Genomic DNA, 57,671 nt, shown 5'->3' with positions numbered 1-57,671 from the left:
TCCGCCTATGATAATAGTCCTTGGACGCGTTTTCTTTTCGAGTATTTTTATTTTGGTTATAATGCTCTATTTAAAAAAGGATATAAAATTAAAAAGCAGAAAAGATTATACATATTTGATTATAATGGGTATAATATTGGCAGTTCATTGGAGCACTTTTTTCAAATCAATTCAAATATCAACAGTAGCAATTGGACTTATCACGTTTTCTACATTCCCTGTATTCGTTACATTTCTTGAACCATGTTTTTTAAAAGAAAAAATACAATTTAAAGATGTACTAACGGCTTTTATTACATTTATCGGGGTAGTTTTGGTAGTACCTAAATTTCAGTTAAGCAACAACATAACTTTAGGTGCACTCTGGGGAATAGCGTCAGGAATAACCTATGCAATACTTTCAATATTAAACAGAAAGTATGTAAAAGAATATAACAGTCTCGTTATAGCTTTTTATGAACAGCTTTCAGCAACGATTGTTCTTTTGCCGTTTTTATTTTTTCAAAGGCAGTCTTTTATGATAAAAGATATATTGCTTCTTATACTTTTAGGTACAGTTTTTACTGGAATTGCTCATTCTCTTTTTATAAGCGGTCTTAAAGATGTAAAAACCCAGACAGCAGGTATAATATCAAGCCTCGAACCAGTATACGGCATTATATTTGCTGCTGTATTATTAAGAGAAATACCATCTTTTAGAGAGATTTTAGGCGGAATAATTATTTTAGGCACTGTATTTTATTCTACAGTTAAATCTAATAAATAACTTTAACCAATTTTTAACTATTTTATTTTTTGATATGATAGAATTATATTATAAAGATTAGTTAGGGGGACTTTTATGAAAGAAAAGTATAACATTTTAATTGCTGTAATAATTTCTGCTGCAATAGTTGTTTCTTCAGCTTTTATATCTAATGGAATCAAAAATATAAAATCAGGAAAAAACACTATAACGATTACAGGTTCTGCAAAAAAGCAGATAAAATCAGACCTTGCTAAATGGACGGGAGCTTTTTCAGCTTATTCCCCAAGTTTAAATGAGGCATATGCTATGCTTAAGGAAAACAATGAAAAAGTAAGAAAGTATCTTTTATCAAAAGGAATAGCAGAAAAGGATTTGGTGTTCTCTTCTATATTTACATCCGTTAAAAACGAAATACTTCCTAATGGTATGATTGGAAATAAAATTGAAGGATATACCCTTACACAAAATGTTGAAATCAAATTAAATGATGTGGATTTAGTAACAAAGATTTCAAGAGAATCAACGGAGCTTATAAATCAAGGAGTGCAGTTTGAGTCTTATCCACCGCAATACTATTATACAAAAATTGCTGATTTGAAAGTTGAGATGCTTGGGCTTGCAACAAAGGATGCAATGCTTCGTGCAGAGCAAATCGCTAAAAATACAAACGTTAAAGTAGGAAAACTTAGAGCATCGAGAATGGGAGTTTTTCAAATAACTCCCCCTTATTCAACGGAGGTTTCTGATGCAGGTATATTTGATACTTCATCTATAGATAAAGAAATCACTGCTGTTGTAAACTGCGAATTTGATATAGATTAAACTAAAAACAAAAAGTACCCACGGTAAAGCGGGTACTTTTTTTACCTGTGAACTATTTTAAGCCCCATGAGATAGTGCTTTATTGTTAATACTTTTATTGCCCAAAGTTACAAATGTGCAAGGGATAATTTTTGTTAATTATGCAACATGTATTAGCTGTTTATAGAAATGGCGACATCTGCTGCTAATTCGATTAAATAAGTAACTGTCCATAGATGCTTGAGGTATGAAAAATTTAAGATGTGTAATACAGCCTTTTAAGTTTGTGGCGCATTTATTGTATTTTATGCTATTATATTGTTAAAGTTAAACGAAGGAAGGATGTTATATGGAAAATTACGGATTTATTAGAGCTGCAGCTTCCTGCCCTAAACTTAAAGTTGCAGATGTAAAATATAATGTTAATGAAATGAAAAAAGCTATATATAGGGCATATGAAAATGAAACTGATATATTGGTTTTTCCTGAGCTTTCTATAAGCGGCTATACCTGTGGGGATTTATTTGGTCAGGATGCTCTTTTAGATGAGAGCTTAAATGGATTAAAGGATATATTAGAGTATTCAAAGGATATGAATATGATTATATTTATTGGTGCACCTTTATCTATTAATCACTTTTTATTTAACTGCGCAGTTGGAATTTTTAAAGGGAATATACTTGGAGTTGTTCCTAAAACGTATATACCAAATTATGGCGAGTATTATGAAAAGAGATGGTTTTCATCCATTGATGATACAAATATTACAGATATTTACATATTAGGTAATTATGTTCCCTTTGGCAGCGTTGTATTTCAAAATAGAAGAATGCCTCAGATGTGCATAGGTGCAGAAGTATGTGAAGATCTCTGGGCGCCAATTCCTCCATCGTCCTATGCAGCACTAAATGGTGCAAGTATTATTGTTAACCTTTCTGCAAGCAACGAACTTATAAATAAGGCTTCTTACAGAAGAGAACTTGTAAAGCAGCAAAGCGGAAGGCTTCTTTGCAGCTATATTTATTCCTCTTCGGGGGTGCATGAATCAACAACGGATATGGTCTTTAGCGGCCATCTTTTAATTGGAGAGAATGGAAGCATTTTAAAGGAAAATGAAAGGTTTGAAAGGGACAGCGAAATTATAATACAGGACATAGATGTTCAAAGACTTTTTGCGGAAAGAAGAAAAAACCTTACCTTTAAAGATTCAAATAAACTTTCAAAGCCCTATAGAAAAGTTGATTTTGATATGGAGATTAAAGAAAAAAGAAACCTTTTAAGATATGTTGATGCTCATCCCTTTGTACCTTCGAACGCAGCTGACAGGGATGAAAGATGCAAAGAGATATTCAATATTCAGACTGCAGGTCTTGCAAAGAGGATAGAGCATACAAATCTTAAAAAGCTTGTCATTGGAGTTTCAGGAGGACTTGATTCAACTCTTGCTCTTCTTGTTGCAGTTAAAACTTTTAAACTTTTAAACTATCCTTTAAAGGATATTATAACTATTACAATGCCAGGCTTTGGAACAACGGACAGAACTTATAATAATACGATTGAGCTTTGCAGATGCATTGGAACGGATTTAAGGGAGATAAACATAAAGGATGCCTGTCTACTTCACTTTAGGGATATAGGACATGATGCTGAAATACTTGATGTAACCTATGAGAACGTTCAGGCGAGGGAGAGAACCCAGATACTTATGGATATTGCAAATAAGGAGGGAGGACTTGTTGTAGGAACTGGGGATTTATCCGAGGTTGCCCTCGGCTGGAGCACCTATAATGGAGATCATATGTCCATGTATGCTGTAAACTGCAGCGTTCCTAAAACCCTTGTAAGATATCTTGTAGGATATGTTGCAGAAAGAGAGATGGAGGATAAGGCTGGTAAAATATTAATCGATATATTAAACACACCTGTAAGCCCTGAACTGCTTCCTGGGAATGAGGGTAAAATAACTCAAAAAACAGAGGATATAATAGGGCCCTATGAACTTCACGACTTTTTCCTATACCACTTTATAAAATATGGAGCATCCCCGCAGAAAATATTATATATAGCAGGTATTGCATTTAAAGATAAATATTCAAAGGAAGAAATCGAAAAGTGGTTAAAGCTATTTTATAGAAGATTTTTCACTCAGCAGTTTAAACGCTCCTGTATACCAGATGGACCTAAGGTTGGAACTATAAGCCTGTCTCCAAGGGGGGATTGGAGAATGCCAAGCGACGCTTCTTTTGATGCGTGGCTTGGGGAGTTTTAAGGGGGATATTGATGTTAAGAAGATGTATTATGGTTTTCCCCAAATTTGAAAATGGAGAAATTATAGATAATATCAGAAAAAAATATGATCCTCTTGCAAGTCATGTTAAACCCCATATAACTCTCGTTTTCCCATTTGAAAGTGATATTTCTTCAGATGATTTAAGAGAGCATATTTTATATAGTGTTAGTGGAATTTCTAAGTTTGAAATTGTTTTAAAAGGAATTGAACCTGTCAATTCTTTTGGTAAATATCTGTTTCTTAATATAGAAGAAGGAAGGGATTATATCATTGAATTACATAAAAGACTGTATAAAGGAATTTTAGAAAATTATTATCCCCAGTGGTTAAAGGGAAATACTTTTTTGCCTCATATGACTATTGGATGTTTTGATAACGACGATGATTTTAAAAAAGCGATTGATGAGACTAAAGACATTATTAATTCATTTAAAACTATTGTAAATGAAGTCTGTGTGGAAATCATCGATGAAAATGAAGATTCAATATTAGAACTTGTAATTCCGTTAGAATAAAATTTCAGCATAGACAAAAAAAATTCACAATGATAGTATTAAAATAAATAATATTTTGTGGTGATATTTATGATAAGGTATAAGAAGGTTGATTTTAATTTTGTATATTCAAATATTGCTCAATTAAAGAAAATATTTGATAAATATGGGGATAAAATAGATGCGGCATATCTTTTTGGTTCAGTACATAAAAGAACAGTAAATCCTTTAAGTGATATTGATATTGCTATTTTAATTAACATACAGTATGAATATATGTCGAATATGATAGAGGAAGAAGTATTTGAAGATATATCAAGGTGTCTTAAGACTGATGAAATAGATTTAATTTGTTTAAATAATGCTCCTTTAAGTATGCAATATGGAGTAATAAAAGATAAGGAAATATTATATTATTATGATAAGCAGAAACTGATTGATTATGAAACAATGATAATAATGAATTATCTTGATATTAAACCTATGCGTGACTCTTTGAACTTTGAATTTTTAAAGAAAGTGGGGGAGTGAAATGGACGAAAAGCTTATTGCTCAGTTAAGATTTTTAAAAAAATATTTAGACATGATAAAGAAAATATCTGCATACAGACTTGAAGAATATTTAGCTGATGATATGGTAAAGGCAGCTGCCGAAAGATATCTTCAGCTTTCAATAGAAACGTGTATTAATATAGGCAGCAGGATAATTTCAATAGAACAATTTAATAAAGACATTCCACTTCCTGAAACTTATTCGGATGTTTTTGAAATATTATACAGTATAGGAATTATTGATGAAAATTTTTCGAAAAATTTAAAGAAAATGGCAAAATTCAGAAATAAACTTGTACATATGTATTGGGAATTAGAGGATGAATTAGTATATGATATAATTAAGAATAATATAAGCGATATTGAAAGATTTATGAAAATAACATCAGATTATATAAAAAATACAGAGCAGTAATTGTATGTATATAAAATTCCCATAATTTATTCATTAATTTGAGAGGTTGATAATTATGATAACGCAAGACATGATAGTTCTTGATATTGTTGAAAAATATCCCAAAACAGAAAAGATTTTTAAAGAATATGATGTTTTGATTGGAAAATGCCTGCTATGCAATCATTTGTTTGACTCAATTGAAAATATATCAAAGCTTTATAAAATAAATATCGATGAAATGATTTATAAATTGAATAGCAGTATAAATTAATTTTTCTATAAAAAATGTTTTAAAAATTTTTTTATTCATTATAGTGATGTTATCTAATGCTTAAAAAAGGCAGCTGCCTATAAGTAGGAGCTGCCTTAAAAATTATATTTTTTCTTTTTGAACAATATTCATATCATCTAAGTTTACAACGCTTATACCTACGTTCGATAGCACATACATATAATTGTCTATAAATACTGCCCTGTAGCCGTAATCAGTGTAATAATCCTCCTGATTTGTTAAATCACTATGGGATATTCTGCATTTTACTTTTATACTGTCATCCTTTATTTCAAGGAGGACTAAACCTCTAAAGGAAGGCATATATGAGTCATCGTCTTTAGTTTCAAATAAATCAAAGGCATAAAGATTATCGTATACTGTAAGAGCCTTGTGATTATATAGTGACTCTGAAAATGTTCCCTTTCCTCCTATTTCAATATTTGCCTTCTCCTTTGGGCTTGATAAATCAGAGATATCAAAAAGTGCTATTTTCATTCCTTTGTTTATAACTCTTTCATCGATATTTCCTGTATCCATACCAAATCCTAAAATATTTTTTGAATCTATAGGGTGAAGATAGGTGCTGTATCCGGGGATTTTTAAGAGGCCTAAAATTTTAGGCTCTTTTGGGTTTTTTAAATCTATTACAAAGAGGGGGTCTACCTGTTTAAAGGTTACCATATAAAGTTTATCCTTATCAAACCTAGTTGAATAAATTCTCTCTGAAGGGGCAATATCCTTAAGGCTTCCTGCTAATTTCATGTTTTTATCGAATACATATAAGCTATTGGTTGTATTTACTTTGTTTTCTGAATAGATATCTTCAGTTGTCGCAATCCTGAAATATCCTTTATATTCATCCATCGAGAATTGATTTATAATAAGGCCATCTGCCTCAGCAAAGGATACATAATTTACTTTATTTTTTAATTCGAACTTATATATAATCGTTTTGTTTTTATAATAAGATACAGAAGCATCGCTTTGATTGTCAGTTCCTTTTTTAATTTCTTCTCCTCTCATTGATGTTAAATAAAGGCTGTCCTTTGACATATACATATTATCAAAATTTCCAAGAATAGCCTCATTAAATATATCAAGTTCATCAAGATTTATTTCAGATATTATTGTAAAATTAGAATCTATATTGTTTTTGTTATACATTATATTTTCAGGGCTGATTTTTTTCTTAACTATATTATCGCCATATTCAATATAGAAGGGTAAAATATCATCACTTTTTTCCTGCCTGTAGAAATAGAAATCTGTCCATTTGTTTGTTACCATATAAAACATGTTATTCTTTACCCTGCTGCTCATTAAGTTTCCTGAAACCTCAAACTGCTTTATCGGCTTAAAATATTGAGGATTAGTTATATCTATAATTGAAACTAAAGTAGAATATATACCAAACCTTATGGGCATAATGCTTACCTTTGAATCCCTTGTAAATGGCTGAAGTTCAGGATTGCCTTGAGAATTATTTGTATTCTTATATCTATTAACTGAAGACATAACAACAAGATATTTTTTGCTTCTTTTTTCATATAAAAACATTTCTCTTACATATATTTCTCTTTGATAATCCTTTTGATATTCAGATGCTTCCTTACCCTCAATGAAATCCTTAGGGTTAAATCTATTAATTACTTCAGCCTTTTTATCTGCTTTAATAACAATAATCTCGTTTTTAAACTGATTTATTGAATATATATATTTACCGTCGGTTTTTATAATATCTGCCTCATCTATTCCTTCAACCTGAACATTAGTATTTGAATGACCGCTTCTATTAGACGATTCCGATTTCATCTGCACACCAAAGTTTAAATCCTCTCCTGCATATTTTCTATCTTTATATATTTCATTAAGCATACTTATCAATTGTTCTTTGCTTTTCAGCCTTTCCATAGAATAATCACTTGAGCTTTCAAGAGTTTTTGATTTGTTTGCTAAAATTGATGTTGTGCTGAAAATAAAGACAAAGACTAAAGCAAAGGCAATAGCAGCTTTAGTTAATATAGGCTTTTTAATTTTTCTGTTATATAAACATCTATTGATTGTTTTATGCTTTAACTCATGGCTTACATTTATTTTATCAAGATCACTTAAATTTAGCTTATCTTTGTCTTCATTCATATATAAAGCCTCCTTCTATAAAATATTTTTTAAGATACTCCCTTGCCCTCATTAGCCTGCTTCTAACCGATGATTCTGATATTCCAATTATTTTAGATATTTCAACGCTGTTATAACCAAAATAGTAATATAGGAGGACTACTTCCTTTAACTTGCTCGGAAGATTTAAAATTGAATTTATTACCTCTTTTTTTTCTATGTTTTCTATTACGCTTTTTTCAATATTTGTAATAGTTTCTCTTTCGAAATTAAAAGATACAATTCTTTTAATCCATGAGCTTTTAAGATAATCCCTGCAGGTATTTATAGCTATTTGAATAATCCATGTTTTCTCACTGCATTCCCCTCTAAAACCATCGATATTTTTAAAAACTTTAATAAAAACTTCCTGAAATAAATCCTGTGCAGCAGCAAAATCTTTAGTATAGACATAGCACATCCTTAAAACGTCATTGCCATAATTATCAATTAACTTTTCTATTTTTTCTGCTTTAGCATCGTTATTTTGCTGATCAGCCAATTTTACCCCTCCTTTACCTATTAGACGAATACTAATTTTAAAACGTTGCATAGAGGGACAGTTAATTATTGTTTATATTTTAAATACAATTAGTACAAGTTATAGAATAGTAAGCAGTTATTAATCTTTATATGGATTACGCTTTTAAAGTCAGTTTAATAATTTATGTTTTACGAATATATTTTAATAGAAAATTATGGTATAATATTTTGTAGTTTAAAAAGTTTAAATATCATAGAGGTGGGTTTTATGTGCGATACATTGGTTGCACTAAGCAATTCAACTAAAAATGGGGCTGTTATTTTTGGAAAAAACAGCGATAGAGAAAAGGATGAGCCCCATGTTGTTATAAGAGTTAAGGGAGAAAAACACGAAAAAGGTAAAAGAGTTAAATGCACATACATTGAAATTCCACAGGCCAATGAAACCTATGACTGTATTTTATTTAAACCCTCCTGTATTTGGGGAGCTGAAATGGGGGTTAATGAATATGGAGTTGTAATAGGTAATGAAGCAGTATTTACAAAGGAAAATCAGGGTAAAGAATCCCTTTTAGGGATGGACATACTAAGGCTTGCCCTTGAAAGAAGTAAAACTGCGATTGAGGCACTGAAAAATATTGTATGTTTTATAAAAAACTATGGACAGGGCGGAAAGTGCGGATATAAAAAAGATTTGAGATATCACAACAGCTATATCATCGCGGATTTTAAGTCGGCCTATAAAATAGAAACTGCGGACAGGCTTTGGGCTATCAAGAAAATCGAGGATTTTGACAGCATTTCTAATTCATTGAGCATAACCGATGATTATGATATGTTAAGCAGCGACCTCGGGGATACCTTTGAATATAAAAATATAATAGGTAGAGAAAAATATAATTTTAAAGATAAGCATGAAAATAAGATTATTGCAAGGATAGCAAAGGGTGATTTAAGACGAAATATAACATATTCATTTTTAAACCAAAAAAAGGGTAAAATTACAGTTGAAGATTTTAAAAACATTTTAAGGCATCATGAAGGAGAGGGCAGCATTTTTAATGGATCTATGAAAAACATCTGCATGCATCAAAAAAGTATAGTTTCAAGCGAGACTACAGGAAGTATGATAGTAGAGCTTATCAACGGAGAAATAAATATATGGGCTACAGGTTCATCCCTGCCATGCCTTTCTACTTATAAGCCTTTATGGTTTGTTGAAAGCGATTCATTCTTTTACGAAAAGGATTTAGATAGGGCTGTAGACTATTGGAAAAAGCAAAGAGAAAGAATAAAAGAAGTAGAAATTGGGAAAATAGACAAAGCTGAATTTATAAAAAACCGAGATGATTTGGAGAGAAGACTTGTGCAAATATCAAAGGAAGCAAAAACTGATGATGAAAAAATAGAGATTATGAAATTTGCATGGAGTTAGAATAATAAAACTTGCCGCCAGAATAGGCGGCAAAAATTTTTTTTGATTTAAAGTTTTACTCAATGTTATGCTAACGCATTTAAATATTTACCGATGTAAACATACTGTGTTATATAAGCAGTGGTACCTAAAAATTGTATTCCTTCAGGCTGAAGATAAAAAATGCTTCCAATCTGTTTCAAGTCGGGAGAGTTAGCCTTTATTATATTGCTCACCGTTAAATTGCTCGAACTAAAAGTAGAAACTACATTTTGTATCATATTTTAATTCACCTTCATGCTTGTTTATTACATTACAAAATATTTATCGGAATTTATAAGGTCTTCAATAGGTTTGTTAAGATAATTAAACAAAATAAGTAACCGTCCCCCTTTTTCAAACTTTTTCGCATGTAAGATTAAGGCTGCTTTTTACATAATTCCTTCTTAAAAGAAACAAAAAGGATGAGAAGAACCTTCCGCCTGCCACAATTAAAAGCGCTGTTTTTATGTCAGTAAGCCTGTATATATACATTCCTATAAAGGGTGCAACAATAAGGGTAAGATTTATGCAAAGATTATAAAGTGCGATGTAGGATGTTCTGTTTTCCCTTGGAGATACTTCATATAGTGAATTTATTAAAAGAAGCTGTACGCCAGAGAAGGCAAACCCTATAATTCCTGTAAAATATGCAACATGTATTATGTGTGTTGAAAATGAGTAAAACAGAGGACAAAGCCCTGCACCAAAGGCTGAAAGGGCTAAAGATATGGCGTTTCCCTTCTTGTCAGAAAACTTTCTCCAAAATATATATCCAATGGTCATGCAAATTCCGTTAACCGTTGATATTATTCCTGCCCACATCTCATTTGTATGAAGATAATCTACTTCATAGGTTAAAAACAGAGGCCATCCCATCTGCCAAGTAAAATGGAATATTATAACGCATATCATATAAAGCATATAGGGCTTTTCTTTAAGCATACTTTTTAACATTTTAAAATTGATTCTTTCATTTTCACTCTTAACCTCTGCAAAGTTTCCTTTTTTATTATCCCTGTGAAAATATAAGGATAGGACTTCAAATATACCTATTACAAAGGCAATTATAAAAACTATCTGATAATAGTGTATTAGCTGATTTTTGGAATTTGAAAGCTTATGAAGAAGAATTCCGGCTGTTAAAGTAACTGCTGTTCCTATAATAGTTGATATGCTGCTTCTTTGGGATAAAACTTTTGAACGTTTAGATGGTGAGAAAATGTCTGCAAAGAAGGACTGCCAGAAAAATGTTGCGATGGAGCCAGAAAAGTTCATTGCGCCATATAATAAAACGAAGGCTGCTGCCCTATATCCATCAGGAAGAAATGGAACCAGTGCCATAAGTATATAAAAACTTCTTGTAATTAAATAAGATAATGAAGTTACCTTTTTCTTGTTCTTACATGAAAGTATTAAAGGTGTGCTCAGAAGTATTCCAAGTATGCTGAATGCTGCTGGAAGAGAATTAAGCATTGAAACTAAATAATCGCTGGCATTAAGACGTTTTACAAAAAGTCCTGCAAAGGAAGTAACAAGATTTACAGCTATTATTTGAAGTGCACCATTTATATTATTAAGTCTTATGTTCAAACTTTCATCCTTTAATTTATTCAAAATAAAACCCCCTTTAAATCCACCCAAGGTTATTATATCATTTTAAAATTTAATTACAAAATAAAAAGAAAAGCTTTATAAAAAGTTCAAAAAATAATATTAGCTGTGAATATATTAAGGAATATAATGGTAAAATCATAATAGTATGAAATTTCATATCAAATTCTAATATGAATTTGCGAAATTATATTAAATTATTTTATTGCTTGTAAACTTTCTATCACTTTACTAAAATTATAATTGAGACAAAAGATTTGCTGCAAAAGGCAGCATTAAGGGAGATAGGCTATGATTGAAATAGAAGGTACAGTTGTAAGCATAGTATATAGAAACGATGAGAATGGATATACAGTGGCTAAGGTAAAGCATGGAAGGGACACGGATTCGGTTGTGGGCTACATGCCTTTTTTAAGTGAAGGGCAGAAGGCAAAATTCTGCGGCGAGTGGACAATACATAAGACCTTTGGACAGCAGCTTAAGGTTGAGAGCTTTGAAGAAATTATGCCTGCAACATTGGAGGGAGTTGAAAAATATCTATCGAGTGGTCTTATAAAAGGCATTGGACCTGCAACTGCAAAAAGGATAGTAGAAAAGTTTGGAATGGATTCCCTCGATATAATAGAGATGAACCCGGGAAGGCTTACAGAAATTGAAGGAATAGGTGAAAAGAGGGCTCAATCAATAGCAGAGGCCTTTAAAGAACAGAGGGAACTTAGAGAGGTTTTAGTTTCCCTGCAAAGCTATGGTATATCAGTAACCTATGGTTTGAAAATATATAAAAGATATGGAAAAGAAACCTTTAATATAATAAAAGAAAATCCTTACAAGCTGTGCGATGATATAAGCGGAATAGGTTTTAAAACTGCTGATAGAATAGCAAGAAATCTTGGGGTGGATTTAAATTCAACCTATAGAATAATGGCTGGTATAAAGTATATATTATCAGGATGCATAGCAAATGGACATGTATATCTGCCTAAGCTGACACTTTACGATGAGTGTGTAAAACTATTAAATGTTCCCATTGAAATAATTGAAGAGGCTCTTATATCCCTTATGACCTCAAAACAGGTTATTTGTGATGATATAGAGGGGGAAACAGCTGTTTATTTATCTTCCCTGTTTTATTCAGAGCTTGGTGTTGCAAGAAGGCTTGTTGAGTTTTCTCTTCAAAAGATAGGGGAGGATTTTAAAGATATTGAAGATGATATTAAAGAGTATGAAAAATTAAATAATATAGAGTTTGCAACAGAGCAGAAAGAGGCAGTTATAGAATCCGTTAAAAATGGGGTATGTATTATAACTGGAGGGCCGGGCACAGGTAAGACTACAATAATAAAGTGCATTATAGAAATATTTAAAAAAAGAGGAATGGAAGTTGTACTTGCAGCGCCAACGGGAAGGGCTTCTAAGAGAATTACCGAGGCAACTGGGTATGAAGCTAAAACTATTCATCGTCTTCTTGAAATGGAATATACCTCTGAGGATAGTTTCCCTGTATTTACAAAGGATGAGGCTGACCCCTTAGAGTGCGATGCTGTAATAATAGATGAAGCTTCTATGGTTGATATACTTTTAATGAACTCTCTTTTAAAGGCAATGCCCCAAGGGTGCCGGCTTATAATGGTTGGAGATGTCGATCAGCTCCCATCTGTAGGTCCTGGAAATGTTTTAAGGGATATAATAGACAGCCATGCTATAAGCGTTGTAAGACTTAATAGAATATACAGGCAGGCAGATGAGAGCCTTATAGCAGTAAATGCCCACAGAATTAACAGCGGAGATATGCCTATATTAAACGACAGGGAAAAGGATTTTTTCTTTATACAAAAGGGAAATTCACAGGATATGGTTGAGGAAATTGTAAGGCTTGTAGATTCGAGGATTCCATCCTTTAAAGAAGGTTTTGATCCAATGAGGGATATACAGGTTTTATCTCCAACAAGAAAGGGAGAAGTGGGAATATATAACCTTAATATTAAGCTTCAGGAGGTTTTAAATCCAAAGTCAAGCAAAAAAGGTGAAAAACAGTTCAGGGATTTTACCTTCAGGGTTGGGGATAAGGTTATGCAGATTAAAAACAACTACAGCCTCAAATGGCAGAGCATATCTAATGAATCTGAAAGTGGCATGGGAATTTTTAATGGAGATATTGGATTTGTTGAGAGTGTGGACAGCGAAAATCAAAATCTTACTGTAATATTCGATGATGATAAAAGGGTTGTTTATGACTTTTCAAATTTAGACGAGCTTGAAATGGCTTATGCTGTAACTATTCATAAAAGTCAGGGATGTGAATTTCCTGTGGTAATAATCCCAGTATTTTTCGGACCGCCTATGCTGCTGACGCGCAATCTTATATATACTGGAGTTACAAGGGCTAAAAAATTAGTTGTACTTGTAGGGGTAAGGGCAGCCCTTTCAAACATGATAAACAACAACACAATAGCACAAAGGTATACAGGCCTTAAAAAAAGAATATTAGCGATGGTAAATGCTATAAGATAGGATGTGCTTAATATGGAAGTTGTTATATATAAAGCAAAACAAAAGGAAGAATATATATACGATATGTCTTTAAATCCCGATGTGGACTATAAAATCCTAAAGGATACGAGAAAAATAACTTCCTTAACAGTGATAACGCCAAATATACCTATTGAAACTGCAGAGAAAATTTTAAAAAGCATTTACGGTGTTTCAGGGATAATAGGGAAACTCATTCCATCTCAAGACTTTTTAATAAACAATTCCCTGAAAAAGTTTAATATTAATAAAATAAAAAAGGAAATTGATTCTCAGGGCAGAATTGATAAAAACTTACTTTCAACAGTTGAGCAGTATATAAAGGGCAGGATGATAAGCATAAGACAGCTTATAAATTTAAAAAGCTTTATTAATTTAAATACAGAAGAAATAATAGACTGTGTTCAGGCTCTATACTGTGAAAGAAGAATTAAAATGATACCAGCGGTTAGAACAATAAAGTATGTTAAAAACTGCTCTTTTTGTCAAAAGGAACCCTGTAAAAGTTGCAGGTTTGGGTTTTTAGAGGATGATATACTTTTGTATGCTGCGGATAATTATAATCTAAAGAGCATAAAAAAAGCAGTATATAAAAAGATAAATCTTACAAAACCTTTAAAAGATTTTTCGGATGAGTTTTCAGCGTTTATCAAATCAAAAAAGGACTATGCCATACTTCATTGTGCCCCTAATTCCTTTGAGTATGAAGGAATAGCTGCAGGAGCTGCAGAGGTTATAAAAAGCGGGGGGAGGATACTTTATACAGCTTCACCCTTTGAAATACAAAGAGCAGCTAAAGCCTTTGAAAGCAGCATAAGAGATATTAATATAGGTTTTTCAGGAAGTATAAACTACAGGCTTTTAGATGAGGATTTGGTTGTTGATTCAATAAATAATAATACACCTTTTTACAAGTCCTTTGATGTTGTTATATTCGACAGAAGGTTTTCCTTTATAGATGAAAATATAGAGGATGCAGAGAAGATGTGCAAAAGAGCAGTAAAAGAGAGGGGAAAGTTTGTAATAATTACAAGCTTTGTTTCAAAGGATAAATATGGTTTTTCAAGTCCTATTATTATTTCACTGCCTGTTCTTAAAACCAAAAATCCTATCCCTGAGCCAAGAATAGTTCTATCAAGATTTATAAAGGGAGAGGAATTTTATCTTCCGCCTTTGGCAGTTGATATTATAAATCTATCGCTTAGAGAGGATACAGGTATTATTCTCTTTGTTCCTGATGAAAATACATTAGATAAGGTCTATAATTATTTATTATTTTATGAAAGATATGAGGATACTTTAATTGATATCTCAACTAAAAGGTATAAGGAAGCCATATTAAAGTTAAAAAGAAAGGAAATTAAAATACTTATATCATCGGATTTTAAAGATGTTATAAATTTAAGCAGCGATGTTAATGTTATAGTTATAAACAGCGATGATAAGGTATACGATTGTGAAACTCTGATAAATATGTGTGCTGCAGCATCGAGCAGCACAGACAAAAAAACAGGGGAGGTTATATTTGTTGCTTCAAATGAAACTGAGAGGATGTCTTTAGCAAAGTCTCAGATAAGAAACATGAACAAACTATCTTGGGAGAGAGGATATTTGAAAAGATAGCATTTTTATTTGAGTGCTTTATTGATATCATATTTCCCAGAGCTTCTTATTGTACTGTATGTAAAAAAATAATATCTGATGATAAATATTATCTTTGCTCTACGTGCAAAGGACAGATAAAGCTAATAGATTTGCAGTGCAGAAGGTGCGGAAGTATTATAGATTTAATGCCCTGTAAGTACTGCAAAGATTTTGAAGGATGCTATGATGAAGCATACTCTGTCTGTTTATATGAAGGGCTTGTTAGAAATATGATACACAAGTTAAAATATGGCGATAACAGGGATTTAGCAGTAACAATGGCTCATATGATATATGATATACTATATAAAAATGATGTACACTATGATTTTATAACCTTTGTTCCTTCGACGAAAAAAAGGGATAAAAAAAGAGGTTACAACCATTCAAAGCTTATTGCAATTGAACTTTCAAATATAACAGGAAAACCTGTAAAGGATATACTGAAAAGGATAAAAGATACGAAACCTCAGATATTGTTTAATAGTAAGGTTAGATGGTATAATGTTAAAGACGCTTTTGCCTGTCAAACCGATATAAAGGGAAAGACTGTTCTTCTTGTGGATGATGTAATAACAACAGGAGCAACGGTAAGCTTTTGTGCAAAGGCTCTCAAGGAAAAGGGTGCTGTAAAAGTTATTGCTGCATCCTTTGCAAAATCGAGTATATGTTAAAAATTTAAACTATCAGGTCTGTGGTTGAAAGTCGATGCCAGTCGCAGGCGAAACGATCCACGTAAGTCAAACAAAGTTTGATGAGCATGGTGCGGTTTAGAAGTAAGTCCTGCCGGTAAAACCGAGAGAGGGATTCGTGATGGGAATGCACCTTGAGCAAAACCTCCAGCAGGCGGGTGTGGGGTCAAAGACCAGGTCAGCTGATAGTTTAAGTTTTAAAAGACCGGATTTCCCGGTCTTTTTTTAATATAAAAGAAATAAAAGTATATAATAATAATATAAATTGTGTTACTTAAAATAATATATTTGTTCGGTTGTATAAATATATCCCCCTGTAATCCACAATTTTTAAGTTTCTTAAATTATACTTATAGCAAGTTATGCACAGATTTATTAACATTATCCACAGGTTGTTGCCAACATATCAACAGGGGAACGTTTGAGGTTAAAAGTATATTAATTATGTTAAATGTTATAGAATATTCATTTAGCAAAATAAATATACAGTTAACAGAAACCATTTATGTAGAACAGAATGTACAAATTAGCTGAAAATTGCAAAAAAATGTGAGAAACTGAGAGGAATGTACATAATATAAAAATAAGGTCATAAAGCGCTAAAAGTAAGACTTGAAGTATTTAGTGCAAAATAATAGAATATATATAAAATACAAAATATTTAAGGCATTCCCTTATAATATATGAAAGGGGTAGATTTTATGAAATTAACTGTTACTGGGAAGAACATAGCTTTGACAAATGCTCTAAAGGACATAGTGGAAAAGAAGATGGGCAAACTTGATAAGTATTTTGATCCTGATGTGGAGGCCCATGTTACATTAAGTGTCCAAAAAAATATTCAGAGAATTGAGGTTACTATCCCATTCAACGGCGTAATATTAAGAGGGGAAGAATCAACCGAGGATATGTATTCATCCATAGACAATGTAATTGAAAAGATTGAAAAGCAGATTATTAAACATAAGACTAAACTTGAAAGAAAAATTCATGAGGGAACATTAAGATTTTCAGATATACCTTCAGCCGCTTTTGATGAGGATGATGAACCTAAAATCGTAAAGACTAAAAAATTTGCTATAAAGCCTATGGATGTTGAGGAAGCAGTGCTTCAGATGGATTTAATAGGACATAACTTCTATGTATTTATGAATGCAGACACAGAAGAAGTAAACGTTGTATATAAGAGAAAAGATGGAAACTATGGATTGATAGAACCTGAATTTTAAGGATGGCTCAGCCATCCTTTTTTACTGCTTATTTTTTAGTATCTTAATGAATTAACAAAAATTTGACATAACCGAAATTCTTGTTAATTGATTATGAAGTTCTTAAATGATATAATCAATTTATCATGAGTAAAGAAGGTGAAAATATGGGATTTTTAGAGAAAATCTTTGGAAGCTACAGCGACCGAGAGATTAAAAGGATTATTCCAATAGTTGATAAGATAGAAGCCCTTGATAGCAAAATGCAGTCTTTATCCGATGAGGAACTTAAAAATAAGACCTTTGAGTTTAAAGAAAGACTTCAAAAAGGTGAAACCCTCGACGATATTCTTCCCGAGGCCTTTGCTGTTGTCAGAGAAGCATCGGTTAGAACTCTTGGAATGAAACATTTCAGGGTTCAGCTTATGGGTGGTATAGTACTTCATCAGGGAAGAATTTCAGAAATGAAAACCGGTGAAGGTAAAACCCTTGTTGCAACTCTGCCGGCCTATCTTAATGCTTTAACTGGCAAGGGTGTTCATATCGTTACTGTAAACGACTATCTTGCAAAGCGTGACAGAGAATGGATGGGAAAAATCTATGAATTTTTAGGACTAACTGTTGGGGTTATAACCCATGAACTTGATAATATGCAAAGAAGAGCTGCTTATAACTGCGATATAACCTATGGAACTAACAATGAATTTGGGTTTGATTATTTAAGAGACAACATGGTTATTTACAAAGAGGAGATGGTTCAAAGGGAACTTAATTTTGCAATAATAGACGAGGTTGACTCTATACTTATTGATGAAGCAAGAACTCCTCTTATAATATCCGGTGCCGGTGAAAAATCAACCCAGCTTTATAAGGTTGCAGATACCTTTGTTAGAATGCTTAAAGACGGCGACTTTGAAGTTGATGAAAAGCAGCATGCAGTAACATTGTCCGAGAGCGGAGTTGAAAAGGCTGAAAGATTTTTTAATCTTGAAAACTATGCAGATGCTGAAAATATGGAAATACAGCATCATGTTATACAGGCTCTTAAAGCTCATCATCTTATGAAAAAGGAAATAGACTATATAGTTAAAGATGGGGAAGTCCTTATAATCGATGAGTTTACAGGAAGAATAATGTATGGAAGACGATACAGCGATGGACTTCATCAGGCGATTGAGGCAAAGGAAAATGTAAAAGTTGAAAGGGAATCTAAAACCCTTGCTACTATAACCTTTCAAAACTATTTCAGGCTTTATAATAAAATATCTGGTATGACAGGTACAGCCCTTACCGAAGAGGCTGAATTCAGAGAAATTTACGGGCTTGATGTAGTTGTAATTCCAACAAACAAGCCTATGCAAAGAATTGATTATCCTGATGTTGTATATAAAACAGAGGAGGCCAAGTTTAAAGCTATTGTTGATGAAATAGTTGAAACCCACAAAAAAGGCCAGCCTGTTCTTGTTGGAACGATAAGCATTGAAAAGTCAGAGGTAGTTTCTGAAATGCTTAAGAAAAAAGGTGTGCATCACCAAGTCTTAAACGCTAAATATCACGAAAAGGAAGCAGAAATAATATCCCATGCAGGCGAAAAGGGTATGGTAACTATTGCAACTAACATGGCAGGCCGTGGTACAGATATTAAACTTGGAGATGGAGTTGTTGAGCTTGGAGGGCTTAAGATAATAGGTACCGAAAGGCATGAGTCAAGACGTATAGACAATCAGCTGAGAGGCCGTTCCGGCCGTCAGGGAGATCCTGGTTCATCAAGGTTTTATATATCCCTTGAGGATGATTTAATGAGACTCTTTGGCTCAGAAAAGCTAAAGGATATGGTTGAAAGACTTGGACTTCCGGATGATGAGGCAATTGAGAGCAAGATGGTTTCTAATGCAATAGAACAGGCTCAAAAGAGAGTTGAAGGAAATAACTTTGATGTAAGAAAGACACTCCTTCAATACGACAATGTAATGAACAAGCAAAGAGAGATAATATACAGTCAAAGAAGAGCTGTTCTTGAGGGAGAAAACGTTAGGGATAATATTATATCCATGATTAAGGATATAATAGATGCTGCTATATCATCCCATATGTCCGATGACAGGCATAGAGAAGAATGGGATTTAAAGGGCTTTTTAAGGTATTTAGAGGATATATTCCTTCCAAAGGGAGCATTATCCTTGTCAGAGCTTGAATCTATGTCAAAGGAAGATATAAAGGAAAAACTGTTTGACATCGCAGTAAAGTTATATGAACAAAAAGAGGAAGAAATAGGAGAGCAGATGAGAGAAGTTGAAAGAGTTGTTCTCCTAAGAAGCGTTGATTTAAAATGGATGGATCATATAGATGCTATGGATCAGCTGAAACAGGGCATGGGACTTCGTGCTTACAGACAAAGAGATCCAGTTCAGGAATACCAGTTTGAAGGTATGAACATGTTTGATGAGATGATTTACAGCATAAAAGAGGAAACTATAAAATTCCTTTATAGAATAAAGGCAGAGAAAAAGGTAGAAAGGGAGAGGGTTGCAGAGCCTACTTCAACTAACTACGATGATTCTGTAAAGAGAGAGCCTATAAGAAAGGAAAAGAAGGTAGGAAGAAACGATCCGTGTCCATGCGGCAGCGGAAAGAAATATAAAAACTGCTGCGGGAAAAATGCATAATTGTTCTTAATATTTAAGAGGCGGCAATTTGCCGCCTCTTAAATATTGTTTGAAATATTTATTTCTGCTGCATCGAGGGGATCGACAGTTATAACCTCAATGCCTTTTTCTGTTAGTATTTCAACCTGCTTATCATCTGCTCCAGAATCGGTAATAAGGTATGATATTTTATTTAAATCACCGCTAATAAAGTTGTGTTCGACACCTATCTTAGAGCTGTCAGCAACAACGATTACAGGGCCGCTGCATCTTTTCAGCATCATCTGATTTACTGCAGTTTCCTGAAGAACTGATGTTGTAATACCTGTTTTAGTGCTTATTCCGCTTACGCCCATAATACACTTATTAGCTACAACTTTTGATAGAATATGAGTAGCAAATTCTCCAACCATTGACTGCTTTCTCTCATAAACTTCTCCTCCGGTTAAAACGAGTTCAACCTTTGGATCCCTTTGTACTTGAAGTGCTTTTCCATTGTTAGTAATTACTATTACATGTTTGTTTTGCAGGTATTTTAAAACAAGCAGTGCTGTTGAACTTGAGTTCATGAATATAGTATCGCCATCTTCTATTATGCTTGCAGCTTTTTTTGCTATTGCAAGCTTTTGAAAAATATAATTTCTTGATGAAGCGCTAAGGCTTGGATCATCTCCTAATGCACCTTCGATTAAGGTTGCGCCTCCATAAAATCTTTCTACTATCCCCTTTTCTTCAAATATCTGAAGATCACGTCTTATAGTAATAGGTGATACATTAAGCAATTCGGAAAGAGTTTCAACCTTTGCTGTTTTATGCTCATTTAAATACTGGAGTATTAATTGCTGTCTTTTGCATACTACACCTTTACTGTTTTTCATAATAACCACCTCTATATAATTTTCATATAATCTAAAATATGAATATGTTGATATTCAATCAATAAAATGAACAATAAATTTCTCGTGATTATATTATATGTTATTTTACGATTAAAATCAATCATAAAACAATTCAAAATGATATATTTTAAAAATATTTAATAGTAATTTATAAATTATATATTGAAAAAGTTCAAAAAAATAGTTATTATTGTAGTATAAACAAACATAAAACAGATATATCAATCATAAAACGGACAATATATGATTGATGCGAAAAATAAAAGATAAAGATGGATGTGTAAAATCCTGTTAATCAAGAACTGTGTGAAAAGAACAAAAAAATAATTATATGATTGTTTGAGGAGGATAATAAATGGCTAAAATTGATCAAATAACTAGAGAATCATGGATTCTAAGCACATTTCCAGAATGGGGTACATGGCTTAATGAAGAAATTGAGCAGGAAGTAGTAAAGCCAGGAACCTTTGCTATGTGGTGGCTTGGATGTACAGGCATATGGGTGAAAACAGAAGGGAACACTAATATATGTATCGATTTCTGGTGCGGAAGCGGTAAAAAGACAAAATCAAATCCATATATAGATCCACAGCATCAAATGGCAAGAATGTGCGGAGGGAAAAAACTTCAGCCTAATCTTAGAGTTTCTCCATGTGTACTTGATCCTTTTGCAATTAAAGAAATAGATGCAGTATTATCAACGCATTATCATAATGATCATATAGATGTTAATGTTGCAGCAGCTGTTATGAAAAATTGTTCAAAGGATGTTCCTTTTATTGGGCCAAAGTATTCAGTTGAAAAATGGATTGAATGGGGAGTACCAAGTGAACGCTGCATAACAGTTAAGCCTAATGATGTTGTAAAAATAAAAGATATAGAGATTGTGGCATTAGAGTCCTTTGACCGTACAGCGCTTATTACCTCACCTCCAAATGGTGATATAAGAGGAAGAATGCCTGATGATATGGATGAAAAGGCAGTTAATTTCCTTATAAAAACTCCTGGAGGGAATATATATCACAGCGGTGATTCCCATTATTCAAATTATTATGCAAAACATGGAAATGACTATGAAATAGATGTCGCTTTGGGTTCCTTTGGAGAAAACCCAAGAGGAGTAACAGATAAAATGACAGCATCTGATATTTTAAGAATGGCAGAAGCTTTAAATACAAAGGTAATAATTCCTTTTCATCATGATATATGGTCTAATTTTCAGGCTGACCCAGCTGAGATAGCTATGCTTTATGAGATGAAAAAGCACAGACTTCAATATAAATTCAAACCATTTATATGGCAGGTTGGAGGAAAGTTTGTATTTCCAGATGATAAGGATAATAGGGAATATCATTACCCAAGAGGCTTTGAGGACTGCTTTGAAAACGAAATAAACATTCCTTTTACTTCGTTCCTATAATAAAATAATAATTTATGTGTGGAGGATAAAATGTTTAAGGAACTATTAGAGAAAAAAAGATATTCCTTTCATGATGGATTTGAATCATGGGAGGAAGCAATAGCAGCAGCTTGTAAGCCGCTTATTGAAGATGGTGCAGTGCTTGAAGACTATGTGGATTTAATAATAAAAAACGTAAAAGAGTATGGACCATATATAGTAATTGCCCCTGACATTTGCATTCCTCATGCTCAGGAAGGAAGAGGAGTAAATGAAACAGCTGTATGCCTTATGAAAACTAAAAAACCTGTGCATTTCAGTGACAGTCCTGAACATGATGCTCGATTGTTTTTCGTATTAGCTTCAACGGATAACAGTATTCACCTGCAAAACCTATCAGAGCTTGTTGAATATCTATCCGATGAAAGCATGGTTAAAAAGCTTCTTGAAGCTGAATCGGTTGAAGATATTAAAGCTCTTATTTAACAAACGTAAATTAAAGTTATATTTTAACTTTAAAATAAGAAAAATAATAGAGGGGGAAAATTTATGAACATTATTATGACAATATGGGGATTTTTTCAGAATAATATCCTCACAAAACCTGCTTTTTTCGTTGGTTTTATAGTTTTAATAGGATACCTTCTTTTAAAACGACCTTTTTATGAAGCATTAGCAGGATTTATTAAGGCAACGGTTGGTTATCTTATTTTAAATGTTGCAGCTGGCGGACTTGTTAACAATTTCAGACCAATACTTGCAGTACTAAAAGATAGATTTAATTTAACAGCAGCAGTTATAGACCCATATTTTGGTCAGGCAGCTGCTCAGGCCGCAGTTGAAAAAGCAGGCAAGTCATTTTCAATGATGATGGTAGTTCTTCTTATAGCATTTATATTCAACATAGTACTTGTTCTTCTTAGAAAATGGACAAAAGTACGTACAGTGTTTATTACAGGACATATAATGGTGCAGCAGTCTTCAACAGCACTTTGGATGGTATTTTTCTGTTTTCCACAGCTTAGCAATGCTGGTGTTGTAACTATGCTTGGACTTTTACTTGGAACATACTGGGCAGTTGCTTCTAATTTAACGGTTGAGGCATGTCAGGAGCTTACAGAAGGTGGAGGATTTGCAGTTGGCCATCAGCAGATGTTCGGAATTTGGCTTACAGATAAAATAGCAGGTAAAATAGGCAAAAAAGGAAAGAAACTTGAGGATTTAGAGCTTCCAGGATTCTTATCGATATTTAATGAAAATGTTGTTGCAACTGGAATTTTAATGCTTGTATTCTTTGGAATTATTATGACTATATTAGGACCTGAACTGCTTCATAAAATAGACAACACCTTTGGTAAGACTCAAAATTTCTATTTCTATATAATTGAAAAATCCTTTAATTTTGCAGTTTACTTAAGCATATTACAGCTTGGAGTTAGGATGTTCGTTTCAGAACTTACAGAATCCTTCCAAGGTATTTCAAATAGGCTTCTTCCAGGTTCAATACCTGCCGTTGACTGTGCAGCAACTTATGGCTTTGGCCATCCAAATGCTATAACAATAGGATTTTTATTTGGAGCTTTAGGGCAATTCTTAATGATAATAGGACTTATAGTATTCAAGAGCCCAGTATTAATAATAACTGGATTCGTTCCAGTGTTCTTTGACAACGCTACCTTTGCAGTATTTGCAAATAAAAAGGGAGGATTAAAGGCAGCAGCGATTATTCCCTTCATATCAGGTATATTACAAGTATTAGGAGGAGCATTCGCAGCATACTTCTTTGAACTTGCAAAATTTGGGGGATGGCATGGCAATTTTGACTGGGATACAGTATGGCCAATCATTGGAGTAATAATGAAATATGGTAAATATGCCGGCGTCGCTGTTGTAATTCTTTTACTTCTATCTATTCCTCAATTCCAATATAGAAAGAATAAAGATCATTACTTTACAATTGCAGAAGACTATGAGTCATATGCATCAAGCATATCCAAGTAATATATAAAATAGTTCTGGAGGTATAAAAATGTTAAAAGTTATAGCAGCTTGTGGAAGTGGAATGGGTTCAAGCCAGATTATAAAAATGAAAATAGAAAAGATTTTTAAGAAACTTGGAATATCTGTTCAAATTCATCATAGCAGTGTTAGTGAAGCGAAGAACCTTGCTTCAAATTATGATGTTGTATTTTGCTCAGAAGCGCTAAAAGGAAATTTTGCAAATGCCGCTGCAAATGGAACTATAGTAATAGGACTTAAAAATCTTTTATCTGAACAGGAAATAGAGCAGAAGATTATTGAAAACGTTGTTAATAAAAAATGATTATAACTTTATGCATCATCGGAACATTTAATGTTCCGATGATGCATTTATAAAATAAAAAGGGAGCTGAATTTATGAAATTTGAGAAGAAAACATTAGCAGATCTTCATAGATGTTATGCTGTAAGCAGTTTTGATGTTAATTCTGAAAGAAAAATATTTTTTGCAACCGAGGGAGAGGGAGCATGTTATATGTTCTCAGGTTCCGATTTTAAACAATCAACAGTATGGGATGGACCAGGAGGAACTATGTCTATTGTACCTATTCCGGAGAAAAATGGAGATTTTCTTGCTGTTCAAAACTTTTTTCCAACATTCAGATCAGAAAATGCAACGATTGTATGGGGAAAACCCTTGGAAAATGGAGAATGGGATATAAGGACTGTTCTAAGTCTTCCTTATGTTCATCGTTTTGATATATTAACTTCAGGTGGAGTTAATTATTTTATTGGAGCAACTTTGTGTACATCAAAGAAGGACAAGGATGATTGGTCAGATCCTGGCAAAATATATGTTGGTGTGCTTCCTGATGACCTTTCACAGCCAATTAAGCTTACGGTTATAAAGGAGGGATTAACAAAGAACCATGGATACTGCAGGGCTTTATGGAATGGAAGAACTGCAGGAATGGTAACTTGTGAAGAAGGAGTTTTTGCTGTTATTCCTCCAAAATCAAAAGGAGAAGAGTGGACTATTGAAACTGTTTTGGAAAAACCTGTAAGCGATATTGCAATAATTGATATAGATGAAGATGGAATTGATGAACTTATAACTATTGAGGCCTTTCATGGAGGGAATTTCGTTATAAATAAGAAAGTTGGAGAAAAATATGAAGAAATTTATAGATATCCAAAAGAGATGGATTTTGGACATGTAGTATGGGGCGGAATGCTAAGGGGAATTCCAACGATAATAGGCGGATATAGAAGATTTGAAAAGGAACTTTTCTACATTCAATGTGAAAGCAAAAACCCATTAACTTTTAAAACAGGTGTTATCGAAGCTGGGACAGGCCCAAGCAACATTTATGTAATAAATGATAAAGATAGAGATATTATAGTTTCTGCAAATCGTGAAATAGGAGAAGCAGCACTATACTTTGTAACAGATTAATAGAATAGAAGGTGATACTATGAAAGATTACTTACTTGGACTTTATGAAAAATCGATGCCAAATTATCTTTCATGGAAAGAAAAACTTACTTGTGCAAAGGAAGCAGGCTTTGATTTTGTTGAAATCAGCATAGATGAAACCGATGAAAAACTTGCACGACTTAATAGTAAAAAAAGTGAAAGATTTGAAATTATAAAAGATATCTATGAGGTTGGAATTCCAATACGCACTATGTGCTTGAGCGGTCACAGAAAATATCCCCTTGGAAGCTCTAATGAGTCTGTAAGAAAAAAAAGCATTGCAATAATGGAAAAGGCAATTGAATTTGCCTGTGATATCGGCATTAGAATAATACAAATTGCAGGTTATGATGTTTACTATGAGGAATCGAGCAGTAGCACAAAGGAGTATTTCTTAAAAAACCTTAAAAAGTGCGTTGAGATGGCGGCAAAAAAAGGAGTAATACTTGCATTTGAAACTATGGAAACGGAATTTATGAATACTGTCAGCAAAGCTATGCATTATGTAAATAAAATAAATTCTCCATATCTTAAGGTGTATCCTGATGCTGGGAATATTACAAATGCAGCAGTATTATACAATGAATGTGTAATTGATGATATAAAAAAAGGAAAAGGACATATTGCTGCTGTACATTTAAAAGAAACTGTACCTAATAAATTCCGAGAGATTCCTTTTGGGACAGGTCATGTTGATTTTGAGAACATAATTAAAACATCATGGGATTTAGGAGTTAGAAAATATGTTGCTGAGTTTTGGTATACAGGAAATGAGAATTGGATGGATGAAATTAAAAATGCAAGAAAATTTATGGATGAAAAGTTTAAAAGGGCTTTAAATTCTGATATTTTAATTTAAGGAGGCTTTAAAATGCTTGAGAAGATTAAAGATAGGGTTCTGAAAGCTAATCTTGAACTGCCAAAAAGAAATCTTGTAGTATATACTTGGGGGAACGTTAGTGAAATAGATAGAGAAACAGGTTTGGTTGTAATAAAGCCAAGCGGTGTTGATTATGAAAATATGACTGCAGAGGATATGGTAGTTGTTGATTTAGAAGGGAATGTGGTAGAGGGAAAACTTAGACCATCCTCTGATACTCCAACCCATATCGAGCTTTATAAAGCCTTCTCGGAAATTGGAGGAATTGTTCATACTCATTCACATTGGGCGACAATATGGGCACAGGCAGGTATGTCTATTCCAGCTATGGGAACTACTCATGCAGATTATTTTTATGGGGAAATTCCATGTACAAGACCATTAAAAGATGATGAAATACTGGGTAGCTATGAAAAGGAAACTGGTAAGGTAATAATTGAAACTTTTAAAGGGAAAAACCCTATGCATACTCCGGGAGTTATAGTAAATGATCATGGTCCTTTCTGCTGGGGCAAGGATGGGAAAGATGCTGTACACAATGCTGTTGTTTTAGAGGAAGTAGCAAGTATGGCATATCATACAATTGCTTTAAATTGTAAAGACAAAGGTGCGGATAAAATTTTAATAGATAAACATTTTTTAAGAAAGCATGGAGAAAATGCTTATTATGGGCAAAGATAAATATTTATGTTAAGAACCTTTATTTTGATAGAGGTTCTTTTTTTACGAATTACTTGTTTTAAAAAATCTTCTATTATATAATAAACTAAGTAAATTGAAAGGATGGTGGCAGTATGCATATAGCTTTTGAAGAATACTATGCAGCAATAGGCCCTATGAAGGAGATTTTAAAAGAAGTGGGGGCTTCTCTTTGACATACCTGGGCTGAAAAATGAAATAGACGAACTTGAAAATAAGATGCAGCAGGCAGATTTTTGGAACGATATTGAAAACGCTCAAAGAGTTGTTCAAAAGTCTAAGGCATTAAAGGATAAGGTTTCAAAATATGAGAGCCTTTTAAGCAGAATTGAGGATTTAGAGGTTTTAATTGAGCTCTCCGATGAATCTGAGGATTTATCTACCCTTGATGAAATAAAATCAGAAAAGGAAGAAATTGAAAAGAGAATTGAAGAGCTTAGAATAGAAACTCTCTTGTCGGGAGAATATGATAGAAATAATGCAATAATAACTATTCATGCAGGAGCAGGAGGAACTGAAGCCTGTGACTGGGCATCCATGCTTCTTAGAATGTATAGCAGGTGGGCTGTAGCAAAGGGATATACTGTGAATACTCTGGATTATCTTCCGGGCGATGAAGCTGGAGTTAAAAGTGTAACCCTTGAAATTATAGGAGAATATGCCTATGGATATTTAAAATCGGAAAAGGGAGTGCACAGGCTTGTTAGAATTTCTCCCTTTGATGCGGCAGGGAAAAGACATACATCCTTTGCTTCTCTCGAAGTTTTACCAGAGATAACCCCAGAGCAGGATATTGAAATAAGAGCTGAGGATTTAAAGGTTGATACCTACCGCTCTGGAGGAGCAGGGGGACAGTATGTTAATAAGACAGAATCTGCAATAAGAATTACTCATATACCAACGGGAATAATAGTACAGTGCCAGAATGAGCGTTCACAGCATGCAAACAGGGAAGCTGCAATGAAAATGTTAAAGTCAAAGCTTATAGAACTTAAAGAAAGAGCACATAAAGAAAAGATTGAGGATTTGACAGGAGAACTTAAGGATATAGGCTGGGGAAGCCAGATACGCTCCTATGTATTCCAGCCCTATACTATGGTAAAGGATCATAGAACAGGTGCAGAGATTGGTAATATACAGTCTGTAATGGACGGGGAAATAGATGAATTTATTAATGCATACCTAAAATGGCAGGCAGCAGGCGGCAATTAATTTGCCGCCTTAATATTTTTTTGCAGGAGTTTGTCACTTGTCAACTGGGTGGCACTTTTTTTTAAGGTAAAGGGCTGCTCTTATTCCTGCTGAAATTAAAATTATTGCAGAAAATATAAAAGCTTCTACGGGGATATGATGTTTATTATTAAACTGTGAGGATACCATCACTATGTCCCTGTATTTTAAAAATGCCTCGGCTGCAGTATAGACTTCTTTAATTCTTTTTACATCAACGTTTTCTAAAGTGTCATTGGGTGTGTGGATTTTTGTTATGTTGTCGTGAATTAAAGTTACAGCATCTATTCCTGCACGGCAAAGGGGGGCGTGGTCGCTGTTATCATCGTACATTAATTTAGTGCTTACTTTAGGAGATATAATTTTAAAAAGCTGCGATGAAAATTCAGCCCTGCTTTCAAGGGAAAGGATTGAAAGGGGTGCTTTATCAATTGAACCTACCATGTCAAAGTTTATACACTCAGCTCCTTTTATATCTATTGGGGGATTTTCAGTAAAATATTTTGAACCAATAAGACCTTCTTCTTCCCCATTAAATGCTGCAAATATTATAGTTCTTTTTTGATTTGAACTTTTTAAAACTCTCGCACATTCAAGAAGAAGAGCAGTACCAGAGGCATTATCAAGGGCGCCGGGGTATATTTTCCCGTCAGCATCAAATCCAACATGGTCAAAGTGTGCGGATAAAATTACAGGAGGAAGGTTTTTATCGCTTCCTTCGAGTATTCCAATTACGTTGCTTGCATAAACCTTTTTGACTTCAACAGGGCTTTTGATATAAAAGCTGTATCCTAAGGATGAGTATTTTAAAATTTCGTTTAATATGTTTTTTGAAATCATAAGTTTAACTATTCCATCGTCATAGGTTTTTTGAAGCTTGTAGGGAGAGCGGAATCTGAAATTCATGTTGGTTGTATATAACACAGCCTTTATTCCGCTTTTTTTTAATATTAAATCTTGGCTGTATTCAAGGGAGTTTTCACCAAATCCTCCTTCTATTATTTCTATTGTTCCTTCGTTATTGTCTGATTTTATTTTTCCAACAACTTCTCCCTTAACAGATGCTCCATATATAAGCTCCTTAAAATCCTTTCCATATTCATATTCTTTAACTGTTTTGCCGCTTTTATCTATAACCTTTAATCTGCAATCTCCAGTTATAAATGGTACTATTATTTCAAACTTTTGATAGAATGTATTGTTATCTCCTCCTTCTTTTAGCCCTAAACTTTTAAAATATGATGAAATATATTCTGCAGCAAGAGCATTTCCCTTATCTCCTGCAAGCCTGCCTCGATATTTATCGCTGCTAAGTATTTTAATTGTATTTTTAATGTTTTCTGTATTAAAATCCTGTGGGTAAGCAGCTGCAGAGGTAAAAATTAAAAATATAATTATGAAATAAATAGTTTTTTTAATCTTCATTTAATCACCTCGATAAAATATATGCAAATGCTTTTAATATCATCAATTTATTTTTAGTTGAATATAATATTTAATGAAGCATTTTGTGAGGTAAGGTTATGGAGGAGAAAAAATTAAACTCAGATATTGAAAGGAAAGATTGTTGTGATGATAAAGAAGAAAATAATAGAGATATAGATATAGATGAATTGGTAAAAATAGTTGCTCAAAATACCTTTTATGATGAGGCAGAAGGCGTTGAAATAGGAGACTGTTTTAATGAAAATATTTTAAGTTCTGTATGTTATGGCATTAAAGATGGGAAAAAGGTTGCATACTTTCCCTGCGATACCTGCAAAACTAAAAAGGCTATTATTGAAGAGTATAACAGGGTTTGTATAAAGGAATATATTCCTCCGTATATAGATAAGGACTGCAGGGATTATAAAATAGCCCTTGTTATAGAAAAAATAGATGACTGCATAATTGAAAAGGCCTTTACTTACCTTGTATATAGAACAAGCATAGATGAGATATTAAGATGTATAGATGATCCTGAGTGGAAAAAACAGGCAGAAGCTCTTTTGCGTTCCACAGGTTTTAAATGCTTTATAGATGAGAATTTCGGTAAGTTTACTAAACAGAGGATTATAGATATGCTCTTTGATGTTAATTTCTGCTATTTTGATGGGTATTATAAAAGGAATCTTTGCGAAAGCGAATGTGTTTTAATGGTTAAATACTATATAGTTCAGGTTTTAAGAAACAGGATAAAAGAAAGTCTTTATAAAATTGCTAAACTTATAGAGCTTGAGCTTGAATATAAAATTGCAGTAATAGAAAGCGAGATTAGATATCTTATAAAATGTATACTCCAAGAAATACTTATAACCCCTATTCCAGCAGCAAACTATAACATAGAATCCTTCAATAAAATAGGGAGCTTAACGGATATATTAAAGATATTAGACGGTATATCAGGTAAAGAAGGGTGCTGCGGGAAGCATGACCAGAGAAATGATTTCAGGCATATAAGGGATACTATAAGAAAATATGAGAAGGTTATTAGAACGACTCTCGATATATTAAATAAAAAAATTCTCGAGTATGAGAAACTTATAGACCAAAGGGCGTTTATAGTTGGAATTACTGGAATTTGTGATAGAAAAGGCTTGATGACGGAGGGCAGATTTGAAAAATCACCAATTATAACTCCGCCAGTGCCAATAGTTGTAGTAAATCCAATAAAAAAGTAGAATAATTGTATTGCTTATATTATATAAAATATTTATTAAATGTTAATTAGTGATATAATATATACTAAGGAAGGGTATTTGGGGGGATTAAAGTTGCACTATGAATTTTTATTTCTAATAGTAATAGCCTTTGTATATTTTTACTCAATAGAGTTTATTAAATATAGAGAAATAAAATATTTATATGATAGAACTAATGAAATAAATAATACTTTGCTTAAAATATCAGAGGATCTTCAAAACTATGAAGACATAAATAATCTATATAAAAAAATGCTATATGATACTGTAAATCTTATTAAGGGTGCTGACTGCGGAAGTATTCTTATTTATAACAAACAAAAGGATGAGATGGAGTTTGTGGCCGCAATACCCTTTGATTTAAATGAACTTAAAAAGATAAGATTAAAAAGAGAAGAATTATATCTTTACAATACTACAAATCTTAAAGCTCCAGACATAATTAAAAATCCTGCTTACTTTGACAGCATAAACATGAGCGAGGAAAAGTTTCATAAACTAAATTCAAGTCGGGCACTGGATATAAAAGCAACTCTCAGCGCACCCCTATATATAAATGGTGAATTTTATGGTGTTATAAATGTTGACAGTAAAAAAAGCGAAAATGCCTTTTCTGATAAGGATATAGAGCTTATTAAATATATAGCGAGGCAGCTTGAAACAGCAATAAAAAACGCTCTATTAATGAATGAGCTTATTGAAATCAATAGAATAGATAAACTTACCGATGTATATAACAGGCGGTATTTTGAAGAGATTATGGAAAAGGAGATAAAAAGGGCTGCAAGATATAATAATATTTTTTCACTTATAATGATAGACATGGATAACTTTAAAATAATAAACGACAGCTATGGGCATAATATGGGTGATGAAATATTAAGATACTTTGTAGATGTAATAAAACAGAATATAAGGTCTACCGATATAGTTTCAAGGTTTGCAGGGGATGAGTTTATTATAGTAATGCATAGTTGTGACAAAGAGCAGGCACTGCAAAAAATTGAAGATATAAGAAGTTATTTAAAAAATCATACCTACTGCAATATAAGCGTTGAGTTCAGTGCAGGGGTTTGTACCTATTATAAGGGCGCAACCCTTCAAGATATTATAATAAGTGCTGATAACAGCATGTACGAAGAAAAGAGGCAAAGAAAGGGGTTCAGCAGCTGCGTTTATTTTTAAGCAGCTGCTATTTTTTAATTGCTTCTTGCAAAGCTTAAGTTTAAACATTATCATATTACAAGGGAGGTTTTAAATATGGCTGATATAATACAGTCCCTATCGAGGGAATTTAATATTAAAGAATGGCAGGTTAAAAACACAATAGAGCTCATTGATGGTGGAAATACCATTCCTTTTATCGCAAGATACAGAAAGGAAGCAACTGGGGAGCTTGATGATACTATACTTAGAAACTTTTATGAACGCCTTACATATCTTAGAAATCTTGAGAGCAGAAAAAATGAGGTTTTAAGGCTTATAGAAGAACAGGGGAAATTAAACGATGAAATCAAAAAGAGCATAGAGGATGCTGTCAGCATAACTGAAGTTGACGATATATACAGGCCCTTTAGGCCAAAGAAAAGAACAAGGGCTACTATTGCAAAGGAAAAGGGATTAGAGCCTTTATCTTTATTTATAATAAATCAGGAATTTAAGGGTTCTTTAATTGAGGAAGCTTCAAAATATATAAATGAGCAGTTTGAGGTTTTAAGTGCAGATGATGCAATAGCAGGTGCTCTTGATATAATAGCAGAGGATATATCGGATAATGCTGATTACAGGAAAGAAATAAGAGCTATGACCTATAAAGAAGGACTTTTAGTATCAAAAGCCTTAAAAGAGGAAACATCTCCCTATGAGATGTATTATAAATACTCTGAGGCTGTAAACAGAATTGTGCCCCATAGAATTCTTGCAATTAATAGAGGGGAAAAGGAGGAATTTTTATCCGTTAAGATAGAAGCACCGCAGGATAAGATATTATCATTTCTTGAAAGCAATATAATTAAAAGGAGCGGCGAAGAGACGGAATATATAAAATCAGCGGTAAAGGACAGCTATTTAAGGCTTATTGCACCTTCAATTGAAAGAGAAATTAGAAATCTTCTCACAGAAAAGGCTGAGGAGCAGGCTATAAAGATTTTTTCTGCTAATTTGAGAAGCCTTCTTATGCAGTCGCCAATTTCAGGGAAGGTGGTTTTAGGTTTTGACCCAGGATTTAGAACGGGATGCAAAATAGCCGTGGTTGATGAAACAGGAAAGCTTTTAGATACTGCAACTGTTTATTCTACAGCACCTCAAAACGATATTGAAGGAAGTACTAAAATTTTAAAAGAACTCATATATAAACATAATGTAGACATAATATCCCTTGGCAATGGAACAGCATCGAGGGAATCTGAAATATTTATTGCTGATGTTATAAAACAAGTTGAAAATGAGAGCGGCAGGAAGGTTTACTATGTTATAGTGAGCGAAGCAGGGGCATCGGTTTACTCTGCATCGGAGCTTGCCGCAAAGGAGTTTCCAGATATTAATGTATCGTTAAGGGGAGCAGTATCTATTGCAAGAAGGCTTCAGGATCCTTTAGCAGAGCTTGTTAAAATAGATCCTAAATCCATAGGAGTTGGGCAGTATCAGCATGATGTTTCCCAAAAAAAACTTGACGAGAGCTTAAAGGGAGTTGTTGAGGACTGCGTAAACTCTGTTGGCGTTGACCTAAATACTGCCTCTGCATCGCTTTTAACATATATATCCGGAATCAATTCTGCAATTGCTAAAAACATAGTAGAGTACAGAGAAGAGAATGGTAAGTTTAAAAACAGGAGAGAGCTTTTAAAAGTAAAAAGGCTTGGAGAGAAAGCCTTTGAACAGTGTGCAGGATTTTTAAGGATACTTGATGGTGATAACATATTCGACAATACTGCTGTTCATCCTGAATCCTATGAAGCTGCAACAAAACTTTTAGAGGTTTTGGGATACAGCCCTGAGGATGTTAAAAATAGAAAGATAAAGAATATAGATGAAAAAGTTAAGATGAGAGGAATAGAAAACCTTGCAGATTCTCTCAGCATTGGAGTACCTACCTTAAGGGATATAATATCAGAGCTTAAAAAGCCTGGAAGAGATCCGAGAGAGGATGTTCCAAAGCCAATACTAATGTCTAATGTTTTAGAGTTAGAACATCTAAAGAGCGGAATGATATTAAAGGGAACGATTAGAAACGTAGCTGACTTTGGAGCTTTTGTTGATATAGGGGTTCATCAGGATGGACTTGTACACATATCTGAGATATCAGATAAATTTATAAAACATCCCCTCGAGGTTTTAAAGGTTGGGGATATTGTAAATGTAAAGGTTCTTGATGTCGATTTAAGAAGAAAAAGAATATCACTTTCTATGAAGGGAGTATAAGGGGGAAGGACAATGATACTTATTAAAAACGGTACAGTTTTAACTATGGCAGGTAAAACCATTGAAAATGGAGAGGTTTTAATAGATGGCGGAAAGATTTTAAAGGTTGGTAAAAATCTTTCATACAGCGGTGAGGTTAAAGTTTTAGATGCTGATGGAGGCTATATAATGCCTGGAATCATAGACGCCCACTGCCACATAGGTATGTGGGAGGATGCTGTGGGTTTTGAAGGAGCTGATGGGAATGAAGCAACGGATCCAGCAACTCCCCATCTTAGGGCTATAGATGCTATAAATCCTATGGATAAATGCTTTAAAGAAGCCTATGAAAACGGAGTAACCTGTGTTTGTACAGGTCCTGGAAGCGCTAATGTTATAGGAGGAACCTTTACTATTATTAAGACAAAGGGAAAAAGGGTTGATGATATGATAGTAAAGGAACCTGCTGCAATGAAGGTAGCCTTTGGTGAAAATCCTAAATCCACCTACGATGATAAACATCAGATGCCAACAACGAGGATGGCTATTGCTGCAATACTAAGGGATTATTTATACAGGGTAAAGGATTATATGAAGGCAAAGAAGGCAGGGGAAAAGGACGAAGATGATATGCCGGATTTTGATATAAAGATGGAGAGCTTAATTCCTGTAATCGAGGGTAAAATTCCCCTAAAGGCTCATGCTCACAGAGCTGATGATATTTTTACTGCAATCAGAATAGCAAAGGAATTCAATTTAAAACTTACTTTAGATCATTGTACAGAGGGACATTTAATTGCAAAGGAGCTCTCAAAGGAAGGATATCCAGCTATAGTTGGACCATCCCTTACTGAGCGTTCAAAGATAGAATTAAGAGAGCTTACCTTTGAAACAGCATCGGTTCTTTCAAAAGAAGGAGTTAAGATTGCTCTTATGACTGACCATCCTGTAATTCCTGTTCATTATCTACCACTCTGCGCAGCCCTTGCAGTAAAGGCAGGACTTGATGAAAATACTGCACTTTGTGCAATAACTATTAACCCTGCCCAAATACTTGGAGTAGATGACAGAGTTGGTTCTATAGAAGAAGGAAAAGATGCTGATATTGCGGTATTTGACAGGCATCCTCTTGATATACAGTCAAAAACAAAATATGTGCTTATAGATGGAAAAATAGCTTTCGAAAGATAATTGCAGGTAAATCCTGCAATTTTTTTTTATAAAAAATATAAACTTATTTTTTTTTAAAACGATAATTAATATAGATTAAATTATTATTAAAAGGCGTGATGATATGTTAAACAATGAAATCTATAATAATATATTATCTTCCCACTATAGCAAAAACAAAAGAAGTCCGGAATACTATGTCGAATTTATCGAAAAATATCTTAAAAATAAATATAAAAAGATATTGTATTTAAAGGATGAAGTAGTATTAAAGGAAGATATTGTAGATGACTATTTTTATTTTATTGAGAAAGGGAAGGTTGTTTTAACAAAGCAAAATTATTATGGTAAAAAAAGCTGCTATGGATATCTTACTGAAGGAGATTTTTTTGGGTACTCAGCCTTTTCTTATTTATCCGAGGTTGTAGGATATAAGGCCCTTACAAATTGTTATATTTATGCAATAGAAGTAAAAGCTGCAAAAGAATTAGTATCCCAAAGTGAGGAATTTAAAAATGAAGTTCACTATATTTTTGTAGATACTTTAAGAACGCTTACTTTAAGGCAGGGAAGTCTTGCGTCGGGTGAGTGCAAAACTTCCTTTGTGAATTTTATATTTGAGTATTTTAAAAATTATAGTAAAATCGATGAAAAAGGGAATATTGTTGTAAATCTCGACTTAACTCTTTCTCAGATTGCTGAAATACTAAATATGACAAGGGAAACACTATCGAGGATATTAGCTGAAATGAAGAAGGACAAGATTATTGAAACCAAGAGAAAATATATTAAAATACTTGACTTGTCAAGGTTTATTGTGTAGTATAATAAATGAAAAATAAAATCTTCAGGGCAAGGTGAAATTCCTGACCGGCGGTAAAGCCCGCGAGCCGAGAGGCATGATCCGGTGTGATTCCGGAGCCGACAGTAAAGTCTGGATGAAAGAAGATGTAATGCGTATTTTAACTCCTGAAGATTCAGGAGTTTTTTTATTGCATCTGCCCTGACATTAAGGAGGGTTTTTATGACAAACAAAAAATTATCAAAACTAATTAAAGTATCAGTTTTAGGGGCTATGGCCTTTGTGCTTATGTTTTTAGAGTTTCCTCTGCCAATATTTCCAGAGTTTTTAAAAATAGACATAAGCGATATTCCAGCACTATTTGCAGCTTTTTCAATTGGTCCCTTTGCAGGAATTTTAGTTGAATTTTTAAAAAATCTGCTTCATTTAATAGTTAAAAACAGCACAGCAGGAATAGGAGAACTGGCAAATTTTATAGTGGGCAGCGCAATGGTATATGTCGCAGGTATTATTTATAAGAGAAATAAAACAAAAAAAGGAGCGCTAATAGCATTAGTTTTTGGCACTATAGCAATGGGGATTACAGCATCCCTTGGAAATTACTTTGTATTTCTTCCTCTATATGAAAGCGTCCTTGGGTTTCCAATAAAAGCAGTTGTAGGTCTTGCAGCAAAGGTAAACAGCAGCGTAAAGGATATAAACACTCTTATAATATACAGTATACTTCCTTTTAATATACTAAAGGGTATAATAGTATCAATTGTTACTATGCTTGCATATAAAAAAGTATCACCAATACTGCATAAATAATTATTTTTAAAGCCCAAAGTTTATTATAAGCTTCGGGCTTTAAAATTTAGGATTATTAAAAGCATTTTTTAACTATGTTTAAGGCCTCGCCGCAGACATCTTTCTTTGCTGCCATATCATAAAGTATTTCAAAGGCTTTTTCCTTTGGCATTCCGCTTTTGTATGGTCTATCCGATGTTAAGGCTTCGTATATATCGCAAATAGCAAGAAGTCTGTCTTCAAGACTCAAATCTTCTGATTTAAGCCCCTTTGGATATCCTGTTCCATTTGGCTTTTCGTGATGGTTTGAAGCCCAAGAGGCTATATCTTCAAGACCTTTTATCTTTGAAAGTATTAAATAGGTGTAATAAGTGTGGCATTTTATTATAGAAGTTTCAATTTCATCAAGCTTTCCGTTTTTGTTTAGTATATAATTTGGAACTGCAAGTTTTCCTATATCATGAAGCAGAGCGGCAATAGAAAACTTAACTTTTCTCTCATAGCTGAAGCACAGATAATCAGATATTTTTTCAGTAAGCTTTGAAAGATTATAGGAATGTTTAAAGGTAAAGTGGCTGTTATTATCTATTATATCCGCAAAAACTACAGCTATAGATTTTAAATCCTCAAGGCTTACAGGTATATAATCCTTAGGGATGACATCATTTATTACATTTGAGCTGAAGGATAGGTTATCAACATCCCACCAGAACATTTCAACGCTTTGTGCCTTTATAAACAAATCCGTTATAAAGGGAGATAAAATAGTACCCCTTTCTTTTAATATGTAGTCTAAAATTTTTTTCCTTTGGAAATAGTTAGGCTTTGTTTCGTCGTATAAAATCTCGAAAATATCAGCAAGTCTTATAATCTGAGAAATTAAAGGTATATCATCTTTAGAAAGTTTAAAGCAGCCAGTTCCATTATAATTTTCATGATGGTATTTAACAAATTTTGATATATTAGAATCTATGGGGAATTTCTTTAGTATATCTTCACCATTAAGGCAGTGCTTCCTAATAAATATATCATCTCCATGGCATTTATCTATTGATGAGGTAACGCCTATGTCATGAAGAACGGAACTTATATATACATCATTTAAAAAATCTTTATCTTCATTTATAAGCTTTGCTATACAAAGAGAAACATAACAGGTTCTTTTTGAATGGTTAAAGAATCTATGCCTTTCTATTGGTGAAATATTAGATTTTTTATCTAAAAGGCTTTCTTCATAGGAAATGCTGCAGTGGGATAAATCTATTGCCATTGATAAAGATGATAGAAGTTGATTTAAATCAATATTTAACATAAATCCTCCTAAACTTTAATAATTATTTTCCGATAACAATTATATAACATAAAATTTTCGACAAATCATTGCTATATTTTCCATTATATCTTAAAATAATATATAATTCTATTAAGCAAATAAAAAAATTTTGGGGGTGTTAATGTGAAGGGAACAGTTGTATCTACATGGCTGAAAACATGCAGAGAACTATATGGAAATGAGATAGTTGACAAATCTATGGAACAGGCGGGAGAGAGAAGTGATAGAACCTTTTCGCCTTTAGAGGATGTTGAGGATAAAAAAATACATTCTATAATAGATAATATTGCAAAATCAAAGGGAATAACTACATCACAGATATGGAGAACAATTGGATTTAATAATATTATAACCTTTTCAAAGGATTATCCAGCTTTTTTTAAACATGATAATTTATACAGCTTTTTAAAGTCTATGTATGATGTTCATGTAATAGTAGTTAAAAGAATAGCAGGGGCAAAACCTCCAATACTTAACTTAAAGCCTGTTTCAAATAGAGAAGCGATTTTTACATACAATTCTAAAAGAGGCATGTTTGATTACTTTCTTGGACTTATAGATGGCTCGGCTAAATATTATAATGAAAATATAAAGATTGAGGAAATTAGAAAAGACAGTGAAAACCTTGAAATTAAACTTATATTTGAAAAAGATATTTATTTTGTAAAAAACTATAGATTAAATAAATTAATGTCCTTTGGTTTTATAAAAAATATAAATTTAAAGGCAGCATTATTTACATCAATTTTCGTTTTACTATTAAATTTAGCAGCTACTGTTCCGCTAAAATCTTTTAATATTTTTGGAGTACTATCAGCCTTTATAGGTTCTTTTTTATCATGCTTTGCAGCTTTAAGTATTATGAATAAGCCAATGAAGGATATTTTAAAAGAGATAGATATTATAAAAAATCATGAATATGTTGAAAAAGGGAAAATAGTTACTAAGGATATATATGAAGATATATACTGCATTTTAAATGAATATAAGGATCTTGTCAGAAAGGATTTTGTAGGAATTAAAGGGCTTACTGATGAGATGAATACCTTCAGCAATACATTAAAGGGAATAGCAGATAAGATGAATCAGACATCAGGAGAAATCTCAGGGGTTGTTGAACAGGTTGCTATGGCTGCTATGACTCAGGCACAGGAGACAGAAAGCTCAGTTTCTCTTTTAAATACTAATGTTGAGGCTATAAAAACTGCTGTTGAGCTTGAAATGGAAAATAAGGATAAACTTGAAAATGCAGTTGATGGAATTGATATGAGCTTTAAAAATGTTGACAGCACAGCCCAAAAATTAAATGAGGTTTTAGATAAATTTGAAGAGGTTAAAAACAGCGGATTAAATCTTCAAAGCAGAGCTAAGGGAATAACCGATATAGTTAGCCTTGTATCTTCGATTGCGGAGCAGACAAACCTTCTTGCTCTAAATGCTTCTATTGAGGCTGCAAGGGCAGGCGAAGCAGGAAGGGGATTTGCTGTTGTTGCAGAGGAGGTTAGAAAACTTGCTGAACAGTCAAATAATGCTGTAAAAGATATAAACAGCAGCCTTATGGAATTTATAAGCGAAATAGAAAATCTGGTTTCAAACCTTGGGGAGCAGTTTAAAGTTTTAAAGAATGAAAATAGTAATCTTAATGATGCAGTTAACAGCAGCAATGCAGCAAAGGATAAGATAAAGCAGGTGGCATCAGTTATGATAGATACTTCAAATAAACTTGAAGCTGCAACAAATGCAATTTCTGAAGTTTACGGCAAGATAGAATCCCTCGCTGCAATAGCACAGGAAAATTCAGCTTCTTCTCAGGAGGTTAGTGCAAATGTGTCAAGCTATACAGAACAAATAAAGAAACTTACAACAAGCATAGCTGATTTTAACAAACTTACTGAGCAGTTTAAGGAGGATGTAGATATTTATAAGATATAAAAGAACCGCATAGGTTCTTTTATTTTTTGGAATTTAAGGCTAAAATATAGATGTTGATTATTATAGAATAGAGGTAGAGAGTATGATTATAAAAACAACAAGCGTTGAGGAAACTTATGAGCTGGGAATAAAAATAGGAAGGGTTTTAAATAGTGGGGATATCATATCTTTAAACGGAGATTTAGGAGCAGGAAAAACCCAGCTAACGAAGGGAATTGCAAAGGGCCTTGAGGTTGAGGACTATATTACAAGCCCAACCTTTACCATAGTCAATGAATACAGGGGAAGACTTCCTTTATATCATTTTGATGTTTACAGGATTAATGATATAGAAGAACTTTATGAAATAGGTTTTGATGAATATATTTTTGGGAACGGCATATCCATTATTGAATGGGGGGATATGATTTCTGAAATACTTCCAAAGGATATTATAAAGATAAATATAAAAAAGGTAGATGAAAATATTCGTGAAATACATATAGATTCTAATAAACTAAATTTAGGAGGAATAAAATGAGGGTACTATCTATAGAATCATCTCTTAGCGCCGCCGGGGCTGCTGTTATAAATGATAACAAACTTGAGGCGGAAATATTTTTAGATTATAAGCTTCAGCATTCTGTGGTGCTTCTTCCAATGATAGAAAATCTTTTAAAGATGCTTGAGGTAACTATGGATGATATAGATGCCGTTGCGGTATCTGCAGGACCGGGATCCTTTACTGGGCTTAGGATAGGGCTTGCAGCAGCCAAGGGATTAGCACAGGGGAAAGATAAGGATTTTATTGCTGTGTCAAGCCTTGATTCTATAGCTTTTGCGCAAGTAGGATTTGACGGCATTATATGCCCTATTATGGATGCTCTAAGGGATAACGTTTATACATGCAATTTCAGATGGGAAAAGGGAAAACTTATAAGGCTTTGTGAATATGAAGCTCTTCATATAAATGAACTTTTGGAAAAGTTAAAAGATGATAAGGTTATGTTTTGCGGAGATGGAGTTAAAATTCATGAAAAAATAATTAAGGAAACACTAAAGGATAGAGCATATTTTGCACCGCTTTCTACTATGATGCCAAGGGCTGCATTTCTTGGAGAGCTTGCACTTTTAAGGCTTAAAGATGGTGAAAAGCAAAGCATATATACCTTCAGCCCCATATATATAAGAAAATCCCAGGCTGAAAGGGAGTATGAAAAAAGGACAGGTGAAAATCTTGAATGATATAATTTTCAGGGATATGGAGCTTTCGGATATAGATGATGTTTATTTAATAGAGAGATTAAGTTTTACCTCCCCATGGCAAAGGGAGTCCTTTTACAGCGAGCTTACTACAAACAAATGTGCACTATATAGAGTAGCTGTTAAGGATGAAATCGTTATAGCCTACGGTGGTATGTGGGTTATGCTTGATGAGGCTCATATTACAAATATAGCTGTTCATCCAGAATATAGAGGAGTTGGAGCAGGAAGCCTTCTTCTTGAGGATATGATTAATTGCTGCAGGGGAAAAGGTGTACATGCAATGACTCTCGAAGTAAGAAAAAGCAATATACCTGCTATTAATCTTTATAAAAAATATAACTTTATTGAGGTTGCTGTAAGGAAAAAATATTACAGCGATAATAACGAGGATGCTATTATTATGTGGAAATATGATATTTAAAAATATATGGTAATTATTTCAATTATGTAGTATAATTTACTAAATATTAGTTTTGAATTAAGGAGGGGTTCTATGTATATAAGAGCCTTGATGCTCCCAAAGGAAGAGCTTACAACAGTAACACCTGAGGATAGCCTAAGGGTTGCACTGCAAAAGATGAATGAAAAGGATTTTTTGTCCATACCGGTTTTAAAGGATAAGAGATTTCTTGGAATAATTTCAAGGGAAAGAATATACTCTGAGTACTTTGAAGTTGGAGGAGATAGAGATGATTATCTTGACTTTAGGAAAGTAAAGGATTTGATGAGAGTAGATATTCCTTCTTTAAGCCCAAATGATGAAATTGAAAAGGCATCCCATGCTCTTGATATATATGGGGTTCCATTTATTGCTGTAGTTAATGATTACGGAGTTTTTGAGGGTATTATTACACACTATGCTATTTTCAGGCAGTTTTCAGAAGCTCTTGGCATAAATAAGGGACAAAAGATTACAGTTCTTGCCTATGACATACCAGGTCAGATAGCAAAGCTGACGGAGATAATTTCAAGGTTTGGAGGAGACATTATAAGTTTTGTGGTTCTTGATCCTAAGGTTAAAACTGATGTTAAAGAGATAGTAGTAAGAGTAAGATGCAGCAGCATGGTAAGGCTTGTTGATGCCGTAAGGGATGCAGGATTTAGAGTACAGTAAAAGGCACAGTGTATACATACACTGTGCCTGAACGGGGATATTTACCATGGGAAGCTGCTTTTATTTAAATTATTACCACATTTATAAAGTTTATACATAATATTTAGTGCCACTCAGCTAACGAAACAAATTTTTTGTATTGCAGCTTGGGTGGCGTTTTTGCGAGGGGGTGTTTTTATGTTTGATAATATTAGGGGTATTATGGAAAAGCATGACATAAAATATTCTTTAATAGTTAAAAATCTTTCAACAGGTGAAATGCTGAATATAAATGGAGATACCTCTATTCCATCTGCAAGCACTATTAAGGTTTTTATTATGGCGGAGGCTTTCAGACAGGCTAAAGAAGGTAAAATATCACTAAAGGAAAGAATTAAAGTTGATAAAAGTTATCATGTACCCTACAGCATAATATCTCTTCTAAGTGAAGATAATACCTATACAATAATGGATTTAATAACCTTAATGATTATACAGAGCGATAATACTTCTACCAATGTTTTAATAGATATTCTTGGCATGGGTAAAATAAATGATTATATAAAATCCTTAGGCTGCAGCTTAACTGTTCTTGAAAGAAAGATGATGGATTTTATAGCGAGAGATAAAGGACTTGAAAACAAAACCTGTGCAAGGGATTTAACTCTTTTTATGGAGCTTTTATATAAGGGAGAGGTTGTAGATGAGAGCTCTTCTAAAATTATGATGGATATTTTAAAGCATCAGCTCGATACTTCTATGATGGCATATTTTATTCCTGAAGAAGTTAGTATCGCACATAAAACAGGGGAAGTTTCAAGAGTTGACCATGATTTTGGAATAGTTTTTTTAGATAATTTAGATTACATATTTACCATGATGACCTATGATGTAAAGTCTAACAACGATGCAAGGTTTGCAATAGCACAGGTTTCAAAGGAAGTTTATGACTATTTTATTGAATCTTATAAATCATTTTAAGCTTAGGGGGGATATTATGAAAATACAGGATTATAAAATATATCAGGCAGACATTCCTTTAAAAAGGCCCTTTAAAACTGCTCTTAGGACTTTAAAGGTTTTAAGTACTATAATAGTTGAGATAATTACAGATACAGGGGAAATAGGTTTTGGTGAGGCATCTCCAACAGCTGTTATAACTGGGGATACTTTGGGCTCTATAAAAGAATCTATTGAAAATTTTATTTTCCCTTCAATTAAGGGCATGGATATTGATGATTTTGAAAATATACTTTTAAAGATTAATAAATGTATGATTAAAAATTATAGCCCTAAGGCAGCTGTTGATATTGCTGTACATGATTTGTTTTGCCAAAAATATAAAATGCCTTTATATAGATATTTTGGAGGAGCGAAAAAAGAAATTGAAACAGATATTACGGTAAGCATAGGCGATGAAGAGAAAATGGCAATTGAAGCCTTAGAGTATGTTAATAAAGGTTATAGAATACTTAAAATAAAAGTAGGCATTGACAGCAGCCTTGATATAAAAAGGATTCAGGCCATAAGGGATGCTGTTGGCTATGACATTAAGATAAGGCTTGATGCAAATCAAGGATGGAAACCTAAGGAAGCAGTAAGGGTTATAAGAAAGATGGAGGATATGGGGCTTGATATTGAACTTGTTGAGCAGCCGGTTGTATATTATGATTTTGAAGGCCTAAAATATGTGACAGATAATGTTGACATACCTATTATGGCTGATGAATCCTTATTTTCACCCTATGATGCGTTAAAACTTTTGAATATGCGTGCCTGCGATATTTTAAACGTAAAGCTTATGAAGAGCGGAGGACTTTACAATGCACAAAACATTTTAAGTATTGCACAATCCTGCGGTGTGGAATGTATGATAGGAAGCATGATGGAAAGTAAGGTTGGAATTACTGCTGCATCATCTCTATCAGCAGGGAAAAACATTGTGACAAGGTCAGACCTTGATGCATCAACTCTTCTATCGGAGGATATTGCAGTTGGAGGAGTTATAATCGATGGCAGAAATATAAAAATGTCTGAAGATTTTGGTCTTGGAATTAAGAAAGTAAAAAATAATCTTTCTTTATATGAATAATATAGTAAAATATATATAAAATTAAAAATATTTATTCAATTATGGGGAGGGATTTTAAATGAAACTTGAAGGGAAGGTACTGGTTGCACAGGGCGGCGGGCCTACAGCCGTTATCAATCAATCCCTTGTAGGTGCAGTTTTAGAGTCGAGGAAATTTCCTCAAGTAACAAAGGTTTACGGAGCGGTTCATGGAGTTGCTGGAATAATTAAAGAGGACTTTCTTGATTTAACTCAGGAAACAACCCACAATCTTGAACAGGTTGCACTAACTCCATCCTCTGCACTTTTTTCAACGAGGGATAAGCCTGATGAAAAATACTGCAAAGAAATTTTCAATGTTTTAAAAGCCCATGACATTAGATATTTTTTCTATATAGGCGGTAATGATTCGGTTGATACTGTTAGAATTGTAAATGAAAACGCAAGGCTTTCTGATTATGAATTTAGGGCAATACATATACCAAAGACTATTGATAATGATTTAGTAATAAATGACCATACTCCAGGATACGGTTCTGCTGCTAAATTTGTAGCTCAGGCCTTTACTGGAATCAATCTCGATGTTAGAGCTCTCCCTGGCGTTTATATAGGTGTTGTTATGGGTAGACATGCAGGTTTTTTAACAGCAGCATCATCCATTGCACAAAAATACCCTGATGATGGCCCGCATCTTATATATCTTCCTGAAAGGCCTTTTAACATAGAAAAGTATCTTGAGGATGTTAAAAGAATTTATGAAAAATACGGAAGATGCGTTATTGCAGTATCTGAGGGTATTTGTGATGAGGAGGGCAATCCTATTGTTACAAAACTTTTGAATAATGTTGAAAAGGACGAATTTGGAAATGTGCAGCTCTCTGGAACAGGTGCATTAGGAGATCTTTTGGCAAATTATATAAAGAAAAATCTAGGAATTAAAAGGGTTAGAACGGATACCTTCGGTTATCTTCAAAGGTCTTTCTTTGGCTGTGTATCAGACGTTGACCAGCATGAGGCAAGGGAAGTTGGAGAGAAAGCGGCACAATTTGCAATATGGCACAACCTTGACGGCTCAATAACTATTCACAGAACAGGAGACTATTCTGTTGATTATCAGCTGACTAACCTTGAAGAGGTTGCAGGCAAAACAAAACATATGCCCGATGAGTTTATAAACAGCGAAGGTAACAATGTAACTGAAGCCTTCAGGCATTATGTACTCCCGCTTTTAGGATCAGGGCTTCAGCAGGCACACAGATTAAGGGCACCAAAAGTGCCGAAACTTTTGAAGAAGGAGTAGGGAAAGGCTGGCTTTAAATAGAATTTAATATCTATTTAAAGCCAGCCTTAATAATTTGTAACAAATATTTTTTATAGCATTAAAATGAATTATTAAATATAATTATTTTAAGATATAAAATATTTTAATTATTAAATTATTTATACAATTTATAGAAACTTTGCTAAGGATAAGACACTATTTGAAGGAGGCAATATATGAAATCGTTATTTTGTAAAATAAAAAAAGGTATAAAGTTAAAAAGCGTTTTTCAAAGACTTATTATTTCCTATATTGTTGTAATATCTATAATTCTTTTAATATTTACTTTAGTATTATATCAAGGATATAAAAAACAGATGATGGAGCAATCGGAAGATACATCAAAGAAAATATTGAATCAAGCAGAATATTATATTGGGTATACATTAAACTGGGCAAAATCATATATGTACCAGTTATATTTAGATGAGGATGTATATAATTTAATGTTTAATAATAAAAGCCCGTCATTAATAGGAGAGACTAAAATAAAACAGGCAGCTCTAAAACTTCCTTTTGTACAGTCAATATATATTTATAATTATAATACTAATATTATATATACTTCTATTGGTAATTCAGCTAAATATAATAGTTTTTATGATAAAGAAATAATTGATATTATCAAGAAAAATAATGAAACTATGAGCACAAAATTTATTCCTAGGAAAATAGCAATAAGTATAAGTAATCAGAAATACCAAAAAGATGTTTTGTCAATTATGCTTACAAATATTAAATCAACAAATGAAAGCGTTCCATATGGTGCAATAATACTCAATGTGGATGCTGATTCTGTACAAGCTTATTTTAAAGATATGTCTCAAAAAGGATATAATCTTTTTGCAATTGATAGAAACGGAAGGATTATATTTGGTTCTAATACTGATATGTTTTTAAATAACATTTCGTCACAAGGTTATATACAAAAAATATTAAATTCGGATATTGAAAGCGGAAGCTTTTTGAATAAGATTAATGGGAAACCTTATATTATTACATATAAAACAAGTGATAATTTAGGTTTAAAGTTAATAAATATTGTTCCATATGAGACACTTATGGGAACAATTTCTCGAATGATACAGTATATGATAAAAACTTTTATTATTTTATTTATTTTAGCGTTAATTCTTTCTTTTTTATGTTCTGAAAAAATATATTCACCAATTGCTGAAGTAATAAAAACATTAAAAAATTATTATGATGAAAACAATGATTTTGGTGATGCCTTGAAAGAAATAGATAGTACTGATATTGAATATATGACAAAAGCAGTTGATGCAATTATTCAAAAATCTGAAGATGCAAGGAAGCTATCTGATGTTGATGCTAATTTTATAAAAAAGAACATAATAATGGATTTATTATTGAATAAGAAACCTGGTACAGATGACGTTAGAAAAAGATTAATAGAACTAGGAGTTAACCTCGAATTTAAGTATATATATGTAATTCTTATTAAGATAGATAGGTATAAGCAGCTTATACAACAAAAATATTCACAGGATAAAATATTAGCAATAGAAAACAAAGTAATTTTAACAGCTGAAAATGTATGTTCTAAATATTATAAATGTGAAATTTTAAATTTTAATGATAATGAAGTTTGCGTTATTATTGACTACAAAGAAGATAATGAACAAAAATCAATTGATAAAATAATAGAATTAATTAAAAAAATACAGGATATATTATACGATGATAATATTTCCGTTTCAGCCTCAATTAGCAAGCTATCTCATGGAATTGAAAATATTTCAAAGGCATACAACACAGCTCAACATTATATAAATTACAGATTTAAATATGGTTTAAAATCAATTCTATATAACGAGAAAATAAATTCTGATATTACTGCTGAGTATAAATATAATGAAAATAAGGAACAAGTAATATTTAAATGTATTAAGTCTGGAAATATTGAGGAAACAGAAAAGGAATTAGATAACATGTTCAAAAGTTTCATGGAGTTGTCATATAGTGATATGATTATTGCTGTAACTCAGCTTGTAATAAACATTATAAGGGTTATAAATAATATGATGAGAATGAATAGAGAAAGTGTATATATAAATACTGGTGATTTTATGAATAATATGGACAGTTATGAAACAATAGATGATATAAAAAGCTATATAATGGGATTAACAGTATATGTTTCTGAAAAAATGAAAGATAAGAAGAGCTCGAAGAAAAACGATGTTGTAGATAAAGTAAAAAATTATATATTTTTGAATTACACTGATCCATCAATATCTCTTGAAGAAATTGCAGAAAAAATGAAATTATCTCCAAGTTATTTAAGAGTACTTTTTAAGGAAATTGAAGGTAAATCATTGTCAACTTTTATAAATGAAGTAAGGTTTGAGAATGCTAAAAAACTTCTTGAGACAACGGATCTTACTGTAGCTGAAATAGCAGAAAGAGTAGGTTTTTCAAACAATAATTATTTTTATACTGCTTTTAAAAAGTTTTATGGTGTTTCTCCAAATCAATACAGAAGTGGTATATAATCGAAATGTTAAGAAGAAATTTAAGTATTAAGTAGTTTAAAGTTCGGTTGATATAATAAAAATAATATCAGCCGAATTTAATTTTACGATATAAATATTTAGACTTTCGATTGGAAATATAAATATAAAATGTAAATCATAAGAAAAAACATTCAAAAATTAATTAAATTATCAAATTTTAAAGTTTAAAAAATGAAAAAAATAAACATTTCAATAATCTTTAAACTGTAAAAAAAATTAATTATGTTATAATATTTAGACGTTAACACAAAATTCTGAAAATAAACAAAGGAAGGTGATAGCTGAAAAATTAAATATGTTTGTTTTGGCTTTTATTAATAAATTTATTAAAGAGGGGGATTTTTGTATGAAAAAAGTAACAAAAATTTTAAGTTTAATGGTTATTTTAACAATGTTGGCTGTATCATTTATAGGATGTGGTAAAAAGACAGCAGAGCAACAGACTTCAAATAATAATACAGCAAGTAATAATGAAACAAAGCCAATAAAAATAGCCGTTGTATTAAAAGCATTAAATAGTGATTACTGGAAAATAGTACAAGCAGGTGCAATGGATGCAGCAAAACAGCTTGGTGTTGAGGTTGAAGTTTTAGGACCTAATGCAGAGACAGATATAGCAGGACAGACATCAATAATGGAAGACCAGATTATTAAAAAAGTTTCTGCATTAGTTGTTGCTCCGTCTCAACCAAGTGCTGCTATAGCAACATTTGATAAAGCAGCAGAGGCAAATATTCCAGTATTATTAATAGATACAAATGCAAACTGGGATAAGAAATTATCCTTTATTGGAACTGGTAACTATGCTGGTGGAGAAGTTGGCGGCAAGTTTATTGCAAGTAAACTTCAAAAAGGTGATAAAGTTGTTATTATAAGAGGTGCTTTAGGAGACGGGACTCATGATGAGCGTGTAAACGGTGCAAAGAAGGCTATGGAAGATGCAGGCCTTCAAGTTGTGGCTGTTCAACCTGCTAACAGTGATAGAAATATGGGTATGTCAGTTATGGAAAACTTGCTTCAAACATATCCTGATGTAAAAGCAGTATTTTGTTCAAATGATGAAATGGCACTTGGTGCACAAAGAGCAATTATGCAAGCAGGAAAGAAAGGAATAATAACTGTTGGTTTTGATGGCTCACCAGATGCTTTAAAATCAATAAAAGCAGGTGAACTTACAGGTTCAGTAGCTCAAAGCCCATATAATATAGGTAAATTTGGTGTTGAAGCAGCAGTAAAAGTTGCAAAGGGTGAAAAAATCGATGCAAGAATAGATACTGGTACAAGTATGATAACTGCTGAAAACGTTGATCAAGCTCAAGCAGATCTTGATAAAATATTAGGCAAAAAATAATTAAAGATAAAATAAGTGGTGAAGTTGAATCCGGTATTGCATTTAATAGAAATGACAGCAGAGGTTCAACTTTAATCACAATATGGAGATGAGGTGACAAAAAAGTGCAGCCATTTTTAGAACTTAAAGGTGTATCAAAAGTATTCCCTGGGGTTAGAGCACTCGATAACATTAACCTTGAAATACTTCCTGGAGAAGTACATGGTTTGGTTGGAGAAAATGGAGCTGGGAAATCAACACTTATTAAAATTTTAACTGGTGCTTATAAAAATGATGCTGGGAAAATATATATAGAAGGAAAAGAAGCTCAAATAAATGGTCCAAGAGATGCTATGAAATATGGAATTACAGCTATTTATCAAGAGCTTAATACTATTAAAGGTCTTTCAGTAGCTGAAAATGTTTTTTTGGGTAGAGAAATAAAGCAAAATGGAGATAGGGGACTTTTAAATATTAAAGAAATGAGAAAAAAATCTCATGAGTTGTTAAAGGGACTTGGACAAGATATTGATACAAAACAGGATGTTGCTTTGCTTGGAATAGGTCAGCAGCAAATGGTTGAAATTGCAAAAGCATTGAGCATTAAAACAAAACTTTTAATAATGGATGAACCAACTTCAAGCCTTACAGGAAGAGAGGTTAAGGAACTTTTAAGAACTGTAAGAGAACTTAAAAGCAGGGGAATTGCAGTTATATATATATCACATAGGCTTGAGGAAGTTATGGAGATATGTGATAGAGTGACTGTCATGAGGGATGGAATGAAGATTACAACTCTTCCAATTGAAAAAGTTACTGTTGATGAGCTTATAAAGCTTATGGTAGGAAGAAATTTAGAGCAACAATTTCCTAAAATAAAAGTTGAAATAGGAGAGGAAGCTCTAAGAGTTGAAAATTTGACAAGAAAAGGTACTTTCGAGAATATTAGCTTTAATGTAAAAAAAGGAGAAATAATAGGAATAGCTGGACTTGTCGGAGCGGGAAGAACAGAAGTTGCCAGAGCTATTTTTGGTGCTGATGAGATTGATTCAGGTGAAATATATATTGAAAATAAGAAAGTTAATATAAAATCTCCAAAGGATGCTATGAACCTTGGTATTGCATTTTTGACTGAGGACAGAAAAGGTCAGGGACTTGTGCTTGATAATACAATAGATTTTAATGTACATATAGCATCCTATAAAAAGTCTTCAAATGGATTGCTATTGAATTTAAAAAAGCTTAAAGAAACTACGAGGGAAAATATTAAAAAACTTAACATTAATCCGCCAATTGAAAATTTTGTTGCAAGACAGTTAAGTGGTGGAAATCAGCAAAAAGTAGTTATTGCAAAGTGGCTTAATACAAACGCGAGGATATTTATTGTTGATGAACCAACACGAGGTATAGATGTTGGTGCAAAAGTTGAAGTGTATAATATTTTAAATAATCTTATCAAAGATGGAGCAGCAGTAATAATGATTTCTTCGGAACTACCTGAAATTCTTGGAATGAGCGATAGAGTGTATGTAATGCATGAAGGAAGAATAACAGCAGAGATAGATAGAGCTCATGCAACTCAAGAAAATATTATGCTTGCAGCGACAGGAGGTAATTAAATGAGCAATTTAGAATTAAAAAATGTAAAGGCTGAAAGATTTCAAACTACAGATAAAAAATCTGTTAAAAGCTATATTTCAAAATTTGGTTCGCTTCTTGGACTTTTACTTTTATGCATAGCGCTAACCTTTGCTTCGTCTCACTTTTTAACTCTTAAAAATATTATGAACATAGCAAGACAGTCGGCTATAAATAGCTTGATTTCGGTAGGTATGCTTTTAACCATTTTAACTGCTGGTATAGATCTTTCTGTTGGTTCAGTACTTGCATTATCTACTTGTATAATGGGTGTTGCTGTAGTAAAATGGGGGATAAATCCTATACTTGCTATGCTTATGTGTATTGCAATTGGTGCTTTTTTAGGCTTTTTAAATGGTGTTATGCTTACCAAATTGAAATTACCCCACCCTTTTATATCAACACTTGGAATGAAAAATATTGCAAGAGGTCTTGCACTTATAGTTACAGCAGCTTCACCAATATCAGGTTTTCCTAAAGCTATACAATATATAGGTGCAGGATTTATAGGTCCAGTTCCAGTTAGTTTTATACTTGTAATAATCGTTTTTGTACTCTTTTCAATATTCCTAAATAGAACAGCACAAGGGAGATATATATATGCTGTTGGTGGAAACCTTGAAGCGTCAAAACTTTCAGGAATTAATGTGGAAAAAACTTTAATACTTGTATATACTCTATGTGGTCTTATGGCTTCAGTAGGAGGACTTGTATTAACAGGAAGAGTTAATGCTGCATTTCCCCTTGCAGGGCTTGATTATGATCTCGATGCAATTGCAGCTTGTATAATAGGTGGGGCATCTTTTATGGGGGGATCAGGAACAGTTTGGGGAACATTAATAGGTGCAATGATTATGGCAGTTTTAAGAAATGGCTTAAATCTTCTTGGTGTTTCAGCAGATCTTCAAACGGTTGCCATAGGTGCTGTTATAATTGCAGCTGTATATGTTGACGTTTTAAGACGCCAAGCAGAAAAAAAGGCAAAAACTCAAACTGTATGATTTTAAAAATATATTCATATAAAAAACCTGTTATTATTAACAGGTTTTTTATATGAAATTAAATTTTGCAATTATGAAAAGTTCTAAAGTCTTTTGGATACATTGATGTATATTTTTTAAATAGTAAAGAGAAATAGTTTGTATTTTCAATTCCTACATTTGAAGCTATTTCATATACTTTTAAATTAGTACTTAATAAAAGTTCTTTTGCTTTATCAATTCTAACCTTCATTATTTTTTCTGTTAATGTTTGCCCTGTTTTACTTTTATAAAGTCTACTAAGATAACTGCTATTTAAATGCACATGCTGGGCTATTGAAGATAGAGTTAATTCTTTATTATAATGTTCTTCAATATATTTATTTATGATATCTATCAATGAATGGTTATACTGATTTGCTTTATTAGTTTCAGCTATAACAAAATTTATTTCAAATAACAGTATCTTATATATTTCTTCAATATTTTTGCATTGTGATATTTTGGAACCTATTGGCATATGATTTATGAAAGATGAATCGTTTTTAGGAAGAAGCCCTAATAAATATGAAAATAACAGCATGCTAAAGTTTTTAGTATCGCTTATAGAGACATTTTCATTTTTATAGATTTCAAACAATTGCTTTAAATTTTTTGAGGCATTATCATATTCTCCAGATTGAACTGATTTTAAAATGTTATCAAAAGAGGTGTTGATTGAGAATATAATATCCATATCATTTATGCTTTTATGTTGAGTATAAATAAATATATTCTTATCTATATAAAATTTTGTTGAAATGGCCTGTAATGCTTCTTCGTAAGCGATGTTTATATCTTCTATATTATTTTTTAAACTGCTTACACCTAATATAAAATTAATATTAATAAGTTTATTAACTGAATGAATTATTTCATTGCATATATCAGTTATTGTTTGAAGACTTGAATTGTTTTTATTGACATTTATAAAAATACATAGATTTTTATTATTTATAGTAGCAATAAAATGATTATTATTTTTTAAAACTATTGATATAAGATTTTTTAATCCATAGATTTCGGTTTCAACCTTTTTACTTTTTTGTAAATCTTCAAAGTTATTTTCAGAAGCTACCTCTACAACTACAGCGTAATAATTATCAAGTTTAATCTCTAATGAATTTGCTTTATTAAAAATTGTAGAAGTATCTGTAATAATTCTATTAATAACTTTTAAGAGAAAACTTTCACGTAATTCTTCTTTTGTTTTAGAAATTTCATCCTCTAAAACGTTAATTTTTAATGATTTAAATTTTTCATTTTCTATAATTGTTTTAGCTTTATTTATGGCTTCGATTAATTTATCAAAGGATGTAGGCTTTAATACAAAATCAACCACGCCATATTTTATTGCTGATTGGGCATAAGAAAAATCACTGTATGCAGTTAAAATTATTATTTTTGTTGAAGGATATTTAAGATATATGTATTTTGATAATTCAATACCATCCATTTCTGGCATCTTTATATCTGTTATTACTATATCAGGTTTATAAACTTCAAGTTTTTCTGAGGCATCAGTTCCGTTTGCAGCAATATATACTATTTTACAATCAAGATCATGCCAAGGAATAAAATTTGCTAATCCTCTTCTAACGGTAGATTCATCATCAACAATCATAATACTATACATCTATATTTCCCCCTCTATCTTGTGGAATGAAAATAGTTGCTTCTGTACCACATCCAATTGTGCTTTTAATTGATAGTCCATATTCTTCTCCATATATAAGTTTTATTCTTTTGTTTGTATTAAAAAGTCCTATATGAGACTTATATTTACTTTTTATATTATTGATATCAATTTTATTAGTATCAAATCCTATACCGTTATCAAAAATCGAAATAATTACTTTATTATTTTCAAAAATAACCTTTATTATAATTTGCCCGCCTTCTCTTTTTGATTCTAAACCGTGAATAATAGCATTTTCTACAATAGGCAGAATACATAACTTTGGAATATAATAGTTTTTTGATTTTTCATCATCACAATATATTATATAATTTAATCTATCGTCAAATCTCATTTTTTGAAGCATTAAATATGAATTAATTATTTTTAATTCTTCTTCAATAGTAATTTTATCATTTTTATTTAATGCAATACTTGCACGCATTATTAAAGATAGAGATGCAATCATTTCATAAATTTTTTGGTTGTTTGAAAATTTAGCTTCCCAACTAATTGTTTCTAAAACGTTAAATAGGAAGTGGGGATTTACCTGAGATTGAAGAATTGCAAGCTCAGTTTCCCTAAGTAGTAGCTGCTTCTCATATACTTGATATATTAAATAATTTATTTTATCTACTGCGTTATTAAGAACTGTATTTAGTTGGTTTAATTCGATGTATTTTGATGAAGGAAGTTTATGATTAAAGTTACCTTTTTTTAATTTTTCAGCTGTTTCAGTAAGAATTTTAATTGGCTTTACAACTTTTGATGATAAATAAATACCTATAATAAGTGAGAAAAGTATACTAAATAATATTGTAAAAAGATAGTTTTTCATATTGAGCTTTAGATATGAAAAAACTTCATCTTTAGGTACTGCAACAAGAGAATTTAAATTATATTCAGGAATTTTTTTTGTTGCAGCAAGATAGGGTTCCCCATTTATTGAAATTTCTTTTATATTATAAGAATTAGAGGGAATTTCAACTATATCATTTAATTTTTTACTTAAGTTATTCATATCTATATCTGAAAATATCATTCCATCATTATCATATATAATTATTCTTATATTTCTATAGTTTATTAAACTATTATTGATTTGGGAAAGCATCTTAGCATCGATTCCTAAAACTATAGTGCCTAATTTCTCTAAGGTATTTAAATCATAAATATTTCTTGCAAAGTAAATGGTTTGGTCATTAAAATCGGGTGCAACAATTTTTTTCTCGTTTTTTGATGAATATAGAGATAGAGCAATTTTATAATTTCTTTGTGAAGATATTGAAGTAAATGGGTTTCTTGAAATAGAATAATATGTATCTGAGTTTTCAAAAATAAAAACAGATTTTAAAAGTTTTTTATCCCAAGCATAATTAAATGATAGGAGATTTTCAACTTGGCGAGTTATTTCAATATTTTTTTTAGCTTTTAAATAGACATTATTTTTTGAATTTATTGTAATAATTGATCTTATAATTGGATTTGAAATAAAAATCATCGATGTTTTATTTATTATATCTAATTGATTTCCCAAATTATCGCTTACAACCTTTACTGAATCATTTAGGTTATTACTAAGGTTTTTGCTTAAAAGCAAATAAGTATTTTTATATAAATATATATAAGAAAGTCCCATTGGAATAAGTACTATAATAATTATTGTAATTGTAAATTTGTATCTTATCGAATAAAGACATTGATAAATAAAATTGTGAACTGAAATATAAATTATATTTAATATAAATTTAATTTTGTTTAATATTATTGAATACATAATTTCACATCCGTTTATTTAATTGTTGCTAATATAAAAATACCAATAATTTATGCTTTTGTAAATTTTGAAAATTATATAAATAATATTAGTAAAAATAATAAAGAAAAGCAAAATAATTAATGCTAAATACTATATTAATGTTTATAAAATATACTATAAATTTTGAATATGTAAAATAAATAAAAAATTTAGTATATATATTTTATTACTTTTTTTTTATAACAGATTATTATTATATATATAAGATTTAATTAGGAGGGGGAAAAATGAGAAAGAAAATTAAATTGTTAACTACTATCACGCTTTTAGTTATGTTCGTTCTTTCTCTGACTTCATGTGGAAAAAAACAAGACGGACAAACACAAAATAGTGAAAATGCAGGAAAGAATGAACCAATTGTTATTAAATATCCTTCATTTCAAGTAGGAGTAAATTCATACGCTCCAGTTTTAGCAAAAAACATAGAAGAGTTCAATAAAAAATATGAAGGAAAAATAAAGGTAGAAATAGAAGAAATACCAGGAGACCAGGCATATGTTGATAAGATGAAAGTTCTTTTATCAGCAAATGAACTTCCTGATATAGTATATGCAGGAGGATATAATCTTCTTGATCCAGCTCTTGAAAAGAATGCGGTTGTTGATTTAACTCCTTATCTTGATGCTGACCCTGAATGGAAAGCAATGTTTTCAAAGGAAGTATTAGAATTTAATAGTAGGAATGGTAAAATATATTCACTTCCAAATGAAAGACAGGTTATTGGATATTTCTATAATAAGGAGCTGTTTAAAAAGGCTGGTATAAATGAACCTCCAAAAACATGGGATGAGTTCTTTGCAGTTTGCGATAAGTTAAAAGCTGCAGGAATCACACCGCTCTCAATGGATACTCAAGACTCAGGCTGGCTTACATCACTTTGGATGAATTCAATGGTTGGAACAAATGGTGACAATGGCAACAAGCTGTTTAGTGTAAAATATAAATACAAAGAGTTGCAGAAATAAAATACAAATAAAAAAATGGAAAAAAGTCATTGCCAACATCCTCAAAATAAACTACCCTTTAGTTGATGAGGCTAAAGGGGGTAGAAAGGAATGTTAACAATGACTCAAGTTAAGAATATCAAAAAGCTGTACTATAGTAAAGGGAAAAAAGTAAATGAAATTGTTAAAGTTACTGGGCATAATTACAGAACAGTAATAAAATATCTTGAAAAAGCTGATTTTAATCAAAGTTTAGGTAAACAAGAAGGAGATAAAAGAGGACGGCCTAAGAAGATTGAACCCGTAATACCAATAATTAATAGGTG

49 protein-coding genes, 1 pseudogene and 1 riboswitch (1 of these 51 running past the window's edge) are annotated in these 57,671 nt (G+C 32.2%); of the genes and pseudogenes, 41 read left to right on the top strand and 9 right to left on the bottom strand.

Annotated elements, in window-relative coordinates; all coding sequences use genetic code 11:
- From B5D15_RS00250 to B5D15_RS00220, 7 genes are all read left to right on the top strand, one after another.
- Window positions 1–766, top strand: partial view of a DMT family transporter gene (locus B5D15_RS00250; RefSeq protein WP_078695096.1) — the 3' portion only. Its footprint begins 89 nt before the window's first position; the window shows 766 of its 855 coding nt (coding positions 90–855); its start codon lies off the left edge, out of view; its stop codon occupies window positions 764–766.
- Window positions 767–841: 75 nt separating this feature from the next.
- A complete protein-coding gene (locus B5D15_RS00245) occupies window positions 842–1,570 on the top strand; it encodes an SIMPL domain-containing protein (RefSeq protein WP_078695095.1) in 729 nt (242 codons plus the stop codon).
- A 328-nt stretch (window positions 1,571–1,898) separates the two neighbouring features.
- Window positions 1,899–3,818, top strand: a complete 1,920-nt coding sequence (locus tag B5D15_RS00240) for an NAD(+) synthase (protein ID WP_078695094.1) — start codon at window positions 1,899–1,901, stop codon at window positions 3,816–3,818.
- Window positions 3,819–3,829: 11 nt separating this feature from the next.
- The gene (locus B5D15_RS00235; protein WP_078695093.1) at window positions 3,830–4,354 is read left to right on the top strand and encodes a 2'-5' RNA ligase family protein; all 525 of its coding nucleotides are present in this window, start codon (window positions 3,830–3,832) and stop codon (window positions 4,352–4,354) included.
- Window positions 4,355–4,423: 69 nt separating this feature from the next.
- Entirely contained in the window at window positions 4,424–4,864 is a 441-nt protein-coding gene (gene mntA, locus B5D15_RS00230; RefSeq protein WP_078695092.1) for a type VII toxin-antitoxin system MntA family adenylyltransferase antitoxin, read from the top strand.
- Between the two features lies 1 nt (window position 4,865).
- The gene (gene hepT, locus B5D15_RS00225) at window positions 4,866–5,300 is read left to right on the top strand and encodes a type VII toxin-antitoxin system HepT family RNase toxin (protein WP_078695091.1); all 435 of its coding nucleotides are present in this window, start codon (window positions 4,866–4,868) and stop codon (window positions 5,298–5,300) included.
- 55 nt (window positions 5,301–5,355) lie between these two features.
- On the top strand, window positions 5,356–5,553 hold the full coding sequence (locus B5D15_RS00220; protein WP_078695090.1) for a DUF1858 domain-containing protein: 198 nt from the start codon (window positions 5,356–5,358) through the stop codon (window positions 5,551–5,553).
- A gap of 102 nt (window positions 5,554–5,655) precedes the next feature.
- On the opposite strand, the gene B5D15_RS00215 is transcribed toward B5D15_RS00220, so the two are convergent.
- The gene (locus B5D15_RS00215; protein ID WP_078695089.1) at window positions 5,656–7,695 is read right to left on the bottom strand and encodes a beta-propeller domain-containing protein; all 2,040 of its coding nucleotides are present in this window, start codon (window positions 7,693–7,695) and stop codon (window positions 5,656–5,658) included.
- Window positions 7,688–8,215 (bottom strand): sigma-70 family RNA polymerase sigma factor, encoded by a 528-nt coding sequence (locus B5D15_RS00210; protein WP_242948654.1) that lies wholly within the window; start codon window positions 8,213–8,215, stop codon window positions 7,688–7,690. The genes B5D15_RS00215 and B5D15_RS00210 overlap by 8 nt, the downstream gene beginning before the upstream one ends.
- A 249-nt stretch (window positions 8,216–8,464) precedes the next feature.
- Between B5D15_RS00210 and B5D15_RS00205 the strand changes: the two genes are divergently transcribed.
- Entirely contained in the window at window positions 8,465–9,631 is a 1,167-nt protein-coding gene (locus tag B5D15_RS00205) for a peptidase C69 family protein (protein ID WP_078695087.1), read from the top strand.
- Between the two features lie 65 nt (window positions 9,632–9,696).
- Here the strand turns inward: B5D15_RS00205 and B5D15_RS00200 are convergent, their stop codons facing one another.
- Window positions 9,697–9,891 carry a hypothetical protein gene (locus tag B5D15_RS00200; RefSeq protein WP_078695086.1) on the bottom strand — a complete coding sequence of 65 codons (195 nt, stop codon included), beginning with the start codon at window positions 9,889–9,891 and terminating at the stop codon, window positions 9,697–9,699.
- Window positions 9,892–10,006: 115 nt separating this feature from the next.
- Entirely contained in the window at window positions 10,007–11,266 is a 1,260-nt protein-coding gene (locus B5D15_RS00195) for an MFS transporter (RefSeq protein WP_179122129.1), read from the bottom strand.
- A gap of 288 nt (window positions 11,267–11,554) precedes the next feature.
- Between B5D15_RS00195 and recD2 the strand changes: the two genes are divergently transcribed.
- The 5 genes from recD2 (at window position 11,555) to secA (ending at window position 20,002) form a co-directional block, all read left to right on the top strand.
- Window positions 11,555–13,774, top strand: a complete 2,220-nt coding sequence (gene recD2, locus B5D15_RS00190) for an SF1B family DNA helicase RecD2 (RefSeq protein WP_078695084.1) — start codon at window positions 11,555–11,557, stop codon at window positions 13,772–13,774.
- A gap of 12 nt (window positions 13,775–13,786) precedes the next feature.
- Window positions 13,787–15,415, top strand: a complete 1,629-nt coding sequence (locus B5D15_RS00185) for a hypothetical protein (RefSeq protein ID WP_078695083.1) — start codon at window positions 13,787–13,789, stop codon at window positions 15,413–15,415.
- Window positions 15,388–16,110, top strand: a complete 723-nt coding sequence (locus B5D15_RS00180) for a ComF family protein (protein WP_078695082.1) — start codon at window positions 15,388–15,390, stop codon at window positions 16,108–16,110. The genes B5D15_RS00185 and B5D15_RS00180 overlap by 28 nt, the downstream gene beginning before the upstream one ends.
- Window positions 16,111–16,829: 719 nt before the next feature.
- Entirely contained in the window at window positions 16,830–17,357 is a 528-nt protein-coding gene (gene hpf / locus B5D15_RS00175) for a ribosome hibernation-promoting factor, HPF/YfiA family (protein WP_078695081.1), read from the top strand.
- A gap of 146 nt (window positions 17,358–17,503) precedes the next feature.
- On the top strand, window positions 17,504–20,002 hold the full coding sequence (gene secA / locus B5D15_RS00170) for a preprotein translocase subunit SecA (protein WP_078695080.1): 2,499 nt from the start codon (window positions 17,504–17,506) through the stop codon (window positions 20,000–20,002).
- Between the two features lie 38 nt (window positions 20,003–20,040).
- On the opposite strand, the gene B5D15_RS00165 is transcribed toward secA, so the two are convergent.
- Entirely contained in the window at window positions 20,041–20,859 is an 819-nt protein-coding gene (locus B5D15_RS00165; protein ID WP_078695079.1) for a DeoR/GlpR family DNA-binding transcription regulator, read from the bottom strand.
- A 376-nt stretch (window positions 20,860–21,235) separates the two neighbouring features.
- Here B5D15_RS00165 and ulaG point away from each other — a divergent pair, with 376 nt between their 5' ends.
- From ulaG to prfB, 8 genes are all read left to right on the top strand, one after another.
- The gene (gene ulaG / locus B5D15_RS00160) at window positions 21,236–22,300 is read left to right on the top strand and encodes an L-ascorbate 6-phosphate lactonase (protein WP_078695078.1); all 1,065 of its coding nucleotides are present in this window, start codon (window positions 21,236–21,238) and stop codon (window positions 22,298–22,300) included.
- A gap of 30 nt (window positions 22,301–22,330) precedes the next feature.
- Window positions 22,331–22,765: a PTS sugar transporter subunit IIA gene (locus B5D15_RS00155; RefSeq protein ID WP_078695077.1), complete on the top strand. Its 435-nt coding sequence runs from the start codon at window positions 22,331–22,333 to the stop codon at window positions 22,763–22,765.
- 63 nt (window positions 22,766–22,828) lie between these two features.
- Window positions 22,829–24,280, top strand: coding sequence for a PTS ascorbate transporter subunit IIC (locus tag B5D15_RS00150; protein ID WP_078695076.1), 1,452 nt, complete (start codon window positions 22,829–22,831; stop codon window positions 24,278–24,280).
- A 28-nt stretch (window positions 24,281–24,308) separates the two neighbouring features.
- On the top strand, window positions 24,309–24,602 hold the full coding sequence (locus B5D15_RS00145; protein WP_078695075.1) for a PTS sugar transporter subunit IIB: 294 nt from the start codon (window positions 24,309–24,311) through the stop codon (window positions 24,600–24,602).
- 74 nt (window positions 24,603–24,676) lie between these two features.
- Entirely contained in the window at window positions 24,677–25,714 is a 1,038-nt protein-coding gene (locus tag B5D15_RS00140; protein ID WP_078695074.1) for a hypothetical protein, read from the top strand.
- A 19-nt stretch (window positions 25,715–25,733) separates the two neighbouring features.
- Complete coding sequence (locus B5D15_RS00135) at window positions 25,734–26,594, top strand: L-ribulose-5-phosphate 3-epimerase (protein ID WP_078695073.1); 861 nt, start codon at window positions 25,734–25,736, stop codon at window positions 26,592–26,594.
- A 12-nt stretch (window positions 26,595–26,606) separates the two neighbouring features.
- A complete protein-coding gene (araD, locus tag B5D15_RS00130; RefSeq protein WP_078695072.1) occupies window positions 26,607–27,296 on the top strand; it encodes an L-ribulose-5-phosphate 4-epimerase in 690 nt (229 codons plus the stop codon).
- A gap of 113 nt (window positions 27,297–27,409) precedes the next feature.
- A protein-coding gene (gene prfB / locus B5D15_RS00125) for a peptide chain release factor 2 (protein ID WP_179122128.1) occupies window positions 27,410–28,526 on the top strand; the annotation gives its coding sequence in 2 pieces (ribosomal slippage) (window positions 27,410–27,487 and window positions 27,489–28,526; 1,116 coding nt in all).
- 33 nt (window positions 28,527–28,559) lie between these two features.
- On the opposite strand, the gene B5D15_RS00120 is transcribed toward prfB, so the two are convergent.
- A complete protein-coding gene (locus tag B5D15_RS00120; RefSeq protein WP_078695070.1) occupies window positions 28,560–29,969 on the bottom strand; it encodes a M28 family metallopeptidase in 1,410 nt (469 codons plus the stop codon).
- Window positions 29,970–30,067: 98 nt separating this feature from the next.
- On the opposite strand from B5D15_RS00120, the gene B5D15_RS00115 reads away from it, so the two are divergent.
- The 6 genes from B5D15_RS00115 to B5D15_RS00090 all read left to right on the top strand — a co-directional run bounded on the left by B5D15_RS00115 (window position 30,068) and on the right by B5D15_RS00090 (window position 37,406).
- The gene (locus tag B5D15_RS00115) at window positions 30,068–31,204 is read left to right on the top strand and encodes a hypothetical protein (protein WP_078695069.1); all 1,137 of its coding nucleotides are present in this window, start codon (window positions 30,068–30,070) and stop codon (window positions 31,202–31,204) included.
- 93 nt (window positions 31,205–31,297) lie between these two features.
- Window positions 31,298–32,410 (top strand): sensor domain-containing diguanylate cyclase, encoded by a 1,113-nt coding sequence (locus B5D15_RS00110; protein WP_179122127.1) that lies wholly within the window; start codon window positions 31,298–31,300, stop codon window positions 32,408–32,410.
- Between the two features lie 75 nt (window positions 32,411–32,485).
- Window positions 32,486–34,645: a Tex family protein gene (locus B5D15_RS00105; RefSeq protein ID WP_078695067.1), complete on the top strand. Its 2,160-nt coding sequence runs from the start codon at window positions 32,486–32,488 to the stop codon at window positions 34,643–34,645.
- A gap of 12 nt (window positions 34,646–34,657) precedes the next feature.
- Window positions 34,658–35,815, top strand: a complete 1,158-nt coding sequence (locus tag B5D15_RS00100) for an amidohydrolase (RefSeq protein WP_078695066.1) — start codon at window positions 34,658–34,660, stop codon at window positions 35,813–35,815.
- Between the two features lie 103 nt (window positions 35,816–35,918).
- Window positions 35,919–36,617: a Crp/Fnr family transcriptional regulator gene (locus tag B5D15_RS00095; protein ID WP_078695065.1), complete on the top strand. Its 699-nt coding sequence runs from the start codon at window positions 35,919–35,921 to the stop codon at window positions 36,615–36,617.
- A gap of 16 nt (window positions 36,618–36,633) precedes the next feature.
- Window positions 36,634–36,748: riboswitch (FMN riboswitch) on the top strand.
- Between the two features lie 70 nt (window positions 36,749–36,818).
- On the top strand, window positions 36,819–37,406 hold the full coding sequence (locus tag B5D15_RS00090; protein ID WP_078695064.1) for an ECF transporter S component: 588 nt from the start codon (window positions 36,819–36,821) through the stop codon (window positions 37,404–37,406).
- Window positions 37,407–37,461: 55 nt separating this feature from the next.
- Here B5D15_RS00090 and B5D15_RS00085 read toward each other — a convergent pair whose 3' ends face one another.
- A complete protein-coding gene (locus B5D15_RS00085; protein ID WP_078695063.1) occupies window positions 37,462–38,697 on the bottom strand; it encodes an HD-GYP domain-containing protein in 1,236 nt (411 codons plus the stop codon).
- A gap of 144 nt (window positions 38,698–38,841) precedes the next feature.
- Here B5D15_RS00085 and B5D15_RS00080 point away from each other — a divergent pair, with 144 nt between their 5' ends.
- From B5D15_RS00080 to B5D15_RS00025, 12 genes are all read left to right on the top strand, one after another.
- Entirely contained in the window at window positions 38,842–40,650 is a 1,809-nt protein-coding gene (locus tag B5D15_RS00080) for a heme NO-binding domain-containing protein (RefSeq protein ID WP_078695062.1), read from the top strand.
- Between the two features lie 82 nt (window positions 40,651–40,732).
- On the top strand, window positions 40,733–41,170 hold the full coding sequence (tsaE, locus tag B5D15_RS00075; RefSeq protein ID WP_078695061.1) for a tRNA (adenosine(37)-N6)-threonylcarbamoyltransferase complex ATPase subunit type 1 TsaE: 438 nt from the start codon (window positions 40,733–40,735) through the stop codon (window positions 41,168–41,170).
- On the top strand, window positions 41,167–41,874 hold the full coding sequence (tsaB, locus tag B5D15_RS00070) for a tRNA (adenosine(37)-N6)-threonylcarbamoyltransferase complex dimerization subunit type 1 TsaB (RefSeq protein WP_078695060.1): 708 nt from the start codon (window positions 41,167–41,169) through the stop codon (window positions 41,872–41,874). Before tsaE ends, tsaB begins: the two co-directional genes overlap by 4 nt.
- Window positions 41,867–42,316: a ribosomal protein S18-alanine N-acetyltransferase gene (rimI, locus tag B5D15_RS00065; RefSeq protein ID WP_242948653.1), complete on the top strand. Its 450-nt coding sequence runs from the start codon at window positions 41,867–41,869 to the stop codon at window positions 42,314–42,316. The genes tsaB and rimI overlap by 8 nt, the downstream gene beginning before the upstream one ends.
- A 72-nt stretch (window positions 42,317–42,388) precedes the next feature.
- On the top strand, window positions 42,389–43,009 hold the full coding sequence (locus B5D15_RS00060) for a CBS domain-containing protein (RefSeq protein WP_078695058.1): 621 nt from the start codon (window positions 42,389–42,391) through the stop codon (window positions 43,007–43,009).
- A 177-nt stretch (window positions 43,010–43,186) separates the two neighbouring features.
- A complete protein-coding gene (locus B5D15_RS00055) occupies window positions 43,187–43,969 on the top strand; it encodes a serine hydrolase (RefSeq protein ID WP_078695057.1) in 783 nt (260 codons plus the stop codon).
- A gap of 16 nt (window positions 43,970–43,985) precedes the next feature.
- Complete coding sequence (locus B5D15_RS00050; protein WP_078695302.1) at window positions 43,986–45,080, top strand: dipeptide epimerase; 1,095 nt, start codon at window positions 43,986–43,988, stop codon at window positions 45,078–45,080.
- Between the two features lie 58 nt (window positions 45,081–45,138).
- The gene (locus tag B5D15_RS00045; protein ID WP_078695056.1) at window positions 45,139–46,359 is read left to right on the top strand and encodes a 6-phosphofructokinase; all 1,221 of its coding nucleotides are present in this window, start codon (window positions 45,139–45,141) and stop codon (window positions 46,357–46,359) included.
- Window positions 46,360–46,556: 197 nt separating this feature from the next.
- A complete protein-coding gene (locus B5D15_RS00040) occupies window positions 46,557–48,896 on the top strand; it encodes an AraC family transcriptional regulator (protein ID WP_078695055.1) in 2,340 nt (779 codons plus the stop codon).
- A gap of 367 nt (window positions 48,897–49,263) precedes the next feature.
- Window positions 49,264–50,268, top strand: a complete 1,005-nt coding sequence (locus tag B5D15_RS00035) for a sugar ABC transporter substrate-binding protein (RefSeq protein ID WP_078695054.1) — start codon at window positions 49,264–49,266, stop codon at window positions 50,266–50,268.
- A 104-nt stretch (window positions 50,269–50,372) separates the two neighbouring features.
- Window positions 50,373–51,866 (top strand): sugar ABC transporter ATP-binding protein, encoded by a 1,494-nt coding sequence (locus tag B5D15_RS00030; protein ID WP_078695053.1) that lies wholly within the window; start codon window positions 50,373–50,375, stop codon window positions 51,864–51,866.
- Window positions 51,867–52,886, top strand: coding sequence for an ABC transporter permease (locus B5D15_RS00025; protein WP_078695052.1), 1,020 nt, complete (start codon window positions 51,867–51,869; stop codon window positions 52,884–52,886).
- 58 nt (window positions 52,887–52,944) lie between these two features.
- Here B5D15_RS00025 and B5D15_RS00020 read toward each other — a convergent pair whose 3' ends face one another.
- Together B5D15_RS00020 and B5D15_RS00015 are read right to left on the bottom strand one after the other, a co-directional pair.
- The gene (locus tag B5D15_RS00020; protein ID WP_078695051.1) at window positions 52,945–54,540 is read right to left on the bottom strand and encodes a response regulator; all 1,596 of its coding nucleotides are present in this window, start codon (window positions 54,538–54,540) and stop codon (window positions 52,945–52,947) included.
- A complete protein-coding gene (locus B5D15_RS00015; RefSeq protein ID WP_078695050.1) occupies window positions 54,533–56,359 on the bottom strand; it encodes a sensor histidine kinase in 1,827 nt (608 codons plus the stop codon). The genes B5D15_RS00020 and B5D15_RS00015 overlap by 8 nt, the downstream gene beginning before the upstream one ends.
- 269 nt (window positions 56,360–56,628) lie before the next feature.
- Here B5D15_RS00015 and B5D15_RS00010 point away from each other — a divergent pair, with 269 nt between their 5' ends.
- Both B5D15_RS00010 and B5D15_RS00005 read left to right on the top strand, forming a co-directional pair.
- The gene (locus B5D15_RS00010; protein WP_078695049.1) at window positions 56,629–57,366 is read left to right on the top strand and encodes an ABC transporter substrate-binding protein; all 738 of its coding nucleotides are present in this window, start codon (window positions 56,629–56,631) and stop codon (window positions 57,364–57,366) included.
- A 90-nt stretch (window positions 57,367–57,456) separates the two neighbouring features.
- Window positions 57,457–57,671 (top strand): annotated as a pseudogene (locus tag B5D15_RS00005) (IS21 family transposase); the annotation flags it as partial.

Origin of the sequence: Caloramator quimbayensis (assembly GCF_900167605.1) — a bacterium.
GTDB classification, from domain to species: Bacteria; Bacillota; Clostridia; order Clostridiales; family Caloramatoraceae; genus Caloramator_B; species Caloramator_B quimbayensis.
Note: the sequence above shows the minus strand (reverse complement) of the source record. Positions and strands in the feature narration are given on the sequence as shown.

Excerpts from the sequence above, each read along its gene's own strand:
- B5D15_RS00115 (WP_078695069.1), top strand. The coding sequence starts at position 30,068 with ATGGAGGAGAAAAAATTAAACTCAGATATTGAAAGGAAAGATTGTTGT.
- B5D15_RS00185 (WP_078695083.1), top strand. The coding sequence starts at position 13,787 with ATGGAAGTTGTTATATATAAAGCAAAACAAAAGGAAGAATATATATAC.
- B5D15_RS00235 (WP_078695093.1), top strand. The coding sequence starts at position 3,830 with ATGTTAAGAAGATGTATTATGGTTTTCCCCAAATTTGAAAATGGAGAA.
- B5D15_RS00020 (WP_078695051.1), bottom strand. The coding sequence starts at position 54,540 with ATGTATAGTATTATGATTGTTGATGATGAATCTACCGTTAGAAGAGGA.
- B5D15_RS00090 (WP_078695064.1), top strand. The coding sequence starts at position 36,819 with ATGACAAACAAAAAATTATCAAAACTAATTAAAGTATCAGTTTTAGGG.
- B5D15_RS00015 (WP_078695050.1), bottom strand. The coding sequence starts at position 56,359 with ATGTATTCAATAATATTAAACAAAATTAAATTTATATTAAATATAATT.
- tsaE (WP_078695061.1), top strand. The coding sequence starts at position 40,733 with ATGATTATAAAAACAACAAGCGTTGAGGAAACTTATGAGCTGGGAATA.
- B5D15_RS00140 (WP_078695074.1), top strand. The coding sequence starts at position 24,677 with ATGAAATTTGAGAAGAAAACATTAGCAGATCTTCATAGATGTTATGCT.
- B5D15_RS00220 (WP_078695090.1), top strand. The coding sequence starts at position 5,356 with ATGATAACGCAAGACATGATAGTTCTTGATATTGTTGAAAAATATCCC.
- mntA (WP_078695092.1), top strand. The coding sequence starts at position 4,424 with ATGATAAGGTATAAGAAGGTTGATTTTAATTTTGTATATTCAAATATT.
- B5D15_RS00095 (WP_078695065.1), top strand. The coding sequence starts at position 35,919 with ATGTTAAACAATGAAATCTATAATAATATATTATCTTCCCACTATAGC.
- B5D15_RS00245 (WP_078695095.1), top strand. The coding sequence starts at position 842 with ATGAAAGAAAAGTATAACATTTTAATTGCTGTAATAATTTCTGCTGCA.
- B5D15_RS00105 (WP_078695067.1), top strand. The coding sequence starts at position 32,486 with ATGGCTGATATAATACAGTCCCTATCGAGGGAATTTAATATTAAAGAA.
- B5D15_RS00035 (WP_078695054.1), top strand. The coding sequence starts at position 49,264 with ATGAAAAAAGTAACAAAAATTTTAAGTTTAATGGTTATTTTAACAATG.
- B5D15_RS00040 (WP_078695055.1), top strand. The coding sequence starts at position 46,557 with ATGAAATCGTTATTTTGTAAAATAAAAAAAGGTATAAAGTTAAAAAGC.
- B5D15_RS00025 (WP_078695052.1), top strand. The coding sequence starts at position 51,867 with ATGAGCAATTTAGAATTAAAAAATGTAAAGGCTGAAAGATTTCAAACT.
- tsaB (WP_078695060.1), top strand. The coding sequence starts at position 41,167 with ATGAGGGTACTATCTATAGAATCATCTCTTAGCGCCGCCGGGGCTGCT.
- B5D15_RS00085 (WP_078695063.1), bottom strand. The coding sequence starts at position 38,697 with ATGTTAAATATTGATTTAAATCAACTTCTATCATCTTTATCAATGGCA.
- B5D15_RS00145 (WP_078695075.1), top strand. The coding sequence starts at position 24,309 with ATGTTAAAAGTTATAGCAGCTTGTGGAAGTGGAATGGGTTCAAGCCAG.
- secA (WP_078695080.1), top strand. The coding sequence starts at position 17,504 with ATGGGATTTTTAGAGAAAATCTTTGGAAGCTACAGCGACCGAGAGATT.
- B5D15_RS00240 (WP_078695094.1), top strand. The coding sequence starts at position 1,899 with ATGGAAAATTACGGATTTATTAGAGCTGCAGCTTCCTGCCCTAAACTT.
- hepT (WP_078695091.1), top strand. The coding sequence starts at position 4,866 with ATGGACGAAAAGCTTATTGCTCAGTTAAGATTTTTAAAAAAATATTTA.
- B5D15_RS00155 (WP_078695077.1), top strand. The coding sequence starts at position 22,331 with ATGTTTAAGGAACTATTAGAGAAAAAAAGATATTCCTTTCATGATGGA.
- B5D15_RS00120 (WP_078695070.1), bottom strand. The coding sequence starts at position 29,969 with ATGAAGATTAAAAAAACTATTTATTTCATAATTATATTTTTAATTTTT.
- recD2 (WP_078695084.1), top strand. The coding sequence starts at position 11,555 with ATGATTGAAATAGAAGGTACAGTTGTAAGCATAGTATATAGAAACGAT.
- B5D15_RS00010 (WP_078695049.1), top strand. The coding sequence starts at position 56,629 with ATGAGAAAGAAAATTAAATTGTTAACTACTATCACGCTTTTAGTTATG.
- araD (WP_078695072.1), top strand. The coding sequence starts at position 26,607 with ATGCTTGAGAAGATTAAAGATAGGGTTCTGAAAGCTAATCTTGAACTG.
- B5D15_RS00150 (WP_078695076.1), top strand. The coding sequence starts at position 22,829 with ATGAACATTATTATGACAATATGGGGATTTTTTCAGAATAATATCCTC.
- B5D15_RS00045 (WP_078695056.1), top strand. The coding sequence starts at position 45,139 with ATGAAACTTGAAGGGAAGGTACTGGTTGCACAGGGCGGCGGGCCTACA.
- B5D15_RS00100 (WP_078695066.1), top strand. The coding sequence starts at position 34,658 with ATGATACTTATTAAAAACGGTACAGTTTTAACTATGGCAGGTAAAACC.
- hpf (WP_078695081.1), top strand. The coding sequence starts at position 16,830 with ATGAAATTAACTGTTACTGGGAAGAACATAGCTTTGACAAATGCTCTA.
- B5D15_RS00050 (WP_078695302.1), top strand. The coding sequence starts at position 43,986 with ATGAAAATACAGGATTATAAAATATATCAGGCAGACATTCCTTTAAAA.
- B5D15_RS00165 (WP_078695079.1), bottom strand. The coding sequence starts at position 20,859 with ATGAAAAACAGTAAAGGTGTAGTATGCAAAAGACAGCAATTAATACTC.
- B5D15_RS00200 (WP_078695086.1), bottom strand. The coding sequence starts at position 9,891 with ATGATACAAAATGTAGTTTCTACTTTTAGTTCGAGCAATTTAACGGTG.
- ulaG (WP_078695078.1), top strand. The coding sequence starts at position 21,236 with ATGGCTAAAATTGATCAAATAACTAGAGAATCATGGATTCTAAGCACA.
- B5D15_RS00060 (WP_078695058.1), top strand. The coding sequence starts at position 42,389 with ATGTATATAAGAGCCTTGATGCTCCCAAAGGAAGAGCTTACAACAGTA.
- B5D15_RS00135 (WP_078695073.1), top strand. The coding sequence starts at position 25,734 with ATGAAAGATTACTTACTTGGACTTTATGAAAAATCGATGCCAAATTAT.
- B5D15_RS00205 (WP_078695087.1), top strand. The coding sequence starts at position 8,465 with ATGTGCGATACATTGGTTGCACTAAGCAATTCAACTAAAAATGGGGCT.
- B5D15_RS00055 (WP_078695057.1), top strand. The coding sequence starts at position 43,187 with ATGTTTGATAATATTAGGGGTATTATGGAAAAGCATGACATAAAATAT.
- B5D15_RS00215 (WP_078695089.1), bottom strand. The coding sequence starts at position 7,695 with ATGAATGAAGACAAAGATAAGCTAAATTTAAGTGATCTTGATAAAATA.